Raw genomic sequence first — 57,671 nt, 5'->3', positions numbered from 1 at the left:
CAAAACAGCTGGAACAATATTGTCTGGAACAGATAGGCAACGGTGAAATACGTTTGGTGTTCGACTTTGCCGCCGTCAACTATATCAGCAGCGCCGCTTTGCGGGTGTTCCTGCTGGTGGCGAAACGCTTGGACACGCTCAAAGGCTCGGTGAAATTGTCCGCGCTTAACGCCACCTTACGGGATGTGTTTGACATCAGCGGCTTCAGCAAGCTATTTGCAATCACCGCAACTGTAGAAGAAGCCCTCTAGCTGATGAAAGTTTACCTTGCCGAACAACGCGGGGATTGTGGCGACAGCCTGTTGGCGACATCCCGTTACCGTCCTTTTATGGGTATCAGCATCAGCAACCGTGCCCTGCCACTGGCGGATAGCCTGACGATTTTGAAGTGGGCCTTACGCACCCCATCGCCAATTTTGCCTATCCTGATTGCCGACGAAATTGCCGTCATCAATTACAGGGCTTTTAAACGTCACGGCGGTGGCGGTTACGCCCAGAAAGTGCAACGGGATGCGCAATTGCACATCGGCCAATGGCAAGAAGCGGCGTCACAATTGCCGGCAGGGCAAGGCGAAAGGGTTCGTTTTGTGCGCTGGCCGGAAATCCTCACCCCCACGTATCGGCAGCAAATTGAAGTGGTGCGGGCGGAGTTCGCCCAAGGCGGGTTGCTGCAACAAACCATTTTTACGTTGGTGGAGAACTACATCCGTTCCACCGGCAAAACCGTCACTAGCCAACGTTGTTTCGATTTGGCTGAATACATCATCCAAGAATTGCCGTCGTTATTGTTTGGCATTGAAGTTGCCGGTATCCGCTACCAAACGCTCATTTACCCGACCCGCTATGCCAGCGATATGCAAGGCCTGGTGTTGGCGATACGCAGGCAAGCGGGTTTTGCAGGTTTGCGCTCCGCCTTGCAAAATAGCTATGTCCCCGAAGACGGCAAGCCGTTGGAAAATAGCAAAATCATCCAGTTTATCCTGTCGGGCCAGCGCTACGCCCCGCCGCCCGCCCCGCAACCGTCATCCGCCCAAGACCAGCAGGAAAACCATGAACGACTGGCCATTTCATAAGCTTGGCCGCAACCCACAACGGCCTTTGGCGGCGGCAGTGGCCATAGTGTTGGCTGCCACACTGGAAAATGCCGCCAGCGCGGCTACGGCTAACAGCGACGCCGACCTTGAGGATGAGCTGAAATTTCTGGCTGCCGAACGGCAAACTGTCGTCACCGCTTCGAAATTGCAGGAACGCGTCGAAAAGACCGTGGCGACCACCGCCGTCATCACCCAGGATGACATCCGCCATATCGGTGCGCGTAATTTGCTTGACATCTTGCGCGTGGTGCCGGGATTGGGCATCACCCAGTCCATGTTGGGGGTTAGGGAAATTGAAGTGCGGGGCGTAAAAACCCTGTTTTCGGAAAAAGTCCTGATCATGCTCAATGGCCACCCGCTGGACCATAACCTGCAAAACGCGGGCAGCACGTGGGTTTATGACGACCTGCCCGTAGACACCATCAAGCGCGTGGAAGTGGTGCGCGGGCCGGGGTCGGCGCTATATGGCGCCAACGCTTTTTTGGCGGTCATCAACATCATCACCCAAACGGCGAAAGATTTAAATGGCGTGCAGGCCTCAACGGGTTGGGGCAGTTTTGGCGCCCAACAATACCGGGCTTCGTGGGGTAAGCAGTACGATAACACGGCCGAAGCCGCCTTGCATTTCAACTACACCAGCACCGCCGGTATCGGCACGCCGGTTCCCCAGGACATTTTAAGCCAGCAAGGGCAAAATTCCCTCGCCCCCGGCAACAGCCAATTGCATGAAGGCCGCTATGATCTGGAATGGCATACCGGTTACCAGGGCTTTAAGCTGGACGGGCGTTATATCAGCAAGCGCACCGGGGCGTTTGTGGGCGCGGCCTTCGCGCTCAGTGACCAGACTGTCCAAAACTATGACAACTATTTCCTGCAACTGAGCCGCACTTGGCAGATTGCCGAGCGTTTCAGCATTGACACCCGTGTCTTCCACGACAGCTTTAACTTCGATAACTTGCTGCAATTAAAGCCCGATTTTTTCGAACATGTGGCCTTGGACAACCAACGTAACGGCGGGGAGGTGCAGGGCAATTACCGGCTTAGTGACGCACAGACGTTGATAGCCGGATTTTCCTACGCAGAAGACGCGCAATCCGGCATTGTGGACGAGGCGGGCAACACGGCGGGGCAATTGCAGGCCATACCGCCGTTTGGCAAAAGCCGCAACCGTGACCGCTGGGGGCTTTACGCCCAAGATGTCTGGGATATTGTCCCTAATTTGCGGGTGACCTTGGGTGCCCGGTACGACGAATACAATGACTTCGGCGGCACGTTCAACCCGCGCCTGGGTTTCAATTGGGAATTCATCAAGGATTATTCGCTGAAGTTTTCTTATGGCACCGCTTACCGCGCCCCGGCGTTTGGTGAATTGGACTTGATCAACAACCCCTTGCTGTCGGGCAACCCCAACCTGCGCCCGGAACAGGCGGAAACTTTTGAAACGGGGGTGGTCGCCCGTCCTCTGGCGGGCCTCACCACGCAAGCCATTTACTACCATACGGACATCAGCGACATCATTGGCCCGGTTCCTGGCCAAAACGCCTTGCTGCAATACACCAACAGCGGCAGCATGTTATCGGAAGGGGTGGAGCTGGAAAGCCGTTACGAATTTGACGGGAGCTTCCAAGGTTCTTACGTCGCCGCCAATGTGGTTTACCAGCATACCCTGCAAAATAGCTCGCAAGTCCCCGATGTGCCGCAAGCCCGTGCCAACCTGTTGCTGAACTGGGCCTTTGACAGCCATTGGAGCGCGTTCGGGCATGTCCTGATCAAAGATTCCACGCACCGCGGCATGGGGGACAGCCGTGCCGCGGTCCCTGGTTATGCCTTGGTCGACATGAGCCTGTTGGGGCAGCATTTTTTCTCCAAGCGGGTCGATATTAGCTTTACCATCTACAATTTATTTGATAAAACCTATTTCGACCCCGCCCCGGCCAGCATCCCAGGGGATTACCAACAAGCAGGAAGGGCGTATTTTGGACACATCAATGTGCGTTACTAACCACAAACTACAACCATGACCAGCAAGTATCCAGGCATTTTGCGGCGTTGGCGTCCCAGGGTGGCGGCGGTTTTGTCCGTGCTGGCCCTGATCACGTCCATCGTCACGGCGGCCACCACCGAAACGGTGTTTTTTTATAACCCTGAAAGCAGTGTCGACAACTTTGCCGCGTTAAAAGCCGAGTTTGACGACTATCTGTCAGCCCAAGGCGCGTACAGTTTCCAACCTTTTAGTGAGCGCGGCGCATTTGAAACCATGTTGGCGGACAAAGCCCAAGGGGTTTATCTGCTGTCCAGCTGGCATTACACGCAACTCAATGCCAAAACACCGTTGGAAGCGCGGTTGGTCGGGGTAGCCAAAGGCGAGCTCCAACAACGCAAAATTTTGAGTTCAAAAGACCTTGGCAGCGTGTCGGCATTGCCAGGTGCGACCATCGCTGGGGCAGGCAGCGAAGATTACTTGCGTAGCCAATTGCAGCAAATGTTGGGTGCCGAATATGCGGCGCTGCTACCGAAAATCAAACTGTTGAGCGTCCCCAAAGACCTGGACGCGCTGATGGCGGTCGGCTTTGGCGTGGCGACCGCGGCCATTTCTTCCGAAAGCAGTCTTGCCAAACTGGCGGTCATCAACCCCAAGCAGCATGCCCAATTAAAAACCCTGGCCAGTGGCGAAAAAAGCTTTTTTCTGATCGCCGCCGTCGCCAAACCCCAGCAAGGTGCGGAAATGCCGCTGCTCAAGGTTATCGAGACCATGCAACAGCAACCGGCCGGGGGGAAAAACCTAAAAATGCTGGGCTTGGATGGCTGGAAACGGATAGACACGCTGGACGCCTCCCTCACCAAACAATTGCGCTTGCCTTAACGCCATGTCATATCCTACCCTTTGCCGACCCCTGCTTAACGTTATGACCAAGCTTTTGGCCTTATTGCCATTTTTGGCGGTTTTTTGCTGCCCTATCGCCAGTACGGCGCAGGCGCAAGCCAAGATCCTGATCGTCAATTCCGACAACACCGTCCAGAAATACCAGCAAGTGAAGGATGCCTTCAAAGTGCAGATGACACCCCATGCCGGGCGTATCATTGATTTTGACGTGCAACAGGCCGGTCAGCCTGAGTTGCTGGAAAAATTGATCAAGGACGAAAGCCCCGACCTGATTTACAGCATAGGCTCGCAAGCTTACCAGCTCGCCACGCAGTTTGGCGGCAGCAAGCCCGTGCTGTTTTCCTCGGTCATCAATTGGCAACGTTTCCAGCGGGGCGGCAACAGTTATGGTGTCGCCAATGAATTGTCCTTGTCCCAAGAGTTGTCTTTGTTGCGCTATGTCTTGCCGAACCTACAACGCATCGGCGTGATTTACGACCCGCATTTCAGCGCCGAACGGATCGCCGACGCCCGCAACCAATGCCGCGAATTGGGCCTGACCTTGGTCGAACAGACCATTGATGAAGACCATCCGCTGGAACAGCATTTGGATGGCCTGTTGGACAAAATTGATGTGCTGTGGCTGATCGCCGACCCGGGTGTGTTGGCGGACCGCGCCACCGTCGAGAAAATTTTCACGGGCAGCAGCGAGCATAAAAAACCTGTCTACACCTACAGCGACGCGTTCATGAATTATGGCGCCAGCCTGGTCGTGGCGGCGGACACCCCGACGATGGGGCGGCAGGCGGCGAATATGGCGTTGGCCATTTTGCAGCGCGAACCCATCAAAGAAACGGTACAAACTCCGGCCGGATCACATATCACCCTGAACGCTTGCCAGTTGGGCAAACTCAAAAAGGATTACAACGCGGATGCCTTGGATGCCGTCAACCAATTGCTCGAATGCCATTGAATGTTGATGTTCTGGCGCGGCAGGCACAAGCAAGAAGCTAAAGGCAAGCCGCCTGCGTCGGCACTGTCCCCCCTCCCTCCGCAACCAGGATTGGACACGCCCTTGGCGCCGCCGCGCCAGCGGTGGGCAAACGGCAAACCCGCCAAGCCCCGCCATAGGAACAGCATCCGCAGGCAATTGCTGTCCACGATGGTCGGCCTGACGGTCGGCCTGGTGGTCACGCTCACCGCCATTGAATTGATGCTGCAACAACAGTCTTTGGAAACCGAGTTGTCCAAGCGCATTGACCTGATGAAAGCCAACTTGGTGGAACGTGGCACGGCGATGTCCAACCTGATGCTGACGCAGGTGGAAAATGATGTCGCCGCCTTCAATTTTTCCCATATCACCGAAAACCTGCACAACACCATCAAGGAATCGCCGTTGCTGGCTTACGGGATCCTGATGAACAGCGAGGGCGTGGCGTTTGTCCATACCAGCCATCCCGAATTGCAACAGGAAACCTTGCAAGATGCCTCCAGCCGTTATGCCCTGGCGCAACAGGTGTTGACCCACCGCGAATACCCCGCGCTCAATGTCACCGAATTCATCCTGCCGATACACTTTGGCAGCAAGCAATGGGGGGTGTTGCGTTTAGGCTTCACCATGGAGGAATTGCAAAAGGAAATTGCCCGTTCACAAGCCGATATTGCCGCCACGACCAGCAATATGATTGCGTCCACCGCCACCATCGCCTTGGTTTTTGTGTTGATCGGTTCCGGCATCGTGTTGGTGATCTCCACCGCCTTATCGCGTCCGCTGGTGCGCCTGACCGGGTCGGTCAAAGAATTGGCGCGGGGCAATTTTGACTTGGCGATGCAATTGCTGGACGAAAATGCCGTCAACAAACAAGCGCGCTTCAAAGCCGACGGCGAAATTGGCGAATTGGCCCACTCCTTCATGGAAATGGCCAACGAAATCCGCCAATCCCACTACAAACTGGCCGAATACAACCGTAACCTCGAAGAAAAAGTCAAAGAACGCACCCAAGAACTGGAACTGGCGAACGAGAAACTGAAAGAATTGGACCAAATGAAGACCAACTTCCTGTCCACCGTCTCCCATGAACTGCGCACCCCGTTGACCTCGGTCATGGGCTTTGCGCGTATCCTCCAGAAAAAGTTTGAAAGCACGCTGTTCCCGCCGCTATCGCAAAACGAAGACAAAAAAGTCCAGAAAGCCATGCGCCAAGTCATGGAAAATGCGCAAATCATCGTTGATGAAGGCGAACGCCTGACCACGCTTATCAACGATGTCCTGGACTTGGCAAAAATGGAAGCGGGGCGGGTCGATTGGAATATGCGCGAACTGCATATCGAAGACATCATCGACCGCGCGATTGCGGCAACCTCCGCACTGGTCGCCCACAAACCCGTGCAGCTGCGCAAAGATTTCGCCGCTGATTTGCCGCCGTTTGAAGGTGACCGTGACCGTCTGATCCAGGTGGTCATCAACCTGATTTCCAACGCCGTCAAATTCACCGACCAGGGCGACGTGACTTGCAGGGCGATGGCCAACGGGAACGAATTGGTGGTCAGCGTCACCGACAGCGGCTGCGGCATCAAACCCGAAGACCAGCCCTTGGTCTTTGAAAAATTCAAACAAGTGGGAGACACCTTGACCGACAAGCCTAAAGGTACTGGCCTGGGCTTGCCGATCTGCAAAGAAATCATCGAGCACCATGGCGGGCGTCTATGGTTGGAAAGCGAACTCAACGTGGGCAGCACCTTTTTGTTTTCGCTACCGCTACGGCAAGCACATGCTGGCGACACCACGGTCATGACCCAAGACGGGGAAGCCATCAACCTGGTCTGGCACACCAGCCAGGAAGCGTTGGCAAACGCGTTGCAAGCCGGGCTGGCACAAATGGCGGACATGGGGAAGCAAACCGCACAGAGCGTCCTGATCATTGACGATGACATGAACATCCGCCAATTCCTGCGCCAAGAGCTCAGCGCCGAAAATTACGACGTGCGTGAAGCCAGCAGCGGCACCGAAGGTCTGGCGATGGTCGCCGCGCAGCAACCTGGCCTCATCCTGTTGGATGTCAAAATGCCGCATTTGAACGGTTTTGAAGTCGCCGCCCGGTTGCACACCAACCCCGCCACTTTACATATCCCGATCATTTTGCATACCGTCGCCGAAGACAAGCTATTGGCCGAACAATTGGGCATAGACTGTTACCTGACCAAACCCGCAAAGGATTCGGAATTGCTGGAAGCGGTGCATCGCCTGCTGAAAACCCAAGCCCCGAAAAGGATACTGGTGTTTTTGGGCGGACCTGGCAGCCGCCATTGGGCCGAGTTGCTGGACAGTTACGGTTATGAAACCAAGCTTGCCGAGGATGCCGGACAAGGCATAGGCTGGGCGGCAACGTTTGCCCCGCATCTGGTCATCGCCCAAGCCACGTTCGCCGCCGACAACCATCTGCTGCACCGTTTGCGCGTTGATTTGGGGCTGGATCGGACTTTTTTCACGTTGTTGGATAATACGCCAACATCCTAAATTTAGTTTCTATACTTCAAAAGGGAGATAATTGCGCTTGTTTGAATTCAGTATCAATCGTAGGTCGGGTTACCGATAGCGTAACCCGACAAGCTATCGACCACAGAACTGCTAATCCGGACATCCCAAGCATGAACCCAGAAATTAAACTCAAACGCCTGTGCCAAAGGGGCAACGCCGCCAAACTCATCAAGCAATTCATCGCCGACCGGGCACGCCCGGTCGGCGTGTTGGATGCCAATGGCGAACTGCTGTTGGGCGACGCCAACGACAGCGCCCGCCAGCCAATTACCTTGGAGGGGCACACCCTGGGTTGGGTAAGTGGCGAAGCGGATGACGCGGTGTTGTTGGCGGCGTTTATCGGTTATATGGCGCAAAAGGAGTTGGAAGGGAAACTGCTCGCGCAAGAAACCCTCAGCAAATACAAAGAGCTGACGCTGTTGTACGAGTTGGGCGAGAAAATCGCCGCCTGCATGGACATAGACGAACTCGCCCGATTGGCTTTGGACGAAGCGGCACGCTTGTTGCCATCCGACCAGGACATCCATCTGGGCATATTGTTGGACGGGCAAGAAGCAGGGCAATTGACCGTGTGTGCCGGACATGGCGACGTGTTTCTGGCCGGGGAAAAATTATTGGCGATAGACGGCATCACCCAACAAGTGTTGGCTTCAGGCAATGCCGAAATCGTCAATAACGTCAGCCTAGACCCGCGTTACCAAACTGCCGCCGGCGTGTTAAAAGACATCCAGGCCATGTTGTGCGCACCGCTGAAAACCCGCGACAAGACCTTTGGCGTGCTGAGCGTGGTCAGCCGTACAAAGATTGATTTCAGTGCCGCCGAAGCCAAGGTACTGAACCTGCTGGCTTCGCAGGTCGCCGTGGCGATAGGGCGGGTGCATCTGATCCATGAACGTGTCGCCCAAGAACGTTTGCAAGAGTCGCTGAAACTCTCCCACAGCATCCAGATGGGCATGTTGTCCACCGCTTTCCCGCGCTTTCACGAAGGCCATCCGATTGATTTGTTTGCGTTCATGGAACCCGCCCGTGAAGTCAGCGGCGATTTTTATGATTTTTTCCATTTGGACAGCAAAACCCTGCTGCTGGTGATCGGCGACGTGTCCGACAAAGGCGTGCCCGCCGCGCTGTTTATGGTCATGGTGAAAACCCTGGTTCGCGCTATCGCCAAACAACACGCGCTGCCGCACCAAGTTTTGGCGGCGCTCAACCCCGAATTATGCCGCGACAACGAGGCGTCGATGTTTGTCACGTTGTTCCTGGCGACATTGGACTTGGACACTCATATCGTGACTTATAGCTTTGGCGGCCATAACCCGCCGCTGTATGTGTCCCGCTATGGTATCGTCTCCATGTTGCCCGGGGATTCCGGCACGGCCTTAGGCATCATTGACGGGGTCACGTTCAGCAGCCAGTCGATACAACTTAACCCTGGCGACAGCCTATTGCTCTATACCGACGGCATCAGCGAAGCCATGAACGAAAATTACGAGGCTTACGGTGAGCCGCGCTTATGCGATTTGCTGACCGGCTCCGCCCACAACAACGCCCAACAACTGGTGGAGGGCATCATCACCGATGTCAACACCTTTACTGGCGAGGCCGAGCAATCCGATGACATCACTTTGATGGCTTTGCAAATTAGCCAAGGCCAGAGGGTTCCCTAACGGGGCACCCAAAGGGCCGTCTGCGAAGGGCACGGCTGGTTGGGCACGAAGTGGAAAGCCCGAAAACACAAAACGAATATCCCACCTGATCCGATTCCGAATGGGCCATGTATGAACAGACACGACAACAACGCCGGGAGCATGGGCATCCCCTCCGATGATGGGTGGGATTTTTCAATGCTGTTGCCCAATGTGGTCGAGGCGTTGCCGGAACTGGCGGAGGCCGTGGAAATGTTTGGCCAGCAATCGGGTTGGACGGACGCCATCGTCATGCAAGTCAATCTGGTGCTGGAAGAATTGGTTGTCAATGCCATCACCAATGGTTACCCCGATGGCAGGGAAGGCCACATAGATGTCCGGATCAAAACCACGGCGGAAGCGGTCCATATCCGTATCACCGATGACGGCAATGCCTTCGACCCGTTTACGGTGGCGGCACCGGATTTGTCATTGGCGGTCGAGGATAGGCCTATCGGCGGTCTGGGCATCTATTTGGTGCGCAGCTATATGGACTATTGCGGTTACCAGTATGTCCAGCAACGCAATCAAGTGAGCCTGACCAAACGCCTGCCCTTATCGGTATAAATGCCGGGCCATCAGTTGTGCGTCTGCTAACACCCTAATTCCCATGACAAATTACATTCGTATTGCGGCCATTTTCTGATGATATGCGATACTATCCCGTCAGCCATATCCGCCCTCGAATTTGGCTTTTCCCCCCGTAACATGGCATTTTGAAAGACCTATTGATTATGAGCGAATCCAATAAGCGCATTGCCTTCTCCCTGTTCCTGGTTTTTATCGCCGCCGCCATCCAGCTTTGGTCTGACCGGCATAACCGCCATGCCGGCCCGTCCGTGGCGCAAACCATCGCCACTACGGCTATCCCTATCGCGATATTGCAGCACAGTTCCAACCCGATGATGGACGCAATCCGTCAAGGGGTTTTGGATGGGCTGCATAACCAGGGCTACACCGACGGGCAGAACTTGGCCATCACCACCTACAATGCCGAAGGCGACTTGCCCACCGGCAACCTGATGGCGCAAAAAATCACGGGCGGCGATTATAAGCTGGCGGTGTCCATTTCCACGGTGATGTTGCAGGCCTTGGCCAATGCCAACCGTAACGGGCGTGTGGCGCATGTGTTTGGCGCGGTCACTTCGCCTGTGGCGGCAGGAGTTGGCATCAAGTCCTTGGATAGCCTCGACAAACCGCCGTACCTGACGGGCATAGGCACGCCGCAGCCCGTCAAGGACATTTTCCGGGTGGCGAAACAGCTCAATCCGGCCTTAAAAACCGTCGGTGTGGTTTGGAACCCCGCCGAAGTGAACTCCGAGTTCTGTACCCAATTGGCGCGGGAAGTCTCGGCGGAATTGGGTCTGACCTTGTTGGAAGCCCCGGTGGAACAGGCCAAAGACGTGCGCGAAGCGGCGGAATCGTTGGTGGCGCGGGGTGTGGAAGCGTTCTGGACAGGCGGTGACGCCACCGTCAATGCGACCGTGGACAGTTTGACGGAAGTGGCCCGCAATGCGCGGATACCCGTGTTCTCCAATATTTCCGGCCATGCCAAACATGGCACTTTGTTCGATTTGGGCGCGGATTACCACGAAGTCGGGGAGGAAATCGGGCGCATCGCCGCAGAGGTCTTGGGTGGAGCCAATCCCGCCACCTTGCCGGTCAAGGATTATGTGCCCAAGCGCATTATGCTGAACGAACAAACGCGTGGCGGCTTGCGTGACCCTTGGCAATTCACCCAGGATTTGTACGCCCAAGCCGACACGGTCATTGACAAAAACGGGGTGGAAACAAGGCCGAATAAAACCAATGCCACCGTGCCTTTGGCAGCCGCCCCGATTGCCTTACAAGCCGGGCGGACATATAAAGTCGGCTTGGCCTATTTCGCACCGGAACCCGGGATAGATTCGGTGCTGGCGGGATTGCGGGAAGGCCTGGAAGTGTTGGGTTTGGAAGAAGGCCGCAACCTATCCTTCCGGGCCATGCACGCCCAAGCGGAAATCGCCCAGATCCCGACCATGGGGCAAGTGCTGGACAGCAGCGATGTGGATGCCATACTGACCTTGACCACGCCCGTGTTGCAAGGCGTGGGCATGATGGTCAAACATAAGCCCGTGGTGTTCACTTATGTCACCGACCCGCTGGCGGCAGGGGCCGGGAAGGATTTTAACAAACATTTGCCCAACCTGACCGGCATCGGCTCTTTCCCGCCTGTTGAGGACATGCTAAACCTGACCCGCAAAGTCTTGCCCAAGGTGCGTTCCCTAGGCACACTATACAATCCCAGTGAAGCCAATTCGGTCAAAGTTGCGGACGTGTTGCGTGAGCTATGCCGTAAGGCCGGCATCACCTTAGAGGAAGTGCCGATCAACACCACGGCGGAAGTCATCCAAGGGGCGCAGGCGATGGTGGCGCGTAAGGTCGGGGCGATAGTGTCGGTGGGCGACAACACGATGTACCAGGCCGTGGATGCCATCGCCAAGGTTGCCAAGGATGCAAATATCCCGTTGATCTTGGACCAGCCGGAATTTATCGGCCATGACGCCCTGATGGTGGTCGGTGTCGATTATAAGGAAAGCGGGCGCGCCGCCGCCGAACCCTTGGCGCAAATACTGAACGGGGCCAAACCTGCGGCTATCCCGTTCCGCAATGTCAGTAAAAAGTCGATTTTGCTGAATGAAGGCATGGCAAAACAGCTACATATTACCTTCCCCGATGAGTTACGCGCCCTGGCGGCACCCGCCGCCACAGCAGCCAAGGCGACACCGCCCAACCAACCCTTAAGCCATACCTGGAAGATCAAGCGTATGCTCTATGTGGAATCGCCGCCCGCAGAAGATGCCGTACGGGGCATTGACGACGGTTTCAAAGCCGCTGGCTTGCAGGCGGGGCGTGATTTTGTGATGAGTGACGCATCGGCGCAAGGCGATATGAGCATCCTGTCCGGGCTTGCGGACGCCGTGGGCAGTGACGGCACTGAACTGTTGATGACCCTGTCCACACCGACCTTGCAAACCGTGTTGCACAAGGTCAAAAAAATCCCCATCGTGTTCACCTTCGTCGCCGATCCGGTGGTCGCCGGGGCGGGCAAAGACGACACCCATCATCTGCCCAATGTCACGGGCGTTTATACGTTGGCGCCTTTTGAAGAAATGGTGCAATTGTTAAAACAGTATTTTCCGGCGATACATAGCGTCGGCAGCTTGTTCACCCCTGGCGAGGACAATTCGGTCCACAACATGGAGGTCTTTGAACAAGCCGCCACCCGTCATGGGCTTACGGTGAGCAAGCTGCCGGTCAATTCCGCTAGCGAACTGCCCAACGCCGCTTTGGCGATGGCCAGCCAGCCGATTGATGCCTGGGTGCAAACGCTGGACAACCAAATGGTCGCGGGTTTCACCGCCATCGCCCAAGCGGCATTACGCGCCAAAAAACCCTTGTTCACGTTTACCGAATCGGGGGTGGAACAAGGGGCCGCCGTGGCTTATACCATGGACTATTACCAAGCGGGTTTTGATGCCGCACTGAAAGCCGCCGAAGTCATGCGCGGCAAAGCGCCCGGCGACATCCCGTTTTCCAAGCCCGGCAAAATCAGCCTGATCATCAGCGAGGCCCATGCCAAGGCCTTGCAATTGCCCTTGCCCGCCGAACTTGTCAGTAAAGCTGACAAGCGTTTAGGCCATTAGCCATACATCCACAAGAGGACGCAAATGGACATTACCACCCAACTTGACGGCGATGAAATGCGCATCGCTTTGAACGGGAGGCTTGATGCCGCCTGGAGCAATGCCGTCAACAAGACCTTGCAAGACGCCATCCGTGGCGGTTCCCACCGGATCGCGCTGGATTTGTCGCAAGTCAGTTATCTGAGCTCCGCCGGCATCCGCGTGCTGGTGTTGTTGGTCAAAAGCCTCAAGGGCATAGGCGGCACATTAAGGCTGATCGACCCGTCCCCGGCGGTCAGCGAAGTGTTGAAACTGGTCGGGTTTAGCCAACTGCTGGACACGGCGCCTACGCCAGCAAGCCCTAGCTTAAAACCGGCCGGCCCATCCCCCGCTAAAGCCGACGCCCAACCTGAACCCCGCCCCGTCAAACTGGCAGGCCAGGATTTTGTCGCCTACACCTTGGATGCGGGCGCTAGCCAACAAGGCGTGGTGATGGAAAAAAACGCCACAGTGCATCCGCAGGCCATCACAGTGCCCGAAGGCGCCTGGGTGATCGGCCATGGGGCCTTGGGTGGTACCGATAATGCCGGACGGGCGGGGGAATTGCTCGCCGTGTCCGGTTTGGCAATCAGCCTGCCGGGCGATGACCCCGAACATCCCGACTGGATGCAGCAAGAAGGCGGGCTTATCCCTGAAGTCAGCCTGTTGCACGGGCTGAAAGCGGCGGGCGGTTTCCGCTACCTGCTACGCTTTGGCGAAACGCCCGGAACGCCGCCGCTACGCTTGGGGGAATTGGCGCAGGCCGCGTTGGAAGCGTGCGCCAGCGACACCGTGTCATTCGTGCTGGTTGCCGAAGCGGCGCATCTGATCGGCGCCGCATTGCAAGTCCCGCCCGACCCGGACGGCGACGATTTTTTCGCTTTCCCGTCCATCCGTGACCGTTTGTTGTTTACTGCCGAACCCGCCTATACCGGGGAGACGTGTTTGATCGTTGGGGTGGCCGCCCGTAACCCGCCGCCCAGGCTGGCGACGCAAACACGCCCCAACGCGGCGGGCAGCGAATTGTCCCTGCACGCCCATGCCTGTGTCGTCCCTTTTAGTCCGGTGCGCAAGGGTTTTATCGGTTTGCCGGAAACCTTAGGACGCTTATTGGAAACGCAGACCTTGCGCGGCGTGTTGCATCTGCTGAATGATGACCGCGAAGGCGTGGGCGCGGGTGAAAGTTATTTGTGGCGGGGAGCGTTATGGTGCGCCCCGGTCAACTTCAACGCTGAGGGCTCCGTATGACATTATTGATAGGTGCATTAACTCTGGGCATTATCCTCGCGCTGCTGGCGTTAGGGGTGTATATTTCCTACCGGATCTTCGACATTGCCGACATCACCGTCGACGGTTCGCTGACCTTTGGCGCGGCGGTCGCCAGCGTCTTGCTGGTCAAACACGGCGTCCACCCGCTGTGGGCATCCGGCGCCGGATTTGCGGCGGGCGCGGTGGCGGGTTCGGTCAGCGGCATTTTGCAGACCCGTTTCCGCATCAACCCCTTGCTGGCGGGGATTTTGGTGATGACCGCTTTATATTCGGTCAACTTGCATGTCATGGGGCGCAGCAACATCCCGTTCCTGGGCACGGTGACTTTGTCCACGTATTGCGAACAATGGGGCGCCAAGGTGTTCGGTGCGCCGGAGACGGATTTATGGGGCTGGACGGTTTCCAGCGCCGACTTGACCATGCTGATATTGATGATGGCGCTGGTGGGCCTGATCGCCGTGGCCTTGTGGGCTTTCCTGCGCACCGACATCGGCACCGCGATGCGGGCGTCCGGGGATAACCCGCAAATAGTCCGGGCCTTGGGCGGCAATGTCGAAAACTACCGTATTTTCGGCCTGGCGGTGTCCAATGGCCTGGTCGGTTTGGCCGGAGCCTTATGGGCGCAATACCAAAACTTCGCCGACGTGCAAATGGGCATCGGCATGGTGGTGTGGGGCTTGGCGAGCGTGATCATCGGCGAAGCCTTGACGGGGGCGTCCAGCGTCGGGGTCGCCATCGTCGGCACGATCATCGGTTCGATATTGTTCCGGCAATTGGTTGGCATTGCCTTGTCGTTCGGCCTCAACCCCAATGACCTGAAGCTGGTCACCGCCGCTTTCGTGTTCGCCGCACTCATCCTGCCCGATATGATGGGCAAACTTTCCGCCCGCAAAGCGCAGGGGGCCGCATGAGCGCCCATAGCCAAACCACCGTGGCCTCCCAACTAGACCGTCCCTTAGTCCGTTTGAGCCAAGTCTACAAAACGTTCCATGCCGGGACTGTCAACGAAGTGCGGCCCATGCGCGGCGTCAATTTGGAGATTGCCGAAGGCTCGTTTGTCATCGTCCTGGGCGGCAACGGTTCCGGCAAGTCCACCTTGCTCAACGCCATCGCCGGCAGTTTTGCCATTGATGCCGGACGTATCGAATTGGACGGGCATGACGTCAGCGCGTGGCCGGAACACCGGCGGGCCGCGCTGATCGGCAGGGTTTTCCAAAACCCGTTTTCCGGCACTGCGCCGAACATGTCGATACTGGACAATTTCTCGCTGGCCGCCAAACGCGGCAAATTCCGAGGGCTGGGCTGGGCGCACACGCGGGCTTTGCGGGATGACTTGTCCGACCGCGTCCGCGAATTGAAAATGGGCTTGGAAGACCGTTTGGACAGCGCCATCGGGTCTTTGTCCGGCGGGCAGCGCCAGGCCTTGACCTTGCTGATGGCGACCTGGCTCAAGCCCAGGTTGCTGCTGCTGGATGAACACACCGCCGCGCTAGACCCGAAAAGCGCCGACCAAGTGATCGCGCTGACTGACCGGATCATCGCCCGCGAAGGCCTGACCACGCTGATGGTGACGCATTCCATGCAGCAAGCCGTCAACCTCGGCGACCGCATCGTCATGATGCACAGCGGCAATGTCCTGCATGATTTCAATGCCGAGCAAAAACGGCGGCTACGCGTCGATGATTTGTTAGGACGCTTTGAAAACGTGCGCCGCCGCGAATTGCTGGATGAAAGCGCGGCGGAATTGCTGCGTTCGCGTTATATTTAACCCATTTACCGAACTTAATACCCACGACACACTATGAGCAAAAAAATCCTGATTACCGATGACGAACCCCATATCCGCATGTTGCTGGAGCAGACCTTGGAAGAGCTGGAAGATTATGATGTCGAGTTTTTCCTTGCCGAAAACGGTGAAGAAGCCCTGGAAATTATCCAGGAAGAAAAACCCGGTCTGGTGCTTTTGGATGTCATGATGCCGAAAATGAACGGCTTTGAGGTGTGCCGGACTGTCAAGCAAGAATGGGGCATGGACGATGTCTTCATCATCATGCTGACCGCCAAAGGCCAGGAATACGATAAGGAGAAAGGCAAGGAAGTCGGGGCCGACATGTATATCACCAAGCCCTTCAACCCTGATGAAATCGTGGCGCATGCGGTCAAGGTGCTGGGCATTGAACTGGATTGAGTGGATCCATATCTCGTATCCCCGCAGCGCCACACAGCCTTAAGTTAAGAGTTTAATCCACGAAACGATATTGAAAACCACGACGGCAATACCCTCATTTAATCCGCTATTTGGAAAATCAAGGTTTGTAAAAATGACCCAGAAAACAAAGATTGAACCAGCACCAGTAGACGATAATGGTTATAGTCCAAACCACCCCACTAACCGTTTTGACACACCTGATGCGTGGACTAAGGTGGGCTATGATGCAGGTGCTAATTTACCAGACAGTGATTTTGAAATTGTCACACTGACTAAAGATTCCGAGAGTGGAATTTTTGATGCGGCTACAAATAGTCCAACATCAGAAAGATTAACTGGCGGTATACCCCAAGCAATTGATAAATTATTGGGAGTAGACACAGGGAATATCGAATCTTCTCTGGCACAAAATTCTGCAAATATTGCGAATCTACCTATAGCCTTTACAACAGGCAGGATTAGCGACATTGAATACGCCCTAATGGCTGGGGATGCTTATCTCTCAACGCGTAATCCGGCTAACCGATTTCCAGTGCCTGATGGGTGGGGGTTGGTGGGTTATTATGTTGATGCAAATGCCCCTGGAAGCGGTTTTGAAGCCTCTGCGTTTTCAAATGGCACAGACATTGTCATTTCCTATGCGGGCACTTATTCGGAAGATTTGCTTGGTGATGTAGCCGCTGATGTCGCTTTAGGCACGGGAAATATGTCCGAACAGTTAAAACTGGCGGCGAAATTCTATATAGAAACCATAAAAGCGCACCCTGACACAAACATATCATTTACTGGCCATTCGCTGGGTGGCGGATTAGCTTCGCTGATGGCGGTGTTCTTCAACAAAACAGCCGTCACTTTTGATCAGGCCCCATTCCATGCTGCCGCTAGTTTCTATATTGCCAATGGAGAAATCATTGATCAAGGTTACATCAATGCCCAGATATTGGTGTCTTATTTACAGGCTGAATATCCATCAGAACCGTCACTTTCAACTTGGCTAGAACCACTGGCTAGTTACTCTTATCTTGGTGGTTTTCTTGCTGAGAGACAAACCAATATCACTGATATTACTGTAGATGGTGAATTTTTATCTGTGGACTGGTTAAATCTTATTGTCTCAAGAATAGGCTCTGAACTGCCACCCTTAGAACATGGTGACACTGATGTTGGGGGAAGTAACCTGCATTCCCAAGCATTGCTCACGGCATTTTTGCAAAGTAAGAAAAACTCACCATTTCAGCATTCTTTCGGTGATGTCACCTTTAAACTAGTCGATTTAATCGGGTTAATTTTTAATGGTGATTTGTATAACAACCCTACAGACCAGCCAAATGAAAACTTTCTTGAGCGTCTTGTCCGCCATGAATTTGGCAATGCCCCTTCAGTCGGCAGTGTCATACCTGACGACGATATGCTTACCCGCTTTACCACAGACTTATGGAAAATTGCCCAAGATGGTGGCTTGACCTTAAAGAATTTCACTTTACTGGATTACATAGACAATCTTGGAATATCACACTTTATCTCAAAGGCGTTGATTGCCGATAGTCTTATAGCCTTTGCCATGCAAAAGTATTATTACGATGACAGCGGCGATAAAAATTCGGTGTTGTTTACTGATGTTCAAGGCGGTATTCGATTCGACATCAATGATGTGGCAAGCACACTAGATGCTGTTAAAGGCTATAACCTTTACTTTAAAGCCTATATTGCAAACGGCTTTACGATTGACGAACAAATACTCATTAACAGTGTTCTGACTTACCTGCGTGACTGGTATGTGCAAGCGGGTGTCAATCCTTTGGTTGTGGGCGACACCCTTAACCGCGGGGCTTTCCTGCTGGGCGGAGCGGGTCAGGATAAGCTCACGGGCGGTAGCGGCGATGACGTGTTAATTGGCAATGGGGGTGACGACACCCTGTCGGGAGGCGCAGGTAACGACATACTGATTGGTGGGGCAATTGATAATGACACCGCCGTTTATGGTGCGTGGTCAACGTACACGATAACAGGCAACGCAGCCAACGCAACAATAACCGATTTGACGGGTACTAACGGCATTGACACCCTCAGCAACATTAAGACCTTAATGTTTAACGATGTCATTTTGACTATAGAGGAGGCCATCAACGATGCGCCTGTAGGAGTATCGGACAATAACGCCAGCGATTCAGTTATCGAGGCTGGGGCATATGGAGTCGGTGACAGTATTGCAACGGGCAATGTGCTAACTAACGACACCGATGCCGATAGCACTTTAGGGTTAGGTGAAACCAAAAGCGTAAAGGCCGTCAACAATCAGGGCAGCAATGTCGGCATAGCCGTAGCTGGTCTCTATGGCAGCCTTACCTTATTAGCCGATGGCAACTTTACCTATACGCTAGATAACACTAAGGCATCAACTAATGGGTTATCGGCAGGGCAAACCGTTACCGATACCTTCTCTTATACGGTTGTCGACGCCCACGGCGCAAGCAGTAACCCGATTACGTTGGCTGTTGATATTTCTGGTAGTAACGACGCACTTACGTTTTCTACGCTCGCGACTGGTTTCAGTGACATAACTGCCCTCGCGGTTGATAGCGTCGGCAACGTCTATGTAAAAGATAATAATGCGTTCATGGAAATTGCAGTACGCCACCACACGGTAACGACTTTGCTTGCACCACTGTCTACATATATTACTAGCATAGCAGTTGATAGTAAGGGCAGCATTTATGTGGCAGACCCAATTGATAAGGTGCTATTCAAAATCGCGCCAGGTAGCTCCAAGGCGGAAATCCTACTCTATACTGGTGGCAACTATACTGCGGTTGACAATGCTGGAAACCATTATATCCATACATTGGCACTTTCTTCGGCGATTTCCAATATTGCCATAAGCGGGTTAGTTCTTCTCGCCAATGGTCCTAATAGAGTTAGCATTGGAAGTATCAACGGAATCGCAATTGACAGTGCTGATCACACCTACATGGCAGATTCATTAGCAGGCTCAATTTTGGGGACAGCGTCAGCGAGATACCAACTGCTTTATGGCTTGAGTTCTCCCCAAGGGGTTGCAGTTGATGGGGCGGGTAATGTCTATGTCGCTGATAGCGGAAACCATGCTATCAAAGAAATCATAGGTGGTATCTTCGGCAGTCGCACGGTAATTACATTACTTTCTGGCATGTATACAGCCCCAATTGGGGTTGCAGTAGATAGATCCGGTAATGTCTTTGTTGCCGATATTTATAACGGCCAAAACATAATTGTGAGAATCGCTGCCATTAGCCATACAGTGACAACAATATCGATAGGTACAAATCAGGCATATGTACCTATAGCAGTGGATAACGTAGGCAACGTCTATTATGGTGATAATGTTACCCATACCGTCAAAAAAATTACGAATTTTCCTACCGACAGTAGCCAAATCCCTACCGACGTAACTATCAACATGGGCAGCATTAATGAAAATGTTGCGGATAACAGCATCGTGGGCACGTTGAGCAGTATAGCCCCTTATACTGGCAACACGTTTATTTACAGCTTAGTCAGCGGCACGGGCAGCGCTGACAACAATGCGTTCACTATATTCGGAAACCGACTGAAAATTAATAACTCCCCTGACTTCGAAACCAAAGCCAGTTATAGCATCTTGGTGCGGACAACTGACCAAGGCGGTTTATTCTTTGATAAGGCGTTGACTATCAGCGTTAACAATATTAACGAAACGCCAATCCTTAAAACGCCAACCACGATTAACTACACCGACACAGTCTTTGATGATAGCTTCGCTACTGCTACCGGATCGTTAGTGGCTAGTGATGTTGATGGCAATACCCTATCTTACGGCATTATTGGTGGTACGGATGATGGTAAGGGTTTCATCAGTAGAAACAGCGCTTTTGGTGTGTTGACAGTGGCTAAGGCTACAGGGGCTTATAGCTTTGTGGCAAACGATGCCAAAATTGAGTTGTTGGCAGCCGATACCAGCGTTAGCTTTACGGTTGTCGTAAGCGATGGTGTTCTGAACAATACTAAGACATTGTCCATTAAAATTACCCAAAATGGCACGACTGAATCCATAGGCAATGATACGTTGATGGGTACGGTGGTTAATAACAAATTTGATGGCTTAGCCGGCAATGATCTCATTAACGGTTTAGCAGGTGCTGACATCATGCGGGGAGGCTTGGGTAATGATTCTTATGTTGTCGATAACAAGGGTGACGACGTCATTGAGACATCAACCCTAGCAGCTGAAATAGATACTGTTGACAGCTCCATTAGCTTTACCTTGGCCGCTAATGTCGAGAATCTGAACCTTACAGGAAACCTAGCAATTAATGGCATAGGAAACGCGCTCAAAAATGTCATAACTGGCAATGCCGCCGCCAACACGATAAACGGTGATTTAGGGGCAGATCAACTGATTGGTGGCTTGGGTAACGATTACTATGTTGTTGATAATAAAAGTGACTTGGTTATTGAGACATCGGCCTTGGCAACAGAAATTGATACCGTGAATAGTTCTATCAACTACACCTTAACCGCTAATGTCGAAAACCTCACCTTGTCAGGCATCGCCGCCATTAACGGCACGGGTAATGCTCTTGCCAACACCCTGACGGGCAACACCGCCAACAATATTCTCAATGGCGGTTTGGGTGGGGATACGCTGAAAGGCGGGGCGGGTAATGACACCTATGTTGTCGATTCCGCCAACGACAAAGTGTCAGAAAAAGTCATTGAAGGCACGGACACGGTGCAAAGTGCTATTAGCTGGGTGCTCGGCGCCCAACTTGAAAATTTGACCCTGACCGGAAATGCCGCGATCAATGCGACAGGCAACAGTTTTGGCAATACCCTGACGGGCAATAATGGCAATAACATCCTAGACGGTGGTTTGGGTTCAGACGTGCTAAATGGCGGGGCGGGTGATGACACTTATGTTGTCGATTCCGCCAACGACATCGTGTCTGAAAAGGCCAGTGAAGGTACAGATACCGTGCAAAGTGCCATTAGCTGGACGCTAGGTGCCCAACTCGAAAACTTGACCTTAACCGGGAATGCCGCGATCAATGCGACAGGCAATAGTTTTGGCAATATCCTGACGGGCAACAATGGCAATAACATCCTAGACGGTGGTTTGGGATCGGATGTATTAAATGGTGGCGCTGGAGTGGACACCCTAACGGGCGGCGCGGCTCGTGACACGTTTGTTTTGGGCAGCGCAATCGGTAACGGCGGTGACAAAGTGTTGGATTTTCTATCTGGCACTGACAAACTGCAATTTTTGGATGGCACAAACGGCCTTAAAATCGGCAACGGTGACCATGTTATTAACAATGCCGCACTCATCAATGGGCATGGTGGTTTTTCCAACTTGGCAGAACTAGTGATTGTGATACCTAATATTATCGGAGCCATTTCCGCCGTTAAAGCCGCTGTGGACATCGGCAATGCCGCCAGTAACTTTGCGTTGGGTGATACCCGCATCTTTGTCGTGGACAATGGCTTGGATACGGCCTTGTACCTGTTTAAATCAGCGGGTGCGGATGCCGTGGTCAGCAACACGGAACTGACACTGATCGGTACGTTGCAAGGCACAGCGCAAACGGGGCTGATAGATTATCAGTTTGCCTGAACGGGCGTTAATTGCACGGAGAGATGTAGTCAGCTTGGCAGGTAAAGAAGCCAATGAAAAAACGCGATCCGGGCTTGTTCTAGGTCGCGTTTTTTTGCATGGTCATTTATGCTATTTGGAGATGATGGGTTCTTCATATTTCTGGGCGATAAAAAGCCACTGCAATTTGTCCTTCAACAGCCTCTACACTGATCGTGGGCTGCGCCCATAAAAATCAATTATGCGGGAGTTATAACGCCCAATAGTTATTGATAGCCTTTTATTACACGCTACAAAAATCACCAAAGCTGACGGCGGCGAACCAAAACCAGAAACCAGCGCCGAAGAACCGCCTAACGCCCTATCAACACCACTACCGTCCTAGCCCCCATTGAATAATGGCTTTGGTCATCTAAAATTTGTAAATTTTCGTCGTCCATAATGGCCAGCTCCCCTGGCAAGCTGGTGTCGATAAACCGGTGCCATTTTTGATGGCTAAGGTTGGGGAGCTGGAATGTCCCGGCTTCCCAATGGGCATTGGCGATGAGGTAAATATCGGGGGCGACGCCTTTGGTGTTATGCCCGAACAGGTGCGCCGCTATGCTACGCGAGCCATAGCTCCAGTCCGGTTGCCCCAGCTGATGGCCATGCCAATGGATTTGTAGGCCCTGGCCTTCTTTAATCGTGAAGCTATCATGCCGTAAAAGCTCGTGGGATTTCCTAAACGCGATCAACAGCCGGAAAAACCGGAACAGGCTTTGGTTATCGCCCAGGCGTTGCCAGTCAAGCCAATTGATCCCGTTGTCTTGGCAGTAGGCGTTGTTATTGCCTTGTTGCGTCCTACCGAATTCATCCCCGGCCAAAATCATGGGCACGCCGCGCGAAATTAACAATAAGGTGGCCAAGTTACGCACTTGGCGTCCGCGTAAGCCGTTAATATCAGCGTCACTGGTTTCACCTTCCGCACCACAATTCCAACTGAGGTTGTTATTGTCGCCGTCGCCATTGCCTTCGCCATTGGCCCAGTTATGTTTTTCGTTGTAACTGACCAAATCATGCAGGGTAAAACCATCGTGGCTGGTGACGAAATTAATTCCGTGGCCGGGGTCCCGGCCAAATTGGTAGAGGTCGGAACTCCCGGCAAGGCGGCTGGCCAGTTTCCCCACCATACCCGGGTCGCCTTTGACAAAACGCCTGACATCATCGCGGAAATGGCCGTTCCATTCCGCCCATCTGCCCCAATTTGGGAAACTGCCAACTTGATATAGCCCGGCGGCGTCCCAAGCTTCCGCAATCAATTTGGTTTTGGCCAGCACCGGGTCACCGGCGATCTGTTCCAATAAGGGCGGGCTGTCCAAGACCCGGCCTTGTTGGTCCCTGCCCAATATGGAGGCCAAATCAAACCGGAAGCCATCGACATGCATTTCCATGACCCAGTAGCGCAAACTGTCCATGATCAAGTTCCGCACATAAGGGTGGTTGCAGTTGATGGTGTTTCCGCAACCCGAGAAATTCATATAACTGCCGTCTTCAGCAAGCATGTAGTAGCTGCTGTTATCAATGCCTTTTAAGGAATAGATCGGCCCCCTGTGGTCGCCCTCGCCACTGTGGTTGTAGACCACATCAAGGATGACTTCAATGCCGGCGGCATGCAGGGCTTTGACCATGTCCTTAAATTCCGTGATTTCGCTGCCCGGCATATCGCCCGCCGCATAACCCGACTTAAGGGCAAAAAAGGACAAGGGATGGTAGCCCCATAAATTGCGCAGGCCTGCGCCAGTATCGGGATTGATGCGGTCATTATCCAGTTCGTCGAATTCAGTGACCGGCATCAGCTCCACGGCCGTGATGCCCAGTTCAAGCAAATAAGGTATTTTCTCGATGAGGCCACGGAAAGTGCCCGGATGGTTTATGTTTGCGGAACCGTCTTGGGTAAAGCTGCGGACATGCAGTTCATAGATGATGGAATCGGCCAGCGGCCTGTTGATGGGTTGGTCAAATTCCCAATCGTATTCCTTGTTGACCAAAATGGCCCGCCGGAACGGCAGTTTGCGGCGCCTTTGGTCTGCCCAAACCGGCCGGCCGTTCAGGGCGATCGCGTAAGGGTCGGCCAAGAGCAGGTCGGGGTCATAGCGGTGCGGGAGGGTTTGCGGGCCGTCAATTTTATAAGCGTATTCGACCCCAGGGTTCAAGCCCGCAACAAACACATGCCAGACGTCGCCCGTCCGGTTGATGTTGTTGTCCAGTGGGAAAGCCACGATCTCTTCTTCCTCTCCGGGCAGGAAAAACACCAGGATGACCCCCGTGGCATGGCGGGCATAGATCGAAAAATTAATGCCGCCACGTTCGATAGTGGCGCCAAAAGGTAAGGCGTGGCCCCGTTGGATACTAAAATCGTCCGTAATTAAGGACAGGAAGTCCGCCGTTGATTTCGATGCCATGAATATTCCCTGTATGAAAAGTGGTGGTTACCAAAAACTAAGGGCAGGATGCGGACGGCGCTGTCCGCATGGCCGGATTAAACCCGCTTTAAAATAATCCCCCCAAGCGGCGGTAATGTCAGGCTGACAGAGTGCGGCAAGTTCATCCACGGTATCGCTTCGGAGGCCACCTCGCCGTTGACGACATTGCTGCCCGCATATTGGCCGGCATCGGAGTTGAAAATCTCATGGTAATTGCCGGCTTCAGGCACGCCGATCCGGTAATTTTCCCTGACCATCGGCGTAAAACTGAGGACGATGACTAATTCCTGGTCGCCATCTTTACGGCGATAGCTGATGACCGACTGTTGGACATCATGGCAGTCTATCCATTCGAAGCCCTGATGGACAAAATCCAGCGCGTACAGGGGCGGCTGTGCCTGGTAGAGGGTGTTCAGGTCTTTTACCAGGGCTTGTACGCCTTGATGCAGCGGGTATTCCAGCACATACCAATCCAGGGTCTGGTTAAAGTCCCATTGCGATCCTTGGCCGAACTCGCAGCCCATGAACAACAGCTTTTTGCCGGGGTAAGTGAACATCATCGTATAAAGCAGGCGCAAATTGGCAAAGCGTTGCCATTCGTCGCCCGGCATTTTATTGACCATCGACCCTTTGCCATGCACCACTTCATCATGGGAAAAAGGCAGGGTGAAATTCTCGGTGAACGCGTACAACATGCCAAAAGTTAGTTGGTCATGATGGAAGCGCCTGTGGATAGGGTCTTCGTGCATGTAGGACAGGATGTCATTCATCCAACCCATATTCCATTTCATCGAGAAGCCTAAGCCGCCGACCCAGGTAGGCCGGGTGACCTGGGGCCAAGCGGTGGATTCTTCCGCCATCATGACGGTGCCGGGGAATTGCTGATGGGTGACCGTGTTGAGTTCCCTGAAAAAGTCTATGGCTTCAAGATTCTCATTGCCGCCATAAATGTTAGGGACCCAGTCGCCGTCCTCGCGCGAGTAATCCAGATACAGCATCGAGGCGACCGCATCCACCCGCAAACCATCAATATGAAACTCCTGCATCCAGAAAATGGCGCTGGACAATAGGAAATTCCTGACTTCATTGCGTCCGTAGTTATAAATCAGCGTGCCCCAGTCCCGGTGCTCGCCTTTGCGGGGGTCTTCATGCTCGTAAAGGGCGCTGCCGTCAAACCGCGCCAACCCAAAGGAATCTTTGGGGAAATGTGCAGGCACCCAATCCAGGATCACGCCGATATGGTTCCGGTGTAAGGTGTCCATGAAATAACGGAAATCATCCGGCGTGCCGAAACGGCTGGTGGGCGCAAAATAACCGGTGGTTTGATAGCCCCAAGACGCATCCAGCGGATGTTCGGTGATCGGCATCAATTCAATATGGGTAAAGCCCATCTCCTTGACATATCCAACCAGCTGGTCGGCCAGTTCGCGGTAATTCAGGAAATTACCAAGAGGGCCGCGCCGCCATGAGCCCAAATGCACTTCATAAATTGACATAGGTTCGTGCAGCCAGTCATGGCCGCTCCGGTGTGCCATCCACCCGTCATCCTGCCAGGGGTAGGAGGTTTCCTGCACCACGATAGCCGCGGTGTCGGGGCGTAATTCAAACGCTTGCCCATAAGGGTCGGTCTTGCTTAACACCTCATTGTTTTGGCGGTTCAGCAGTTCAAATTTATACAGGCAACCGGCTTCCAAGCCTGGGATAAAAAGCTCCCAAATGCCGCAGCCGCCCAGACTGCGCATGGGGTTGCTGCGCCCGTCCCAGCGGTTAAAGTCACCGATGACGCTGACCCGTCCGGCATTCGGCGCCCACACGGTAAACAACACGCCAGCGATGTCATCCACCGTATGCAAATGTGCGCCCATTTTTTGGTAGATGTGCCAATGCTTGCCTTGTGCAAACAAATGCCGGTCAAATTCCGGCAATTGCACCCCAAAATCATAAGGGTCGTAATGGCAATGCTCACCGCCAGCCTTATCAATCCAGGCCAATTGATAATGTCCGGGCAGTTCATCGGGTTGTGCGGCGTATTCAAAAAAATCCGTCCCCGGGATGCGGGGGAGGTTGGCGCCGCCGCCAGCAAAGCTGACGGATTCGGCATACGGCAGATAGACCTTAACGATCACTCCTTTTTCATGAGGATGGCGGCCCAGGACGGAAAAAGGGTCGTGATGCCTTGCTTCACTAATTTTGATTGAATCACTGTCAAGCGTGTTGTTAGATTGCTTTTCCACGTTGTATCGCCTCGATGTAATAGTGAGTGTCAACTTCAATCTTACCAAATAAAGCCGCCATTGTAATTGTAATGGACAATTACATCCTGACATTTACTAAGGGTATTTTCCTGCCGTAATTTTTAATGGGAAAGTTAATTTCAAATCTGGTAATAGTTCATATTTTTTGGCATGCATAGCTGTTATCTTCCCATCCGGGCTTATCCACGATCAAGCTGCACGCCTTTACGGGTCTCCCTTTTGGGAAGAACCCTACAAAATAAGTGGCATTGAAAATTAAAGTCCGCTCAGTATTTCTATATTAATCATTAAGATAAAGACGATGGGCAAATCCTATTTAAAGTATTGGGGCAAAGCCAAGCCTGATGTCAACGGCGACGGGGCTGGTTATCACTTGTTGCCTTACCATTGTTTGGATGTGGCGGCGGTGGGGTGGCATTTACTGGCTCCCGATAAACCGACCTGCAAGCAACTGGCAATGCAACTACAAGTAACTCCAGAATGGCTAAGGACGTTTTTCACCTTCTGTTTAATTTTGCATGACTTGGGTAAGTTTTCCCGCGCTTTTCAAGGTTTGCGGACAGATTTGTCGCCTGAATTGGTCAAGGCTAACCCTAGGATGTGTTATTCGGAGCGGCATGACAGTTTGGGCTTTTGCCTTTGGCGCGAAGTGCTATCAGAACAATTGCCCGAACCATTGCAAGTCGCGCTGGGGGATACCTTCAACATCGCTTGGTTAAGCCATATCGAACCCTGGCTGGAAATCGTCACAGGCCATCATGGTATGCCGCCCAAAAATAATGTGCGGACGCGGAATTTTTTTGAAGTTGAAGATGAGCAGGCGGCAATGTACTTTGCGATAGATGCTATCACTCTGCTATTGACTGGCTTTGACTGTCAACCATTGTTGGATAAAGCGTTAAAAACGCGCTTGAAGCCGCTATCCTGGCAATTGGCGGGTATCGCGGTGCTAGCCGACTGGCTGGGTTCCAATCAGGATTATTTCGAATACTGTAACAGACCTATAGACTTGGATGTTTATTGGCAGAAGGTTGTCTTAAAGAATGCAGAAGAAGCCATCAACGCATTACCAAAAGTACCGGAAGCGGCGGCCTTCAAGTCTATTGAAAACCTGTTCCCGTTCATCCAAGAACCCACCCCGCTACAAAAATACGCCATCAACGAACCGCTTGCCCAACAACCGCAACTTTTTATCCTGGAAGATGTGACCGGAGCAGGTAAAACCGAAGCCGCGCTAATCTTAAGCCAACGGCTAATGGCGCAAGGCTTGGCGGAGGGTTTGTATATCGCCTTGCCGACCATGGCGACCGCCAATGCGATGTACCAACGGTTGGGCGGCGTTTATCGCAAGTTTTACCAAGCCGATGACCAACCGTCATTGATACTGGCACACGGTGCGCGTGAGTTGTCGCAAGATTTTCAGGATTCGGTGGCTTTTGCCGAACAGATGAAAACTGACAGCGATTATCAGAGCGGCAATAACGAAGCCGATCAGGAGCTCAGCGCCACCGCCTATTGCAACGCCTGGCTCGCGGACAGCCGCAAAAAAGCCTTGTTAGCGGATGTCGGGGTCGGCACCCTGGATCAAGCCTTGCTTGCCGTATTGCCAGCGCGTCACCAGTCGCTGCGTTTGTTAGGTCTAGGCCGCAAAGTGCTGTTGGTCGATGAAGTCCATGCTTACGACAGCTACATGCAAAAACTCTTGGATGCCTTGCTGGAAGCCCACGCAAGACAAGGCGGCAGCGTGATTTTATTGTCCGCCACTTTGCCGCAAACCATGCGCGAAAACTTGGTGGCGGCCTATCACAAAGGACTCGGCGAAACCGCCCCGGCTTTAGATTATCCGGCGCAGTATCCGCTAGCCACGCACACGCCCGCCGAGCAGGTCGAACAGCCCATAGACACCCGCCAAGCGGTCAAGCGCACCGTTCAAGTCAAGCGGTTAGGTACCGAAGCCGATGTGCTGGCGCAAATCCAGCAAGCCATCACCGTCGGGCAATGCGTGTGCTGGATACGCAACACCGTCAAATCTGCCCGCCAGTCTTATCAAGATTTGCTCGACGCAAGGTTAGCGCCTGAACAACTCAGCCTGTTCCATAGCCGTTTTGCCATGATCGACCGACAAACCATCGAGAACCGCACTTTGGCACAATTCGGGCGTGATTCAACCCATCAACAAAGAACAGGCCAAATCTTGATCGCCACGCAAGTGGTAGAACAGTCATTAGATTTGGATTTTGATGTGATGATTACCGACCTCGCCCCAATTGACTTAATCATCCAACGGGCAGGCCGTTTGCGTCGGCATAACCGTGACGTGCTAGGCAATCGCCTTGCACACGACACCCCTGACCAACGCGGCGTTCCCGTCCTCTATCTCCATTGCCCCGAACCCACGCTAGAAGCCGATGCCAATTGGCTAAAACCCGACCATAGCGGCACACAAGCCGTCTACCCGCATATCGGCCAGCTGTGGTTGACCGCCAAACAATTAATCGACAAAGGCCAATTCACCATGCCCGATGATGCGAGGGATTTGATAGAAGGCGTGTATTCATGGGAAGCGGAAGACTTATTATCCCAAGCGTTACAAGAGGCTTCTTTAGCGGCGATTGGCAAAGCCATGAGTTATCGGGAAATCGGCAACATGAACGCGCTTGATTTGGCGAAAGGCTATACCCGCAAAAGTGCTGAAAAAAGCGGCGGTTGGGATGAGGAAACCAAAATTCCAACCCGTTTGACCGAAGAGGAAACCGTATCGGTTGCACTTGCCATTGTAGAAAACGGCCAGCTCAAACCTTACGCCCAAGCGGAACGCTATGCTTGGGCATTAAGCACCGTCAAATTGCCGGAACGCGAGTGGAAGAAAGCCCAGCAGCAAATATCGGCGGAGATGAATGTTTTGATCGAAGCATTAAAAGCTGAACAGAAAGCGGTGCGCTGGTTGGAGATTTTACCGTTGGTGGAGGGGCAAGCGTTTTACTCCTCGCAACATGGGTTTATGGGTTAAATCCCCACGGGTGTGGGGAACGCATAAATTTGCTTCCTCAAAAAAAGTAAGAAGCAGGTTCATCCCTAATAAATTAAGGAACCGGAGCTAGTCTAAATGATTTTGCGACGATCGGATACTGTGAATATTTTGAAAAAAGTAAGAAGCCTTTACTTTTAAAATTTAAGAACCTATGATAGCCCCATATTTAACTTTCAAGGGGAATTCTCGTGGGTCAAATTAAAACAATCATCAATGCAATCAACTCTTTTTCACTTAGCCCATCGGCTGTTATTTCATTGTCTCTCTTGTTGGCGTTAACGCTGGCAATTATCTTGGCTTTTAAAGATGTAGTACTCGAACTGAACGCATGGTCACGCTCATTCCCAAGCTCCGGCTTGGGAATACAACCTTGGAAGCTCTAGCTTCCAGTCGCTTGTTTCGGTATTGATGCTCATGAGGGATACACGAAGCTAGAGCTTCGGATACCGCGTTCCCAAGCCGGAGCTTGGGAACGAGCATAAATTGTAAAGAGAAGCTGATATTGATGGGCTTATGGTGTTGTTCAAAGCAAGAAAAAATTTACAGGAGAATGTATGAATTTAATCACCGACCGCTGGATACCAGTTATTCGTCAAAATGAGAAAGCGGACACAATCGCCCCGTGGCAAATTGCCGAAACCGACAATCCGGTTGTGGAAATCAACGCCCCAAGGCCGGATTTTCAAGGCGCGTTGTACCAGTTGCTCATCGGTTTGTTGCAAACCTGTTTTGCACCGGAAGATGAAGACGAATGGTTGGAGTATTGGCAGGACATGCCTGAAACGAAAGCCTTGCAGGCGAGTTTTGAAAACGTGGCGTTTGCATTTGAGTTGGATGCCAAGAATACTCCCGCATTTTTACAAGATTTTGATTTGCCCGATGGCGAAACCAAAGCGATTTCGGCATTATTAATCGAAGCACCCGGCGGCAAAACGCTTAAAGACAATCTCGACCATTTCATCAAGCGTGACCAAATAAACCAGCTCTGCCCTAGCTGTACTGCCACTGCGTTGTTCACGCTACAAACCAACGCGCCTTCCGGCGGCGTTGGCCATCGTGTCGGTTTGCGCGGCGGCGGCCCGCTCACCACATTGATTTTCCCTAAAGCCCCATCAGCCAGTTTGTGGCATAAGCTTTGGCTCAACGTGTTGAATCAAGAAGACCTAGAAGTCGCCGAAAAAATTGATGCTAGGGTTTTACCGTGGTTGGGTAAAACCCGTGTTTCCGACAAAGGCCAAATCACCTCGCCTAGCGATGTCCACCCGTTACACGCTTACTGGGGAATGCCGCGCCGTATCCGCCTGACGACAACTTGCGAGGATGCCGTCTGCGACTTATGCGGCAAGCAAGCCGAAAAGTTATACCGGGAATTTCGGACGAAAAATTATGGCACCAACTATGACGGTGCTTGGCTACATCCGTTAACGCCTTATCGCTTTGACCCGAAGAAAGTCAATCTGCCTTTGTCACTCAAAGGCCAGCAAGGTGGCTTGGGGTATCGGCATTGGTTGGGGCTTTCACTGCAAGATGCCGAGAACGGCGATGAAGCCGCCAAAACCGTGCAGTTTTATAACACTGAACGGGGGCGGGCATTTCGTGACCACGGTTCCGCATCGCTCTGGTGCTTCGGCTACGACATGGACAACATGAAAGCCAGATGCTGGTACGAATCGCGTTTTCCGGTCTATTACCTCAATGAAATGCAACGCAACAATCTGATGGCATGGGCGGGTGAATTGGTCAATGCCGCCAAAGAAGTCGTAAAAATGCTGCGCGGACAAGTGAAAGCCGCTTGGTTTCGCCGTCCCGAAGATGTCAAAGGCGACATGAGCCAAATCGACGCGCAATTTTGGCAAGCAACCGAAGCCGACTTTTACCGCTTGCTGGAACAACTGGCAACTTTGCCCGCCGATACCCGCATGGCGCCGGGTAAGATTTACGCAAGCTGGTACAAAACCCTTGAACGGCAGATGTTGCGTATTTTTGAAACTGCCACCTTGGCGGCAACGCCGGAAGATTTGGATTTAAAACGTATCGTTAACGCGCAAAAAAATCTGCGCGGCAAGTTTTACGGCAGCAAAACCATGAAAGCACTAAAAGCAAAAGGCACAACCGAGGAGGCGGCCTAATGGATAAATTAACATTCGAAGAAAGTAATGCGTTAAAAAACTGGCATGCTTGGTTAGATAAAAATCCCGGTCATGGCGACCGAGCCCGTCTGCGCCGTGCGGACAGTCCAGAAGACATTTTGCTGACCGACGCTTTTTTCCATTTCCTACACCGAATGGATCAAGTCACACCCAACTGGTCGCAAAACACGCCGATGCTGACCAGTGCGTGTATGGCAGGAGCGTTGTCGCATGTAAAAACTGACAAACTAACGCCCAGCAGGCTTTACAACAATAAAGAGACTGATGCGCCCAAGAAAATGGCTGGTTTTGCCGAACAACTGGCGACCCCACAAGAAGGCAAAGGCAAAGCCCCAATGAGCGAATTGCGTTTTCAGCAATTACAAAAAAGCCCGACAGTTGATGATTTTTACCGTCGGCTTATTCGGGCGATCCGCTTGCTCGATGGCAGCGTCAATCTGGTTTCATTAGCCAACGACATCATCCAATGGCATCAAGAATTTGCCAAACCTATTGGACGGGAACCCGCCAAACGCCTGGCTGTGCGCTGGGCAACCGATTATTTCACCGCTTTACCTAAAAATTCTGATTAAGGAGACCTTATGAGCCGTTTTATCCAATTACACTTATTGACCGCTTATCCACCCGCCAACTTAAACCGCGACGATCAAGGCAGCCCTAAAACCGCCAAAATGGGCGGCTATGACCGCTTGCGGGTTTCTTCCCAATGCTTAAAAAGGACATGGCGGACTTCTGACCTGTTCCAAGCGGCAATGGGCGAACATTTAGGTGCGCGGACTAAATTGTTGGGTATTGATATTTATAACCAATTGACGGCGGCTGGCATTAAAGAAAAAGATGCGAAAGACTGGACAAAAGCCATTGCAGGTGTCTTCGGCGCATTAAAAAAAGCGGAAAAAGACAAACCGCTCGCAGAATTGGAAATTGAACAATTGGTGCATGTCAGCCCTGCCGAACAGCAAGCCATTAAAGCCTTGACCGAAAAGCTGATTGCCGAACAACGCGCACCGGAAAAAGATGAACTCAATTTGTTGCGCCTGCGTGAACAAGCCGTGGATATTGCCTTGTTTGGGCGCATGTTGGCCTCCAGCCCAGCATTCAACATCGAAGCCGCCTGCCAAGTCGCCCACGCCATCAGCGTCCATTCCGTGGTGATTGAAGACGATTATTTCACCGCCGTTGATGACCTGAACAACGGCCTGGAAGACATGGGCGCGGCGCATATTGGTGAAACCCGCTTCGCCGCCGGCTTGTTCTATGCCTACATCTGCATCAACCGCGAATTGCTGGTTAAAAATTTGGATGGCAATGAAGCGCTGGTAAACCAAGCCATCCGCGCCCTGACCGAAGCGGCGGTAAAAGTCGCGCCGGAAGGCAAGCAAAACAGCTTTGCGTCCCGCGCTTATGCCTCGTATGTGTTGGCGGAACAAGGCGACCAGCAGCCACGTTCTTTGTCGGTGGCTTACCTGAAACCCCTCAGCCGCGATAATGAAGACTTCCTGTCTGATGCCATCAAGCTCATCACCGAACAAAAAGACAGTTTCGACCAAGTGTATGGCGCCTGTGCGGACAACCGTTACGAATTGAACGTGCCGGAGAAGCAAGGCACGTTAGTTGGCTTACTCGATTTCGTCAGCCAATAATAACGGGGTCAATCATGGACTTATTGCTCTTCCGTTTATACGGCGCGATGGCGAGCTGGGGCGAAATTGCCGTCGGCGAAAACCGCCACACCGCGCACTATCCCAGCAAATCGGCCTTGCTCGGTTTGTTGGGTGCGGCTTTAGGCTTAGAAAGGCAAGATGAGGAACGGCAACGGCAATTGCAAGAAGGCTATGCCTTCGCGGTGGAATCGTTCACCGCCGGACACTTGCTGCGCGATTACCACACCGCGCAAGTGCCGGATGCCGTCGGCAAGTTTACTTACCGCACCCGCCGCGATGAAATAATCTTGGGTAAGGAACGCTTAGGCACCATCCTATCCAGCCGTGAATATCGCTGTGATGCCTTGGCGGTCGTTGCCGTCAGAGCCTTGGCTGATGCACCGTTTAGTTTGGCTGAGATTCAGGAAAAATTGTTAAGGCCGGTTTTCCATCTGTATTTGGGTCGTAAATCCTGTCCATTGTCTGCGCCACTAGCCCCGCAATTGCTGAGCGATCAGCCTAATTTTTTGACGGCTTTCAAAGCGTATCAACACAAACCGATGTTGCCGACTCGAATTGTTAGTGAAGGTAATTTGGCTAAGCGGGATTTTGACTGGTTGGGTCGCCCTAAAGACCGGCATTATTACTGGGAAGGTTCGGCGGATGATTTTTATGATACGCCGGAGCTATTAAAGCAACGCCAAACCCGCATCCGCCACGACCAGCCCTTATCGCGCAAACGCTGGCAATTCATGCCGCGACAGGAACATTATCTATTTCAAGGAGGTAAGTGATGTATTTTTCCAGAGTCAAAATTCAGCCCGACATTCTTAAATCATCGCAATTAAGCCGGGTACTTGAAGGCAATGTCTACGGCAGCCATCGTTTGTTGTGGGATTTGTTCCCCGAACAAGACCAGCGCACGTTTTTATACCGTGAAGAAATAGCCCGTGAGCAATTAAGCGCGTCACCCGCTGTCCGGGGCGAATCTATTTATTATTTGGTTTCGCAAATAAAGCCTATTGAAACACCCTTGTTTAAGGTTGAATCGAAAGGCTATCGCCCGCAACTGGAACAAGGCCAACGTCTGGGATTCGATTGCCGAGTCAATCCCGTCATCACCCGGCAAGGCAAAAAACACGATGTGGTGATGGATGCCCAGTTGCAGTTTTTATCCTCGCTCGTTAAGGGTTTCCAACTGGATTCATTGCTATCGGCCAAACCCGAAAAAGGCGAGTACAAAAAACTCTTGCTGGCAAACGGCGCCGAAGCCTTAAGCCTGCGCTTGACGGAGTTGCTGGCAAATGATCTTCGTTACACTGAACGTTTAGAACAAATCGCCCATCTCGCCGACAAATTGGAATGGGCGATCAAAGCCCAAGTGGATACTGCCTTGGAAAATTGGTTTAAAAAACAAGGCGAACGTTTAGGATTTGAATTGCTGGTAGACGATGACGGTTTAAGCAAACTGCAAAATAGCGGCTACCTCTGGCATGGCTTGCCCGCCAAAGCCAAGCACAAAGGCGACAAATCCGGTTTTAGCGCGGTCGATTTTTGTGGCGAACTTAAAATCACCGATGTACAAAAATTCGAGCAAGCCTTATTTCAAGGCATAGGCCGCGCCAAGGCTTTTGGTTGTGGTTTGTTGATGATACGGCGGGTTTAGCTTCTGTTAAGATAACCCAAAAGTAAGCCCATTTTGGAGGCAACCATGACCATCACCACCCAACTAGACGAACAAAGCGAGCAAAATCTTCTGTTTATCAGCCAAACCACGGGCGAAACCGTGGCGCAAATCATCCAAACCTTAATCGCGGAACGGGCGGCCGAATTGCGTGAGGGCAAGCCGCCAAAAAGCAAAATGCAGCGTTTATTGGAAAGTGATTTTGTCGGTTGCGCGGAAGGGCCGGAGGATGGCTCAGTAAATTACAAAAAGTATGTCGCCGATTATCTCGATGAAAAATACCCTAATCGCTGATACGGGTTACTTTGCGGCCTTAGCTAACCCCAAAGATGCCTATTATCAGCATGCGATACGTTTCAGCAAGACGCTGCAAGCCGATTTGTTAACGACTTGGCCTGTGTTGACCGAGACCTGCCATTATCTGATCAAACGGGTTTCCCCGTTGGCGCAAAGTCTGTTGCTCAGACAAGTTGCCAATGGGACGATAAGCGTCTTTGAATTCGGTGGCGATGATGCCTTGCGGATGGCGGAACTAATGGAGAAATACGCCGACTTGCCGATGGACTTAGCCGACGCGTCCCTAGTCATCCTAGCCGAACACCTGGGACATGGACGTATCCTCTCCACCGATCAGCGCGACTTTAATGCTTACCGCTGGAAAAACCACCAGCCTTTCCAAAACCTGTTGTTGCCGGAACACTAATGCTCCCACCCCTCAAACCCATCGCCATGAAAGAACGCGTCTCGCTGGTCTTCATCGAAAAAGGCCAGATTGACGTCAAAGACGGCGCATTTGTCGTCATCGACGAAACCGGCATCCGCACCCACATACCCGTCGGTTCCATCGCCTGTATCATGCTCGAACCAGGGACGCGAGTCTCGCACATGGCCGCAGCTTTAGCGGCTAGGGCGGGGACGTTGCTGGTTTGGGTCGGGGAAGCGGGCGTGCGGGTTTATGCGTCAGGCCAGCCGGGTGGGGCAAGGTCCGACCGCTTGCTCTACCAAGCCAAACTGGCCTTGGACGATGCCGCCCGCTTAAAGGTTGTCCGCAAAATGTACGAAATCCGCTTTGGTGAAAAACCGCCGGAACGCCGCAGCGTCGAGCAACTGCGCGGCATTGAAGGCGCGCGGGTGAAAAAAATCTACCAACTGCTCGCCAAACAAGCCGGTGTGGACTGGAAAGGCCGCAACTACGATTACACCGATTGGGACAGCGGAGACATGGCGAACCGTTGCCTCAGCGCGGCAACATCGTGCCTGTATGGCATCACCGAAGCCGCCGTGCTGGCGGCAGGCTACGCGCCCGCCATCGGTTTTATCCACACCGGGAAACCCTTGTCTTTTGTTTACGACATCGCCGACCTGTTCAAATTTGACGACATCATCCCCCACGCCTTTAAAATCGCTGCCAAAAACTACGCCCAACCGGAACGCGAGGTGCGGTTGATGTGCCGGGACGTGTTCCGGCAAAGTAAAATCCTCAGAAAAATCATCCCCACGATTGAAGAGGTGCTGGCGGCAGGTGAACTGGCTATCCCGACGCCGTTTGAAGAGTCCATAGCCCCCGCCATCCCCAACCCGGAGAACATCGGCGATGTTGGTCATCGTAGTTGAAAATGTCCCGCCACGCTTGCGCGGTAGGCTGGCCGTTTGGCTGATTGAAATCCGTGCCGGCGTTTATCTCGGTGATTTGTCGGTTAAGGTGCGTGAGATGATCTGGTCGCAAGTTGAAGACGGGATTGAAGAGGGCAACGCTGTGATGGCATGGTCAACCAACACCGAATCAGGCTTTGATTTTAAAACCTTAGGCAAAAACCGCCGCCTGCCCGTGGAGCTGGATGGCCTGAAACTGGTCTCGTTTTATCCCATTGAAGATGAGGATAATGCGGTTCTTTAACGACCTGGAAAAGGCCTAATAATCGGTGGAAAATTAGCAGGGCTATTTTTTCTTATCTAACAATCGGTTAAGATAAGTGTGTTCCCCACGACCGTGGGGATGAACCGCGTTTTTTATGCCACAAACCGCCCTATATCGCGTGTTCCCCACGACCGTGGGGATGAACCGTTTTGTAATTAATGTCCTCAAATGAAACCGCCGTGTTCCCCACGACCGTGGGGATGAACCGATTTGGCATGCCCGCTAGGCCAGTTACATTGTGTGTTCCCCACGACCGTGGGGATGAACCGCTCTTGAAATTGAGCGGCTCAGGCAAGCTACAGTGTTCCCCACGACCGTGGGGATGAACCGCTATAAACGCGACGGCTGTAAAAACTTCACGAGTGTTCCCCACGACCGTGGGGATGAACCGTATGTTTTACCGGTTGCACTCTCACTAGCATCGTGTTCCCCACGACCGTGGGGATGAACCGACTTAGTGCTGTATCAGTTACTCAACATCAATGTGTTCCCCACGACCGTGGGGATGAACCGCAGACATAGAGCGTAAGGTATTGTCCACTGGTGTGTTCCCCACGACCGTGGGGATGAACCGTACATCTCTATCCACCCTTCTATGCAAGGCATGTGTTCCCCACGACCGTGGGGATGAACCGTTCGCCACACTGCGACGTGTATAACCTGTACCGTGTTCCCCACGACCGTGGGGATGAACCGCCCTTACGATTATCAAGTTAATGATGAACTGTGTGTTCCCCACGACCGTGGGGATGAACCGTTTGCCACACTTCGACGTGTGTAACCTGTACCGTGTTCCCCACGACCGTGGGGATGAACCGCATGATTAATTTACCGGATGTTATCGAGGTATGTGTTCCCCACGACCGTGGGGATGAACCGTACGGATAAAGCCTAATATCACTTCATGGGTAGTGTTCCCCACGACCGTGGGGATGAACCGCTTGCATTATCGGCAGTCATGGGCGGCGGGCGGTGTTCCCCACGACCGTGGGGATGAACCGGCTTGCGCCTAAATCCATATAGGATAAATCCCGTGTTCCCCACGACCGTGGGGATGAACCGCATGCTTGGTGGCATATCAGCGTAATTGTCCGGTGTTCCCCACGACCGTGGGGATGAACCGGGATCGACGATACCCCCAAACGCAGTTTTTATGTGTTCCCCACGACCGTGGGGATGAACCGATATAAAAAAATATTTGACCTGTTCTTGTTTGGTGTTCCCCACGACCGTGGGGATGAACCGCCTCTTCAATTCCATATTCCATAGCCACATGGGTGTTCCCCACGACCGTGGGGATGAACCGGCTGGATCGAGCGATTCTTCAACACGATGAAAGTGTTCCCCACGACCGTGGGGATGAACCGTTGGGCTAATGCTATTACTGGGACATCAAACTGTGTTCCCCACGACCGTGGGGATGAACCGTCAATCGACATGGCCTTTGTGTTTTCACTGCAGTGTTCCCCACGACCGTGGGGATGAACCGGTTTCCCTGTTATTCGTTCAACCATCAAATGCGTGTTCCCCACGACCGTGGGGATGAACCGTCTAGCATAATTTACTCCAGAAAATGCGCGGGGTGTTCCCCACGACCGTGGGGATGAACCGGGTTAATCACTCAAATTACATACACTACGAACGTGTTCCCCACGACCGTGGGGATGAACCGCAACCAGGAGAGAACTGGCAACGGCCTCTTTTGTGTTCCCCACGACCGTGGGGATGAACCGCCTACCGCAAATAACTCATGATATGAATAATAGTGTTCCCCACGACCGTGGGGATGAACCGTGGACGCGTTGCGCAATGAAGAGCGCAACCTCGTGTTCCCCACGACCGTGGGGATGAACCGTAACGTCACCACCGCCTACGACACGGCGGCGGGTGTTCCCCACGACCGTGGGGATGAACCGTAATAGGGTTTTTCCAGTCCTCATTTATTGAGGTGTTCCCCACGACCGTGGGGATGAACCGATAGCATGGCCTATACGGAATGTGCTGTACTAGTGTTCCCCACGACCGTGGGGATGAACCGTAATCCGAAAAAATACGGAAAACAGCGAACCCGTGTTCCCCACGACCGTGGGGATGAACCGCCGGTTTAACTGCCCAGCAAATTCAAACCGCTGTGTTCCCCACGACCGTGGGGATGAACCGTAGGGCGCACTTTTTTATAAAACGAGGACGTGGTGTTCCCCACGACCGTGGGGATGAACCAGTTTCATCATAATCTCCTAATGTTGGGCCTCCGTGTTCCCCACGACCGTGGGGATGAACCGTCATCACGAAAGACATACTTCGAAGGCAATTCGTGTTCCCCACGACCGTGGGGATGAACCGTCAACGAAATTTTATCCGGTTCAGCATCGGCAGTGTTCCCCACGACCGTGGGGATGAACCGTGAATCATTTGGCAATTACCGCGCCATAAACTGTGTTCCCCACGACCGTGGGGATGAACCGCCATTAGGACGTGGATACCGGACGTGACTACAGTGTTCCCCACGACCGTGGGGATGAACCGCGGAGACGCTGGCTGATGCGGGCTTTACCTTTGTGTTCCCCACGACCGTGGGGATGAACCGCGGCTTTATTGACTGGCGGCTGGGGTTTCTGCGTGTTCCCCACGACCGTGGGGATGAACCGACTATAAATATCGGGCGATGTTATCTGAAATAGTGTTCCCCACGACCGTGGGGATGAACCGTGGCGGAAAATGGAAAGCCAAAACGCGCGGCTGTGTTCCCCACGACCGTGGGGATGAACCGTTTTCGAGGCATTGGGATATAATAAACCCGATGTGTTCCCCACGACCGTGGGGATGAACCGCTTTGCGGATCGCTGAAATAAAAAAGACGCTTGTGTTCCCCACGACCGTGGGGATGAACCGAAATGGACGGCTGGAAGCGCAGCAAAAAAGAAGTGTTCCCCACGACCGTGGGGATGAACCGCAAGTATCAAGTCGCTAGTCAAACCTTTAAATGTGTTCCCCACGACCGTGGGGATGAACCGCCAGCTTGTGTACCTGCTTGCCGGATGCGATAGTGTTCCCCACGACCGTGGGGATGAACCGAGAATGGCCAGCTCGCCATCGCCGGTGGCTGGGTGTTCCCCACGACCGTGGGGATGAACCGATCGTCCCGGCGGTCAGGCCGTTGCTGGAAAAGTGTTCCCCACGACCGTGGGGATGAACCGCCGCATGAGTTTGAACAGTTTGCCCATAAAACGTGTTCCCCACGACCGTGGGGATGAACCGCCGCCGATGCCTGTACCCACCGCCATCAAGCCGTGTTCCCCACGACCGTGGGGATGAACCGTTACCCCACAAATTTCCGCTATTTCAGTCGAGGTGTTCCCCACGACCGTGGGGATGAACCGGGAATATTAACAGACTGATTATCAATGTCCCTGTGTTCCCCACGACCGTGGGGATGAACCGTCACGCATTAACCGCGCGTCATCCTGTGTGAAGTGTTCCCCACGACCGTGGGGATGAACCGGAAATGTGAAACGAGTGCTGTTGCAATAGTTCGTGTTCCCCACGACCGTGGGGATGAACCGCGCAATCGTGAGCGCAGTTGATATTAAATTACGTGTTCCCCACGACCGTGGGGATGAACCGCCTGTGTACAAAAATAGAAACAGCTTTAAAGTGTGTTCCCCACGACCGTGGGGATGAACCGCGTAACAGTGATATCGAGTTGCCACTCACCCAGTGTTCCCCACGACCGTGGGGATGAACCGCCAACGGCAAACGCTGGGTTATTACCGAGCGCGTGTTCCCCACGACCGTGGGGATGAACCGACGTCAAAACCGAACTGGCCGCCGCGCTGGATGTGTTCCCCACGACCGTGGGGATGAACCGAGGCCGAGCGGGAGGCCTGGGAATTTTACCAAGTGTTCCCCACGACCGTGGGGATGAACCCTGTTCCAGACTAACACCGGCCAATAGGTTCAGGTGTTCCCCACGACCGTGGGGATGAACCGGCCGTGACCGCGTGGCCACCACTGCCCGGCGAGTGTTCCCCACGACCGTGGGGATGAACCGGCCGTGACCGCGTGGCCACCACTGCCCGGCGAGTGTTCCCCACGACCGTGGGGATGAACCGTGACGTTGGCAAAAAAAAGCGGTGTCAGTCAAGTGTTCCCCACGACCGTGGGGATGAACCGCTATGTGCTTGATATTGTTATAGGTTTCATGGGTGTTCCCCACGACCGTGGGGATGAACCGGTATCAGGTAACAATGCTACACAACATAGGCCGTGTTCCCCACGACCGTGGGGATGAACCGCATACCGCACACACTTAGAGATACATAATCATGTGTTCCCCACGACCGTGGGGATGAACCGCAGAAAGCCGCACGCTCAGGCAACACGGCTCCGTGTTCCCCACGACCGTGGGGATGAACCGGCATTAGGGTTTCCCCATTTTTTTGGTGGCGAGTGTTCCCCACGACCGTGGGGATGAACCGTCGGTGGGCATTGCAGGGTTTGGTGGCGCGATGTGTTCCCCACGACCGTGGGGATGAACCGCTCTTATCAGCAACGTAGAGGACTTAAATATCGTGTTCCCCACGACCGTGGGGATGAACCGGCGATATGGAAACTGCGCTCGACAATTGGCGCGTGTTCCCCACGACCGTGGGGATGAACCGGCCGGGATGCCGTTCATGCGCGACTGGCGGCGGTGTTCCCCACGACCGTGGGGATGAACCGCCTAATCCCGTTTACGCCGCCCACCACGCCAACGTGTTCCCCACGACCGTGGGGATGAACCGACTCCAACGGGCGTATCAGCGAAACGCGGCAAGTGTTCCCCACGACCGTGGGGATGAACCGGCTTTGAGTGACAGCTTAGCATCGACTTCGCCGTGTTCCCCACGACCGTGGGGATGAACCGGTTTGTGTCGCGTCAGCATCCACATCGCCAGTGTGTTCCCCACGACCGTGGGGATGAACCGGCATAGCCGTTACGCTTCACGGCTTCCAGTGCGTGTTCCCCACGACCGTGGGGATGAACCGTTGAGCTGGACATGATGGACAACCGCATTGCCGTGTTCCCCACGACCGTGGGGATGAACCGTTCCGGCAGATGTTTTGACACCTCGACCAAACGTGTTCCCCACGACCGTGGGGATGAACCGCTGCTGGCCAAACTGTCGGTACCGCCGCCGCCGTGTTCCCCACGACCGTGGGGATGAACCGCGGTCGCTATTGCACTCAGCCGAATCGCTGAAGTGTTCCCCACGACCGTGGGGATGAACCGAGCTGGAAACGCAAGTCCATCGTGCCGTGGCCGTGTTCCCCACGACCGTGGGGATGAACCGTCGATTTTTAGCGCCATGCCACCCTCGTCGGTGTGTTCCCCACGACCGTGGGGATGAACCGCCATCATGTTTATCGTCAGCCAGTGGGAAGTTGTGTTCCCCACGACCGTGGGGATGAACCGCATCGAGGGAGGCGCCAAGCTATTGCGCGAATGTGTTCCCCACGACCGTGGGGATGAACCGAAACATACGCGCTTGCGCCTGTTGCGCTAACCGTGTTCCCCACGACCGTGGGGATGAACCGCGCAAAATGCTGCGCAAGCCAACCTGCTTAAAGTGTTCCCCACGACCGTGGGGATGAACCGCGCAAAATGCTGCGCAAGCCAACCTGCTTAAAGTGTTCCCCACGACCGTGGGGATGAACCGACTCAAAAAGCCTTTGCAGCTTTTAAAAAAAAGTGTTCCCCACGACCGTGGGGATGAACCGGCCGGTGACTTAATGTGCAGTGAATTGGTGCTGTGTTCCCCACGACCGTGGGGATGAACCGCGGGGCGCAAGGGTTGCGGCAAGTCTGCTGCTGTGTTCCCCAGGACCGTGGGGATGAACCGTCTTGCTCAGAAGAAATATCGTGCAATGGCATGTGTTCCCCACGACCGTGGGGATGAACCATGAAACAGGGCAAGCGCAAGCTGCCCAGCTATGGTGTTCCCCACGACCGTGGGGATGAACCGTGTGCATCAATTGTTTTTTAGTCAGCATATCCGTGTTCCCCACGACCGTGGGGATGAACCGTGAAACATAAAAATAAAAACATAAAACATACTGTGTTCCCCACGGTCGTGGGGATGAACCGGACGACCCGATTTCCCGCGCCAAAAAGACCATGTGTTCCCCACGACCGTAGGGATGATCCTTTTGAGCTACCTAATAGGCACTAAAAACGTTACGGAACGGGTAACAAACCCGTTCCAGCCTTTTTATCTTGACGCAGGTTGATGCCAGCAAACCCAAAGTTTCATAAGTTTTTGATTATCTGTTATTTATATGCGCTGGCCCTGATGTTTCCATCATGCGGCACGCAACAGGGCAGGGCGGCTAATCACCGCAGCTTTCTTGCCGCCTGGAAGGGAGGTGCTTCCAGGCGTTTGGGGATTTACTCGGACAGGCGTTTGGTGATGCGCTGGTAGGCGTCTTTTAGCTCTTCGCCGACAATTTTGGCTTTGGCGATATATTCCTCGGACGTTTCTATCGAATCGTCGGCGATTTCAACGGCTTTGTTTTTGACTTGCCGCCACGTTTTTTCGGCTTCTTCGAATTCATCCTTGGCGTCCATTGACGCCAGGTGTAGCTTTAACTGGATTTCCTCACGAGCTGAATCCAAATTATCCAATAAATTTTCAAATTCTTGTTTCAATGACATGGTTGGCTCCGTTGGGTTGGTGGAGGGCTGTTAATATCACGGCAGGCGCTTGTTTACAATGTTTAAATGGTTTTTTGTTGGGTGCCTAGGCAATGTTTTTGTCGGGCAAATCTAAACGCCAGCAGGGGAGGGTGGCTGTACGCCCTGTTTATCGGCGGCACACAAGTCTAAAGCCATCGGGCGAACCGCCGCGCGCGCCTGCGGAAGCTATTCCGGCAATTCAAAAGTGGCCGGGTGCTAGGTTGCTGGCGGCACCGTAACGGTTATCTGGCGGGCCGCTTTGGGGCGGGTATGGCCATAGGCACGGGAAAGGTTGTTTAAAATTAGCTACAATGGGTCCGACAAAACCAATGGGATAAGCAACTGTGGACACTACCGTTAAAACAATCAAATCATTAGGCGTGCTTTGCAGCGGGGGCGATAGCCCGGGCATGAATGCGGCCGTGCGCTCTGTGGTCAGGACCGCCATCGGCCTGGGCATGGATGTTTTTGGAATCTATAGGGGATATTCGGGGTTGTTGGAAGGGAATGTCCAAAAACTGGGTTTGGCGTCGGTCAGCAATATTATCCAGCGCGGCGGGACTATCCTGGATACTTCGCGGTGCCTTGAATTCCATACCCCGGAAATTAGGCAGGAAGCCGCGCATATCCTGTTTAGGAAGCATATTGACGGGTTGGTGGTCATCGGCGGGAACGGCTCTTTTGCCGGGGCAATGGCATTGCATCGGGAGCATGGCATACCGATAGTGGGCATCCCTGGGACGATTGATAATGATATTTCCGGTACGGAATATACTGTCGGTTTTAACACCGCCGTGCAGACGGCGGTTGAGGCCGTGGATAAAATTAGGGACACCGCGTCGGCACACGCACGGACTTTCCTGGTTGAAGTCATGGGGCACAGGTCATCCAACATCGCGCTGCAAGTGGGCATCTGCACGGGTGCCGAGCATGTGGTCTTATCCAACCAAGGGGTGGATTATGAAAAAATTGTAAGCGATATCAAGAAAGGTGAGGCGCGGGGCAAAACGTCATCCATTATCATTGTCGCTGAAGGGGAAAAGTCCGGCCTATCTTACCAAATAAAAGAGGTGCTGATGGATCAATATGCTATTGCTGTCCATGTCTGTGTTTTAGGGCATATTCAGCGCGGTGGCAGGCCAACGGCGCTAGATCGGCTGATTGCTTCCCGGATGGGCCATGCGGCTGTGCACGCGCTTCATCGAGGGCTCCATCTCCATGTCACCGCGATCAATAAAGGCGAGTTGGTTATGGTGCCTTTAGCCGGGTGTTTGGAAGACAAAAATGAAGTGACCGGCCCTGAACTGGACTTAATCAGCGCGTTGGCAATTTAACAGGATGCGTACCGATTGTGTTTGAATTTTGCGGGGGGACAGGCCGAAAGGCCTTAACTTACAGATGAGCCTAAATTTTCACCAAATAGTCCACGGCGTAAAAAAATGATTACAACAGCACCTCGCCGGAACTTTTTTATTATCGCTACGTCTTACTCACGTTCGCCTTCCACGGCGTTCAGCCAGCTGTATTCCCCCCTTTGTTAAACGGCTGGTTTCCCTTCAAGCCCCAGTGTTTCTTCTCCAGACGCTGGGGCTTTCTTTTGTCCGGGCCTTTATTTGCCCCAGGGTAAGTTTGCCGGGCCATGCAGGCTTAACCGTCTTGCCCCACATCCCCTTCAGCCATTTCTAACTGTGGAGCAGCAGTAAACAGCTTGTCCAAAGCCTGATGCACTTCATCCACGCCTATTTTTTTCAAGGACGAAAATAATTGTATGCTCATTGGCATATTAAAACCTTTTAGTTCCCGTTGCACTTGCAGCAGGGTGTTTTTGCCCGCGCCGTAAGTGAGCTTATCGGCTTTGGTCAACAGGATATGCAAAGGCAGGGCGCTGTGCTGGCACCATTCGACCATTTGCCAATCGAATTCTGTCAGCGGGTGGCGGATATCCATGACCAAAATGATCGCGCACAAGGATTTGCGGTTGAGCAAATAGGTTTCCATCAGCTTGTGCCATTCCTGCTTAACGTCCAAAGGCACTTTGGCATAACCGTAACCTGGCAGGTCGACAAAACGTAGCCTTTCATTAATTTCAAAGAAATTCAGCATCTGTGTCCGGCCTGGCGTTTTACTGATCCGCGCCAAGGAATTTTGCCGTGTCAGGGTATTGATAGCACTGGATTTCCCCGCGTTAGAACGGCCTGCAAAAGCAATTTCCAGACCCTCGTCAGCAGGTGTGTTTTTTAGATGCGGGGAACTGTTTATAAATTTTGCTTGGTGGTAAATTGGATTCATCGTTGCCTCGCTTAAGCGGTGTAATTAGGGTAGAATTTGATAGATAACGCAGCCTGCACCATCCTAAAGGCTATTATAACGAACTGAGGTGTCCAGCAGCTTGAGCATCCAAGGCTTCATTTTTCACTTAAATTAAGCAATGGCCTTTTAATTGCCGGTTCAACGTCAGCAACCAATCACATTATTCCGAAGGGGAAAAACCTGATGAAAAAACAATGGCAGGCACTTTCACTGGCTCTGGCGTTCGCCAGCACTTCAAGTGTGTCACTCGCAGAAGGCGATGCAGATGCCGGAAAAGCAAAGTCCGCAACTTGCGCCGGTTGTCATGGGGAAATCGGTAATAGCATGGTAGCAACATTCCCCAAACTTGCCCAGCAGCATCCTGCTTATTTGATCAAACAATTGCAGGCATTTAAAGACGGCACACGCAAAGATGCGATGATGTCCTCAATGGCAATGGGCTTATCTGATGACGATATGGCGGATATTGCCGAGTATTATTCGGAACACAAAGTCTCTGACAATGCCTTGCCCGTTTTGGACAGTGATGACGATGAAGAAACCGGCAAGGGCAAGCCGGCCGAGAAAACGGCTACCCCCACCGTGCAAGATATGATCACGCAAGGCGGCGACTTATACCGTAACGGTGATTTGCCGCGCGAAGTGTCCGCGTGCATCGCGTGCCACGGCCCGCAAGGCCAAGGCAACAAACCTGCCGGGTTCCCGTTGCTCAAATCGCAGCATGCCGATTACCTGATTAAGGCCTTGACTGATTTCAAATCCGATGAACGTAGCAACAACCCGGAAAATATCATGCACATGATCGCAAAAAAAATGACCGGGGAAGAAATCAAAGCCGTTGCCTATTACATTTCCATGATGAAATAAGAACAAACCATTATTTGTCCATTACCTGCACCCTTACGGAGCCATCTGACCTATGCTAAAGAAAATTGCCCAAGCCAGTTTGTTAACATTGTTATTGTTCTGCGCCACCGCTCAAGCCGAATCGGCGGGTTATGAAACGCTATCGCCTGCGCAACCGACGCAGCATCCCGATAAGGTGGAAGTCATTGAATTTTTTTGGTACGGCTGCCCGCATTGTTACGCATTCGAGCCTGAATTGGCGGCATGGGTAAAAAAATTGCCCAAAAATGTTGAATTTATCCGCATTCCTGCGGTATTCAGCGAGCTGTGGGGCAAACATGCCAAGGCCTACTATGTCGCAGAATCTTTAGGCGTCGTTGACAAAGTCCACGCGGATTTGTTTGACGCCATCCAAAACAAGAAAGAAAAGCTTGAATCAGAAGATGACCAAGCCAAGTTTTTTGCCGCCCACGGCGTCAAAGAAGACGATTTCCATAGCGCCTACAAATCTTTCGCGGTTGACTCCAAAATGCGCCAAGCCCCGGTCATCGCCGCCCGTTATGGGATTACTGGCGTGCCTGCGGTGATTATCAACGGCAAGTACCTGACCAATGGCCCGTTAGCGGGTTCACATGAAAAAATGATTGAAGTGATGGACACCTTGATTAAACAGGAAGGCGCAAAGTAAGGCCTGATATAGGCTGGACAGGGCTGCCGTGCCTTAAAACACGGCAGCCTCATGGGCAGCTAAATCCCCTTCGCCAACTTCTCCGCAGACCCCGTATAACCACGCGGCGTAAGCGCCAACAAAGCCGCTTTCGCTTCGGCAGGTATCTCTAGCGTTCCAATAAACACCTGCATTTGTTCCGGTGTAATGCGCTGGCCCCGCGTCAATTCCTTCAGTTTTTCATATGGCTTGTCGATGCCATAACGGCGCATCACCGTTTGGATGGGCTCAGCCAACACTTCCCAATTGGCGTTCAAATCCGCTTCTATCGCTTCGACATTCAATTGCAATTTGGAAATGCCTTTTAAGCTGGCCTGGATCGCGATGCTGGTATGGGCGATACCGACGCCGATATTGCGCAACACCGTGGAATCGGTCAAATCCCGCTGCCAACGCGACACGGGCAATTTTTCCGCCAAAAAGCCGAACAGCGCGTTCGCCAGCCCCAAATTGCCCTCGGAATTTTCAAAGTCTATCGGGTTGACTTTATGCGGCATAGTCGAGGAGCCGACTTCCCCGGCAATCGTCCTTTGCTTGAAATAGCCCAAAGAAATATAGCCCCAGGCATCACGGTCAAAATCCAGCAAGATGGTGTTGAAACGTGCCAGGGCATGGAAATATTCGGCGATATAATCATGCGGTTCGATTTGGATCGTGTAAGGGTTAAACTGCAAGCCCAGTGATTCGACAAAGTCTTGCGCAAACGCAGCCCAATCGACATCAGGATAAGCCACGCTATGGGCATTGTAATTGCCGACTGCGCCGTTAATTTTACCTAGCAACTCAACCGCTTGCAGTTGCGCCAACTGGCGTTGCATGCGTGCGGCGACATTGGCGAATTCCTTGCCCACCGTGGTCGGGGTTGCCGATTGCCCGTGCGTGCGCGCCAGCATGGGCTGGTCGGCGGTGTCATGGGCGATGGTTTTGACCGCCGCTATGCAATCGCTGATTTGCGCAGCGATAATCTCCCGGCCTGCTTTCAGCATCAGCGCATAAGACAGGTTGTTGATGTCCTCGGAGGTGCAAGCGAAATGGATGAATTCGCTGACCTGCTCCAATTCGGCACAACTGGCTATTTTTTCTTTCAGCAAATATTCGACGGCTTTGACATCGTGGTTGGTGGTTTTTTCAATGTCTTTGACCCGCTGGGCGTCGGCTTCTGAAAACCGGGCGATGATGTTGTCCAACAACTGGTCCGCCCCGTCGCTAAACGGGCTGACTTCGGTGATTAACGGATGTTTCGCCAAGGCCTGTAACCAGCGCACTTCAACTTCCGCGCGGTAACGTATCAGGCCGTATTCACTAAACACCGGGCGCAGCTTTTCAACTTTGTCGGCATAGCGGCCGTCGATAGGGGAAATGGCGGTGAGGGAAAAATTAGTCATGTTTGATAGTCCTAAGTAAACTTTTAAAGAGAAGCCATAAATTTTGAAGAAATGGGCGCAGAATTATGTCAACCCCTGTCCGCCGGGAACGGCCAGCATATTGGCAATAAAAATCCGCTTGTCCCCTGTAACCCATACCCATTTTGTAAACCCCATGGCCGTCCATCCCATAGCTTGATAATGGGATATGGCAAATGTGCCATGAAGCAAAATTCCGTGATTATAACAAAGCTGGTAAACTACGCCTTTTTTTAGCGCGTCAATGCGCAATGCCCATTCCATGAAAAAAATCCTAGTTTCTGACAAATTGGCCGCCGATGGCATTAAATACCTCAAAGAACAAACAGGAATTGAAGTCCACATCCAAACTGGGTTGGATGGAGACGGTTTGTGCCGGATTATCGGCGACTACGATGCTTTGTTGATCCGTAGCGACACCCAGGTCACCCCGGCGGTCTTGCATTCTGCGGTAAACCTGAAACTGATAGGCCGCGCCGGGATCGGCGTGGACAATGTGGACATCCCCCTGGCGACTGAATTGGGCATTATCGTGATGAACACGCCGGATGCCAACGCCACCACCACCGCCGAATTGGCCATTGCCCATCTGATGTCGTTAAGCCGCCATCTGCCCGCCGCCGACCGCTCCGTCCGTGCCGGGAAGTGGGAACGCTCCAAACTAATGGGCACCGAAGTGGCGCATAAGACTTTGGGCATCGTCGGTTTCGGCACCATCGGCCGGATTGTTTCGCAACGCGGTGTAGGCCTAAAAATGGAAGTCATCGCCTATGACCCCTTTGTCGCACCGGAAATTTTTACCGAATTGGGCGTTGAGTCGGTCAGCCTTGATGATTTGGTCAGCCGTGCCGATTATATAACCCTGCATTGCCCGTTGATTGAAAAAACCCGCCATATCATCGGTGGCAAGCAATTGGCCCTGATGAAAAAAGAAACAATGGTCATCAATTGCGCCCGTGGCGGCCTGATTGATGAAACCGCATTGTATGAGGCCTTAAAAAACGGGCAAATCGCCGGGGCCGCGTTGGACGTGTACGAGAACGAACCGCCTGCGGGTTCGCCATTGCTGGCATTGGACAATATCGTTTTCACCCCGCATTTAGGCGCATCCACCATCGAAGCGCAAGTGGCGGTCAGTGTCGAAATCGCCCGCCAAGCCGTGACTTTCCTGAAAACCGGCGAAGCGGTCAACGCCCTGAATTTGCCGCGGCTGTCCGCAGACGAACTGAAAAAGTCATACGAATTCATGAAGCTGGCGACTATTTTGGGCAAAGTGTTGGTGGGTTTGACCCTGCAACCGCTACACAAAATCGAAGTCGCCACTTTTGGGCGCGCCGCCGAAGTCGCGGTACGGCCGATTTCCATCGCCGCACTGGTGGGCGTGTTAAGTGAACATGTCTCCACCCCCGTCAACCGCGTCAATGCCGAAAACCTGGCGAAACGCCAAGGCATCAAGCTGGTCGAGTCTGTCACGCAAGAATCCCGCGATTACATTTCTTTAATTAAAGTCACCGGCTTTTGTGCCGACCAGACCATCAGCCTGTCGGGCGCATTATTAGGCGGGCGCCAACCGCGTTTGGTCTGCATCAACCATTTCGACATCGAGGTCGTGCCCGAAGGGACGCTGTTAGTCACCCGCCATGACGACAGGCCCGGTGTGATTTCTGCAATCAGCGCGGTGTTGGGCAATGCGCAAATCAACATCTGCCGGATGCAAGTCAGCATCGCCGACGACCAGCAAGAAGCAATGGCGGTCATCAGCGTTTCCGAACCCGTCAATGCGGCGATCCTCCAACAACTCAACGACCTGGCACCTGTGCATAAGGTCACACAAATCAATTTATGAGCTTTGACACCATCTGTTTTGACTGCGACAGCACCCTAAGCAAAATCGAAGGCATAGACGAGCTTGCCACACGGGTAGGCCTGGGTGCGGCGATGGCGAAGCTCACTGATGCCGCCATGAATGGCGAAGTGCCGCTGGAAGCCGTCTACGGGCAACGCCTATCGCTTATCAGGCCGGATGCGGACAGCATCCAGTGGCTGGGGGAACGGTATATCGCCGAGGTTGTGGCGGGTGCCGCCGAGGTGTTCGGGCAATTGGCGGCACTTGGCAAGCGCGTGCATATCATCAGCGGCGGCCTGCGCCCCGCCATTTTGCCGTTGGCGCGGCAGTTGGGCATACCGGACGAACGTGTCCACGCCGTGGACATTTATTTCCATGACGATGGCAGTTACCGCGATTACCAACAGGACTCACCATTGGCCAGGAACGGCGGCAAGGCTGAGGTTTGCACGCAATTGCTAACAGGCCCGGCGGCCCTGGTGATGGTCGGCGATGGCAAAACGGATATGGAAGCCAAACAGGCGGGCGCCTTCACCATCGGTTTTGGCGGCGTGGTCGAACGGGCGGTGGTACGCGAATTGGCGGATGTTTACCTTGCCGGGCCCAGCCTGGCCGCCATTTTACCTTATGTTTTATAGCTGGCTTGACCCATTGGGCCTAAGCGGTGGGGTAACGGAACCCACAACAACCTTTAACTGATCAAATTATTAACCGTCCTTTTAGAGAGAAATAATGGCTGGACACAGTAAATGGGCTAATATCAAGCATCGTAAAGCGGGGCAAGACGCCAAACGCGGAAAAATATTCACCAAGATGCTGCGCGAAATCGGCGTTGCCGTGAAAACCAGCGGTGTTGACCCCGCCAGCAACCCGTCTTTACGGACGGCCATAGACAAAGCCTTGGGCGCGAACATGCGCCGCGACACCATCGACAACGCCATCAAAAAAGCGTCCGGCACACTGGAAGGCGCAAACTACGAAAATATCCGTTATGAAGGCTATGGCCCCGGCGGCACGGCGGTGATCGTCGATTGCCTGACCGACAACCGCAACCGCACTGTCGGCGAAGTCCGCCATGCTTTCACCAAAGCCGGGGGCAATTTAGGCACTGACGGCTCAGTGGCGTACCTGTTCAGCAAGCTGGGCATCCTCAGTTACGCGCCGTCCGTGGACGAAGACGCGCTGATGGAGGCGGCGTTGGAAGCGGGCGCGGACGATGTCATTACAAATAACGATGGCTCGGCCGATGTCATGACATCACCCGAAAATTATCTGAATGTAAAAGACGCGCTCGTCGCCGCCGGATTCACACCGGATAACGCCGAAATCACCATGCAAGCCGCGACAATGGTCGAGCTGGATGCCGAAACCGCTGAAAAAATGATGAAATTGATTGACCGCCTGGAAGATTTGGATGACGTGCAGGATGTCTATTCGAATGCGGATATTAGCGATGAAATTATGGAAGGGCTGGACTGACAGTTTTCATGGTCAAAAACCAAGTGTCATCTTATAAGGGCCAACACTGCGTAGTTTTTTGATAAATTTGGCCTATTCACTGGGTTAGTTTCAGCTTGACAATTTTAAGGAAATAGATGGATTCAGACGATGGTGTTCAGGGTTTGCGCATTTGCGTGCATCCGCCGATAAGCGAGCGTAGCCCTGACTTATTGCAATTAGTCGCCTCAGGGCGTGGGGCTTTGGATTTTATCCTAGGAGACGCCGAACGCCGCGTCCGCCTATTGGCCCATGGCTTAGACTGGAGCCGGATCGTGGTTGCTTGGCGGTCTGGAAAACCGGTCGGTTACGCGCAAATGCGTTTTGCCAAGCGCGGGCCCTACCAACCGGGGTGGCGCGACTTTATCAGGGAATATGGCTGGCTACACGGCCTGTGCGCCTGGCTAGTTTTTCATGTCGCCGAGCTGTGGAATTGGCGTTGCCCCTTCTATTTTTATGGCCTCAAAGTGTCGCTTGAAGAGCGGAAGCAAGGCATAGGCGAAGCCTTGGTCAGGGCGGTGATGGGGCATGCGCGTTCCTGCGGGTATGACCGCATAGAACTTGATGTCGGCCCCAATTTTGTGATTGCCAAGCGTTTGTACGAGCGCTGTGGTTTCACTGAAGTCGGACGTGCGCAATTATTGGGCATAGCCCGGTTTCTACCGTTTCGGGAACTGAGCTTTATGCGTTGTGATTTACAAGAAACAAACGGGCACCCTAAAGACAGTGACAAGACCTAGCTTGCCTTAAGGGCTAAAACCCACTATTTGAGGTTGCTTTTTCAGGGGCTTACCCAGACCCGTCACCAAGCCAATGTCCTCGTGACCCTGGCTGGCTTGCAGGCAAACATGTCACTGCCATTAAGTTAAGTAATGTACTTTTATAATCAATCGGTTACGATTTCTATGTATGAAACATTTTTCGGTAAGTCGGGTTAGGGATAGCGTAACCCGACAGCATCCGAATGGTAATTGTTGGGTTACGCTATCGCTAACCCAACCTACACGATTGTAATTATTTGAATTTTATTAGTTATCTCTTAACTTAATGGCAGCGAGGCAAACATGTGCAACCCTTACGCTGACCTAGTTTTAAAATGTATTAACAACCGATGCGAATATTAGGCATAGACCCTGGTTCACGGATTACAGGCTACGGCATTATCGAAAACCATCCGCAAGGGCACCGTTATATCGCCAGCGGCTGTATCCGCATCAGTGCGGATTATTTTCCTGACCGCTTGCAACAAATTTTTGATGGCCTCCGCCAAGTTGTCGCACAATACCATCCTGAAGAAATGGCTATAGAACAAGTGTTTATGCACAAAAATGCCGATTCGGCACTGAAACTGGGGCAAGCGCGCGGCGCGGCGATTTGCGCGGTGCAAAGCACTGGCTTGCCGGTATTTGAATATGCGGCGCGGCAAGTCAAACAGGCCATCGCAGGCAAAGGCAATGCCGATAAACTCCAGGTGCAACACATGGTCAAAATGTTGCTGAACATACAGGGTGAACTGCAAATTGATGCTAGCGACGCACTGGGCATCAGCATTTGCCATGCCCATTACCAACAAACCGCATTGCGTTTGCAGCGAGGTATCAAATGATCGGGTTCCTCCGCGGGAAATTGGCGCATAAAGCCCCGCCTTTTTTGTTGCTGGATGTCCACGGTGTCGGCTATGAAATCGAAGCGCCGATGACCACTTTCTACGATTTGCCGCTAGTCGGGGCGGAAATCACGCTGCACACGCATGTGGTCATACGGGAAGACGCCCATAGTTTATTTGGCTTTTTAAAAGAAGCGGACCGCGCCATGTTCAGGACTTTAATCAAAGTCAACGGAGTTGGCCCCAAACTTGCTTTAACTATTTTATCAGGCCAAAGCGCGGAAGAATTCCAACGCTGTATCCGCGACAATGATACCCAAGGTTTGATATGCCTACCGGGCGTCGGCAAAAAAACCGCCGAACGGCTGGTCATTGAAATGCGTGACAGGTTGCCGGATTTAGGCGCCCCCGCCGGCCCAAACACGGCCTTAACCCCGACGCCAGTTGCCGCGCATCCCAAACAGGAAGCCATCAGCGCCTTGTGTTCGTTAGGCTATAAACCGATAGATGCCAACAAAATGGTGCAACATATTAATGCCGAAGGCAAAAGCTGTGAAGACATCATCCGCCTGGCCCTGCAAGGCGCACTTAAATGATTGAAAGCGATAGGGTCATCACGGCGCATAGCCATATTGACGAAGAGCGCCAAGACCGTGCCATACGCCCCAAACGCCTTGCGGAATATGTCGGGCAAAAAGAACTTTGCGCGCAAATGGAAATTTTTATCCAAGCCGCGACGGCGCGTAAGGAAGCCCTTGACCATGTGTTGATCTTCGGCCCGCCAGGCTTGGGCAAAACCACGCTGGCGAATATAATCGCCGCCGAAATGTGTGTTAAGATTCGCCAGACATCCGGGCCCGTGCTCGAAAAAGCCGGTGATTTGGCCGCCTTGTTGACCAATCTTGAAGCCCATGACGTGTTGTTTATTGATGAAATCCACCGCTTAAGCCCGGCGGTGGAAGAAATTTTGTACCCTGCGATGGAAGATTACCAGTTGGATTTGATGATCGGCGAAGGCCCTGCCGCCCGTTCCATCAAACTTGATTTGCCGCCCTTTACCTTAGTCGGGGCCACCACCCGTGCAGGCTTGTTGACCTCACCCTTGCGTGACCGCTTCGGCATCGTGCAACGGCTGGAATTTTACACGCTGGACGAACTGGCCAGCATCATCTTGCGCTCGGCTAAAGTGTTAGGTATCGGCATGGAAACCCAGGGCGCGTTTGAAGTCGCCCGCCGTTCACGGGGCACGCCGCGTATCGCCAACCGCCTGTTACGGCGGGTGCGTGATTATGCCGAAGTCAAAGGTAACGGCGTCATCACTGACGTGATCGCCATGCAAGCCCTGGATATGCTCAGAGTGGACAGTAACGGCTTCGACGCGCTAGACCGCAAATTATTATTGGCCATGATTGAAAATTTCGCAGGCGGGCCGGTTGGCTTGGACACGCTAGCGGCCGCCATCAGCGAAGAACGCGGCACGATAGAAGATGTCTTGGAACCGTATCTGATGCAGCAAGGTTTTATCATGCGCACACCCCGTGGCCGCGTGGTCACCCAAAACGCTTATCTGCATTTTGGCTTGCCGGCGCCGAAAACATTAGGCATCTCCGCCGATTTGTTTGAATAGCCAAACTATGCAGCAAACGCCCTTTTTATGGCCTATCCGCATTTACTATGAAGACACCGACGCGGGCGGGGTCGTGTTTTATGCCAACTACCTAAAATTTTTCGAACGGGCGAGGACCGAAAGGCTCCGCGCAATGGGCTACGAACAAGACGAGTTGCGTAACCAGGAGGGGATCCTCTTTGTCGTGCGTTCGGTACAAGTTGACTATTTAAGCCCGGCCCGATTTAATGACCTTTTGCAAGTCAGTGCGGAAGTGACGTTAATAAAGAACGCCAGCCTCACCTTCACACAAGCCGTGGCCCGTGGCAATGAGGTCTTGGCGACTGGCCTGGTCCGTATTGCCTGTCTCGATGCCGGCACCTTGCGCCCCAAAGTTATCCCTAAATATTTACTAGAGCAGTTAAAGAATGAACACTGATTTATCCATTTTCCATTTGATTACCGAAGCCAGTTTTGTCGTCCAGTTTGTCATGCTGATTTTGGCCACCGCGTCGCTGGCTTCCTGGACGTTTATCTTTGCCAAACGCAAAGAGCTGAACCGCGCCGTTGAAATTACCGATGAATTTGAAGGGCAATTTTGGTCAGGCGTGCCCTTGGCCGACCTTTACCGGAAACTGTCAGCCAAAGACTTTGAACCGGAAGGCATCGAAAAAATCTTCCTGGCAGGCTACAAGGAATTTTCCAGGATGCGCCAGAGCGGCAATGTCGAAGCGATGGTGCAAGTGGAAAGCGCGCAACGCGCCATGCGCATCGAATTGTCCCGCGAATTGGACCGCCTCGATGAACACTTGGCTTTCCTCGCCACCGTTGGTTCCATCAGCCCTTATATTGGCCTGTTCGGTACGGTCTGGGGGATCATGAACTCGTTCATGTCCCTGGGCAGCGTCAAACAGGCGACGCTCGCACAAGTCGCCCCAGGCATTGCCGAAGCCCTGATCGCCACCGCGATAGGCTTGTTCGCCGCGATTCCGGCGGTCATTGCCTATAACCGGTTTTCCACCCGCCTGGATCGTTTGACGGGCCGTTATGAATTGTTTGTCGAAGAATTTGTCGTGTTATTACAAAGGCAGGCGCATAACAAATGAGCAAATTCAGCAGAAAAAACGGACGCCGCAAACCCATGGCGGAAATCAACGTCGTCCCTTATATCGACGTGACCCTGGTGTTGCTGATCATTTTTATGGTGACCACGCCCATGTTGCAAACCGGGGTTGATGTGGATTTGCCGGAAGCCGAGTCCAAAACCGTGGAAGTCAATGACAATCCCCCCATCATTATTTCCATTGAAAAATCGGGCCAATACTCCATCAAAATTGATGAAGGTGACAACGAAGTAGTGCAACCTGAAGCCATCACCGATTTGGTGATTGCCGCCTTGGCAAAAAAGCCGCAAACACAGGTCTACATCAGTGCCGATAAAAGTGTCGAATACGGCAAGGTCATCACTGTGATGGCAGATTTAAAACACGCAGGCGTGGATAAGGTGGGATTCAGCACTAAAGCCAAATCAGAAGACCAATAGTGAAATGGATAGTCAAAGACGATATTTACGCTATTTCCTGCTGGCGTTAGCTTTACATCTGACCTTGCTGGCGCTGTTTATCTTGACCGCCTTGCTGAAGCCCCAACGGCCTGAGCCCCAAAAGCCTACGGAAGACATTATCCACGCCACCATGTTCGATGCCGCTGAAATAGAAGCGCAAGAACAGGCCATGAACGCCGCCAAAGCCGCAGAACAGCAAGCGGAACAAGAAAAAATCGCCGGGCAACAGGCTCAGGAGCAGGCGGCACAAGCAGCCCAAGCCGCTGCTGAACGGGCAAAAGCTGAAGCTATTGAAAAATCGGCGGCGGAAGCCGAAAAGGCCAAAGAAGAGGCCGCCGAAAAGGCGAAGGCGGAGAAAGCCGAAAAGGCCAGGGAAGAGGCCGCCGAAAAGGCGAAGGCGGAGAAAGCCGAAAAGGCCAGGGAAGAGGCCGCCGAAAAGGC

At 53.0% G+C, this 57,671-nt stretch carries 44 protein-coding genes and 1 CRISPR repeat array (1 of these 45 only partly in view); of the genes, 38 read left to right on the top strand and 6 right to left on the bottom strand.

Annotation, left to right across the window (positions count from 1 at the left end; all coding sequences use genetic code 11):
- The 14 genes from METMI_RS0100290 to METMI_RS25170 all read left to right on the top strand — a co-directional run.
- Positions 1 to 251: the 3' portion of an STAS domain-containing protein gene (locus METMI_RS0100290; protein ID WP_019864151.1), read on the top strand. The gene continues 76 nt to the left of window position 1, outside the view; only the last 251 of its 327 coding nucleotides appear in the window; the start codon falls outside the window, past its left edge; it ends in the stop codon at positions 249 to 251.
- A gap of 3 nt (positions 252 to 254) precedes the next feature.
- Positions 255 to 1,073 carry a hypothetical protein gene (locus METMI_RS0100285; RefSeq protein WP_019864150.1) on the top strand — a complete coding sequence of 273 codons (819 nt, stop codon included), beginning with the start codon at positions 255 to 257 and terminating at the stop codon, positions 1,071 to 1,073.
- Positions 1,051 to 3,096: a TonB-dependent receptor plug domain-containing protein gene (locus METMI_RS0100280; RefSeq protein WP_019864149.1), complete on the top strand. Its 2,046-nt coding sequence runs from the start codon at positions 1,051 to 1,053 to the stop codon at positions 3,094 to 3,096. The genes METMI_RS0100285 and METMI_RS0100280 overlap by 23 nt, the downstream gene beginning before the upstream one ends.
- A 15-nt stretch (positions 3,097 to 3,111) precedes the next feature.
- The gene (locus METMI_RS0100275) at positions 3,112 to 3,957 is read left to right on the top strand and encodes a hypothetical protein (RefSeq protein ID WP_019864148.1); all 846 of its coding nucleotides are present in this window, start codon (positions 3,112 to 3,114) and stop codon (positions 3,955 to 3,957) included.
- A 43-nt stretch (positions 3,958 to 4,000) separates the two neighbouring features.
- A complete protein-coding gene (locus METMI_RS0100270) occupies positions 4,001 to 4,930 on the top strand; it encodes an ABC transporter substrate binding protein (RefSeq protein ID WP_019864147.1) in 930 nt (309 codons plus the stop codon).
- On the top strand, positions 4,931 to 7,474 hold the full coding sequence (locus tag METMI_RS25180) for an ATP-binding protein (RefSeq protein WP_019864146.1): 2,544 nt from the start codon (positions 4,931 to 4,933) through the stop codon (positions 7,472 to 7,474).
- 131 nt (positions 7,475 to 7,605) lie between these two features.
- A complete protein-coding gene (locus METMI_RS25175; protein WP_019864145.1) occupies positions 7,606 to 9,159 on the top strand; it encodes a PP2C family protein-serine/threonine phosphatase in 1,554 nt (517 codons plus the stop codon).
- 111 nt (positions 9,160 to 9,270) lie between these two features.
- Complete coding sequence (locus tag METMI_RS0100255; protein WP_019864144.1) at positions 9,271 to 9,744, top strand: ATP-binding protein; 474 nt, start codon at positions 9,271 to 9,273, stop codon at positions 9,742 to 9,744.
- Between the two features lie 167 nt (positions 9,745 to 9,911).
- Positions 9,912 to 12,863 carry an ABC transporter substrate-binding protein gene (locus METMI_RS0100250; protein ID WP_019864143.1) on the top strand — a complete coding sequence of 984 codons (2,952 nt, stop codon included), beginning with the start codon at positions 9,912 to 9,914 and terminating at the stop codon, positions 12,861 to 12,863.
- Positions 12,864 to 12,887: 24 nt separating this feature from the next.
- Positions 12,888 to 14,129: an STAS domain-containing protein gene (locus tag METMI_RS0100245; RefSeq protein ID WP_019864141.1), complete on the top strand. Its 1,242-nt coding sequence runs from the start codon at positions 12,888 to 12,890 to the stop codon at positions 14,127 to 14,129.
- Positions 14,126 to 15,061, top strand: coding sequence for an ABC transporter permease (locus METMI_RS0100240; protein WP_019864140.1), 936 nt, complete (start codon positions 14,126 to 14,128; stop codon positions 15,059 to 15,061). Before METMI_RS0100245 ends, METMI_RS0100240 begins: the two co-directional genes overlap by 4 nt.
- The gene (locus METMI_RS0100235; RefSeq protein WP_019864139.1) at positions 15,058 to 15,918 is read left to right on the top strand and encodes an ABC transporter ATP-binding protein; all 861 of its coding nucleotides are present in this window, start codon (positions 15,058 to 15,060) and stop codon (positions 15,916 to 15,918) included. The genes METMI_RS0100240 and METMI_RS0100235 overlap by 4 nt, the downstream gene beginning before the upstream one ends.
- A 33-nt stretch (positions 15,919 to 15,951) precedes the next feature.
- Entirely contained in the window at positions 15,952 to 16,338 is a 387-nt protein-coding gene (locus METMI_RS0100230; RefSeq protein WP_019864138.1) for a response regulator transcription factor, read from the top strand.
- 133 nt (positions 16,339 to 16,471) lie between these two features.
- On the top strand, positions 16,472 to 21,988 hold the full coding sequence (locus tag METMI_RS25170; protein WP_083930122.1) for a VCBS domain-containing protein: 5,517 nt from the start codon (positions 16,472 to 16,474) through the stop codon (positions 21,986 to 21,988).
- Positions 21,989 to 22,320: 332 nt separating this feature from the next.
- Here the strand turns inward: METMI_RS25170 and glgX are convergent, their stop codons facing one another.
- Both glgX and glgB read right to left on the bottom strand, forming a co-directional pair.
- Positions 22,321 to 24,408: a glycogen debranching protein GlgX gene (gene glgX / locus METMI_RS0100220; RefSeq protein ID WP_019864136.1), complete on the bottom strand. Its 2,088-nt coding sequence runs from the start codon at positions 24,406 to 24,408 to the stop codon at positions 22,321 to 22,323.
- Positions 24,409 to 24,485: 77 nt separating this feature from the next.
- Positions 24,486 to 26,663 carry a 1,4-alpha-glucan branching protein GlgB gene (gene glgB, locus METMI_RS0100215; RefSeq protein WP_019864135.1) on the bottom strand — a complete coding sequence of 726 codons (2,178 nt, stop codon included), beginning with the start codon at positions 26,661 to 26,663 and terminating at the stop codon, positions 24,486 to 24,488.
- Between the two features lie 322 nt (positions 26,664 to 26,985).
- Between glgB and METMI_RS0100210 the strand changes: the two genes are divergently transcribed.
- The 10 genes from METMI_RS0100210 to cas2e all read left to right on the top strand — a co-directional run bounded on the left by METMI_RS0100210 (position 26,986) and on the right by cas2e (position 37,089).
- The gene (locus METMI_RS0100210; RefSeq protein ID WP_019864134.1) at positions 26,986 to 29,694 is read left to right on the top strand and encodes a CRISPR-associated helicase/endonuclease Cas3; all 2,709 of its coding nucleotides are present in this window, start codon (positions 26,986 to 26,988) and stop codon (positions 29,692 to 29,694) included.
- 575 nt (positions 29,695 to 30,269) lie between these two features.
- Positions 30,270 to 31,844, top strand: coding sequence for a type I-E CRISPR-associated protein Cse1/CasA (gene casA / locus METMI_RS0100205; RefSeq protein ID WP_019864133.1), 1,575 nt, complete (start codon positions 30,270 to 30,272; stop codon positions 31,842 to 31,844).
- A complete protein-coding gene (gene casB / locus METMI_RS0100200; protein WP_019864132.1) occupies positions 31,844 to 32,437 on the top strand; it encodes a type I-E CRISPR-associated protein Cse2/CasB in 594 nt (197 codons plus the stop codon). Before casA ends, casB begins: the two co-directional genes overlap by 1 nt.
- 9 nt (positions 32,438 to 32,446) lie before the next feature.
- Positions 32,447 to 33,508: a type I-E CRISPR-associated protein Cas7/Cse4/CasC gene (cas7e, locus tag METMI_RS0100195; protein ID WP_019864131.1), complete on the top strand. Its 1,062-nt coding sequence runs from the start codon at positions 32,447 to 32,449 to the stop codon at positions 33,506 to 33,508.
- A 14-nt stretch (positions 33,509 to 33,522) separates the two neighbouring features.
- On the top strand, positions 33,523 to 34,302 hold the full coding sequence (gene cas5e, locus METMI_RS0100190) for a type I-E CRISPR-associated protein Cas5/CasD (protein WP_019864130.1): 780 nt from the start codon (positions 33,523 to 33,525) through the stop codon (positions 34,300 to 34,302).
- Positions 34,302 to 35,174, top strand: a complete 873-nt coding sequence (gene cas6e, locus METMI_RS0100185) for a type I-E CRISPR-associated protein Cas6/Cse3/CasE (RefSeq protein ID WP_019864129.1) — start codon at positions 34,302 to 34,304, stop codon at positions 35,172 to 35,174. Before cas5e ends, cas6e begins: the two co-directional genes overlap by 1 nt.
- A gap of 45 nt (positions 35,175 to 35,219) precedes the next feature.
- Positions 35,220 to 35,486, top strand: coding sequence for a hypothetical protein (locus tag METMI_RS0100180; RefSeq protein ID WP_019864127.1), 267 nt, complete (start codon positions 35,220 to 35,222; stop codon positions 35,484 to 35,486).
- Complete coding sequence (locus tag METMI_RS0100175) at positions 35,464 to 35,895, top strand: type II toxin-antitoxin system VapC family toxin (protein WP_019864126.1); 432 nt, start codon at positions 35,464 to 35,466, stop codon at positions 35,893 to 35,895. The genes METMI_RS0100180 and METMI_RS0100175 overlap by 23 nt, the downstream gene beginning before the upstream one ends.
- Positions 35,895 to 36,806 carry a type I-E CRISPR-associated endonuclease Cas1e gene (gene cas1e / locus METMI_RS0100170; RefSeq protein WP_019864125.1) on the top strand — a complete coding sequence of 304 codons (912 nt, stop codon included), beginning with the start codon at positions 35,895 to 35,897 and terminating at the stop codon, positions 36,804 to 36,806. Before METMI_RS0100175 ends, cas1e begins: the two co-directional genes overlap by 1 nt.
- Complete coding sequence (gene cas2e, locus METMI_RS0100165) at positions 36,787 to 37,089, top strand: type I-E CRISPR-associated endoribonuclease Cas2e (RefSeq protein WP_019864124.1); 303 nt, start codon at positions 36,787 to 36,789, stop codon at positions 37,087 to 37,089. The genes cas1e and cas2e overlap by 20 nt, the downstream gene beginning before the upstream one ends.
- 78 nt (positions 37,090 to 37,167) lie before the next feature.
- A CRISPR array of direct repeats spans positions 37,168 to 43,298; the repeat unit is 29 nt; unit sequence GTGTTCCCCACGACCGTGGGGATGAACCG.
- Positions 43,299 to 43,537: 239 nt separating this feature from the next.
- Here the strand turns inward: cas2e and METMI_RS0100160 are convergent.
- On the bottom strand, positions 43,538 to 43,804 hold the full coding sequence (locus METMI_RS0100160) for a hypothetical protein (RefSeq protein WP_019864123.1): 267 nt from the start codon (positions 43,802 to 43,804) through the stop codon (positions 43,538 to 43,540).
- 365 nt (positions 43,805 to 44,169) lie between these two features.
- Here METMI_RS0100160 and pfkA point away from each other — a divergent pair, with 365 nt between their 5' ends.
- Positions 44,170 to 45,159, top strand: coding sequence for a 6-phosphofructokinase (pfkA, locus tag METMI_RS0100155; RefSeq protein ID WP_029151390.1), 990 nt, complete (start codon positions 44,170 to 44,172; stop codon positions 45,157 to 45,159).
- 313 nt (positions 45,160 to 45,472) lie between these two features.
- On the opposite strand, the gene yihA is transcribed toward pfkA, so the two are convergent.
- On the bottom strand, positions 45,473 to 46,114 hold the full coding sequence (gene yihA / locus METMI_RS0100145) for a ribosome biogenesis GTP-binding protein YihA/YsxC (protein ID WP_019864119.1): 642 nt from the start codon (positions 46,112 to 46,114) through the stop codon (positions 45,473 to 45,475).
- A 204-nt stretch (positions 46,115 to 46,318) separates the two neighbouring features.
- Between yihA and METMI_RS0100140 the strand changes: the two genes are divergently transcribed.
- Both METMI_RS0100140 and METMI_RS0100135 read left to right on the top strand, forming a co-directional pair.
- Positions 46,319 to 47,002: a c-type cytochrome gene (locus METMI_RS0100140; RefSeq protein WP_019864118.1), complete on the top strand. Its 684-nt coding sequence runs from the start codon at positions 46,319 to 46,321 to the stop codon at positions 47,000 to 47,002.
- Positions 47,003 to 47,054: 52 nt separating this feature from the next.
- Positions 47,055 to 47,669, top strand: coding sequence for a thiol:disulfide interchange protein DsbA/DsbL (locus tag METMI_RS0100135; RefSeq protein WP_019864116.1), 615 nt, complete (start codon positions 47,055 to 47,057; stop codon positions 47,667 to 47,669).
- A gap of 59 nt (positions 47,670 to 47,728) precedes the next feature.
- Here the strand turns inward: METMI_RS0100135 and purB are convergent, their stop codons facing one another.
- The gene (purB, locus tag METMI_RS0100130) at positions 47,729 to 49,093 is read right to left on the bottom strand and encodes an adenylosuccinate lyase (protein WP_019864115.1); all 1,365 of its coding nucleotides are present in this window, start codon (positions 49,091 to 49,093) and stop codon (positions 47,729 to 47,731) included.
- Positions 49,094 to 49,156: 63 nt separating this feature from the next.
- Positions 49,157 to 49,375, bottom strand: coding sequence for a hypothetical protein (locus METMI_RS0100125; protein WP_019864114.1), 219 nt, complete (start codon positions 49,373 to 49,375; stop codon positions 49,157 to 49,159).
- Between METMI_RS0100125 and serA the strand changes: the two genes are divergently transcribed.
- From serA to METMI_RS27625, 11 genes are all read left to right on the top strand, one after another.
- Complete coding sequence (gene serA, locus METMI_RS0100120; protein ID WP_019864113.1) at positions 49,374 to 50,957, top strand: phosphoglycerate dehydrogenase; 1,584 nt, start codon at positions 49,374 to 49,376, stop codon at positions 50,955 to 50,957. The genes METMI_RS0100125 and serA overlap by 2 nt on opposite strands.
- Positions 50,954 to 51,595, top strand: coding sequence for an HAD-IB family phosphatase (locus METMI_RS0100115; protein WP_019864112.1), 642 nt, complete (start codon positions 50,954 to 50,956; stop codon positions 51,593 to 51,595). The genes serA and METMI_RS0100115 overlap by 4 nt, the downstream gene beginning before the upstream one ends.
- Before the next feature lie 94 nt (positions 51,596 to 51,689).
- Positions 51,690 to 52,436 carry a YebC/PmpR family DNA-binding transcriptional regulator gene (locus METMI_RS0100110; RefSeq protein ID WP_019864111.1) on the top strand — a complete coding sequence of 249 codons (747 nt, stop codon included), beginning with the start codon at positions 51,690 to 51,692 and terminating at the stop codon, positions 52,434 to 52,436.
- Positions 52,437 to 52,552: 116 nt separating this feature from the next.
- On the top strand, positions 52,553 to 53,194 hold the full coding sequence (locus METMI_RS22820; RefSeq protein ID WP_019864110.1) for a GNAT family N-acetyltransferase: 642 nt from the start codon (positions 52,553 to 52,555) through the stop codon (positions 53,192 to 53,194).
- A gap of 371 nt (positions 53,195 to 53,565) precedes the next feature.
- Complete coding sequence (gene ruvC / locus METMI_RS0100100) at positions 53,566 to 54,060, top strand: crossover junction endodeoxyribonuclease RuvC (RefSeq protein ID WP_019864109.1); 495 nt, start codon at positions 53,566 to 53,568, stop codon at positions 54,058 to 54,060.
- The gene (ruvA, locus tag METMI_RS0100095) at positions 54,057 to 54,656 is read left to right on the top strand and encodes a Holliday junction branch migration protein RuvA (RefSeq protein ID WP_019864108.1); all 600 of its coding nucleotides are present in this window, start codon (positions 54,057 to 54,059) and stop codon (positions 54,654 to 54,656) included. The genes ruvC and ruvA overlap by 4 nt, the downstream gene beginning before the upstream one ends.
- Positions 54,656 to 55,687 carry a Holliday junction branch migration DNA helicase RuvB gene (gene ruvB, locus METMI_RS0100090; RefSeq protein WP_232215278.1) on the top strand — a complete coding sequence of 344 codons (1,032 nt, stop codon included), beginning with the start codon at positions 54,656 to 54,658 and terminating at the stop codon, positions 55,685 to 55,687. The genes ruvA and ruvB overlap by 1 nt, the downstream gene beginning before the upstream one ends.
- Before the next feature lie 7 nt (positions 55,688 to 55,694).
- Entirely contained in the window at positions 55,695 to 56,105 is a 411-nt protein-coding gene (gene ybgC, locus METMI_RS0100085) for a tol-pal system-associated acyl-CoA thioesterase (protein WP_019864106.1), read from the top strand.
- Positions 56,095 to 56,772: a protein TolQ gene (gene tolQ / locus METMI_RS0100080; protein ID WP_019864105.1), complete on the top strand. Its 678-nt coding sequence runs from the start codon at positions 56,095 to 56,097 to the stop codon at positions 56,770 to 56,772. Before ybgC ends, tolQ begins: the two co-directional genes overlap by 11 nt.
- Positions 56,769 to 57,209 (top strand): protein TolR, encoded by a 441-nt coding sequence (gene tolR / locus METMI_RS0100075; protein WP_019864104.1) that lies wholly within the window; start codon positions 56,769 to 56,771, stop codon positions 57,207 to 57,209. The genes tolQ and tolR overlap by 4 nt, the downstream gene beginning before the upstream one ends.
- A gap of 4 nt (positions 57,210 to 57,213) precedes the next feature.
- On the top strand, positions 57,214 to 57,671 hold a 458-nt coding region (locus METMI_RS27625), incomplete at its 3' end, for a hypothetical protein (protein WP_019864103.1).

The organism is Methylovulum miyakonense HT12, assembly GCF_000384075.1.
In the GTDB taxonomy this organism is placed as follows: Bacteria; Pseudomonadota; Gammaproteobacteria; order Methylococcales; family Methylomonadaceae; genus Methylovulum; species Methylovulum miyakonense.
The sequence above is the reverse complement of the archived record's forward strand: the minus strand, read 5'-3'. Positions and strand labels throughout refer to the sequence as shown.

Bases quoted from the DNA above. Each gene is read 5' to 3' on its own strand.
- METMI_RS22820 (WP_019864110.1), top strand. From the start codon at position 52,553: ATGGATTCAGACGATGGTGTTCAGGGTTTGCGCATTTGCGTGCATCCG.
- ruvC (WP_019864109.1), top strand. From the start codon at position 53,566: ATGCGAATATTAGGCATAGACCCTGGTTCACGGATTACAGGCTACGGC.
- METMI_RS0100255 (WP_019864144.1), top strand. From the start codon at position 9,271: ATGAACAGACACGACAACAACGCCGGGAGCATGGGCATCCCCTCCGAT.
- METMI_RS0100280 (WP_019864149.1), top strand. From the start codon at position 1,051: ATGAACGACTGGCCATTTCATAAGCTTGGCCGCAACCCACAACGGCCT.
- yihA (WP_019864119.1), bottom strand. From the start codon at position 46,114: ATGAATCCAATTTACCACCAAGCAAAATTTATAAACAGTTCCCCGCAT.
- purB (WP_019864115.1), bottom strand. From the start codon at position 49,093: ATGACTAATTTTTCCCTCACCGCCATTTCCCCTATCGACGGCCGCTAT.
- METMI_RS0100210 (WP_019864134.1), top strand. From the start codon at position 26,986: ATGGGCAAATCCTATTTAAAGTATTGGGGCAAAGCCAAGCCTGATGTC.
- METMI_RS0100140 (WP_019864118.1), top strand. From the start codon at position 46,319: ATGAAAAAACAATGGCAGGCACTTTCACTGGCTCTGGCGTTCGCCAGC.
- METMI_RS0100115 (WP_019864112.1), top strand. From the start codon at position 50,954: ATGAGCTTTGACACCATCTGTTTTGACTGCGACAGCACCCTAAGCAAA.
- METMI_RS0100240 (WP_019864140.1), top strand. From the start codon at position 14,126: ATGACATTATTGATAGGTGCATTAACTCTGGGCATTATCCTCGCGCTG.
- tolQ (WP_019864105.1), top strand. From the start codon at position 56,095: ATGAACACTGATTTATCCATTTTCCATTTGATTACCGAAGCCAGTTTT.
- cas1e (WP_019864125.1), top strand. From the start codon at position 35,895: ATGCTCCCACCCCTCAAACCCATCGCCATGAAAGAACGCGTCTCGCTG.
- METMI_RS25180 (WP_019864146.1), top strand. From the start codon at position 4,931: ATGTTGATGTTCTGGCGCGGCAGGCACAAGCAAGAAGCTAAAGGCAAG.
- serA (WP_019864113.1), top strand. From the start codon at position 49,374: ATGAAAAAAATCCTAGTTTCTGACAAATTGGCCGCCGATGGCATTAAA.
- METMI_RS0100250 (WP_019864143.1), top strand. From the start codon at position 9,912: ATGAGCGAATCCAATAAGCGCATTGCCTTCTCCCTGTTCCTGGTTTTT.
- ruvA (WP_019864108.1), top strand. From the start codon at position 54,057: ATGATCGGGTTCCTCCGCGGGAAATTGGCGCATAAAGCCCCGCCTTTT.
- ybgC (WP_019864106.1), top strand. From the start codon at position 55,695: ATGCAGCAAACGCCCTTTTTATGGCCTATCCGCATTTACTATGAAGAC.
- cas7e (WP_019864131.1), top strand. From the start codon at position 32,447: ATGAGCCGTTTTATCCAATTACACTTATTGACCGCTTATCCACCCGCC.
- METMI_RS25170 (WP_083930122.1), top strand. From the start codon at position 16,472: ATGACCCAGAAAACAAAGATTGAACCAGCACCAGTAGACGATAATGGT.
- METMI_RS0100135 (WP_019864116.1), top strand. From the start codon at position 47,055: ATGCTAAAGAAAATTGCCCAAGCCAGTTTGTTAACATTGTTATTGTTC.
- METMI_RS0100110 (WP_019864111.1), top strand. From the start codon at position 51,690: ATGGCTGGACACAGTAAATGGGCTAATATCAAGCATCGTAAAGCGGGG.
- cas5e (WP_019864130.1), top strand. From the start codon at position 33,523: ATGGACTTATTGCTCTTCCGTTTATACGGCGCGATGGCGAGCTGGGGC.
- METMI_RS0100125 (WP_019864114.1), bottom strand. From the start codon at position 49,375: ATGGAATGGGCATTGCGCATTGACGCGCTAAAAAAAGGCGTAGTTTAC.
- METMI_RS0100160 (WP_019864123.1), bottom strand. From the start codon at position 43,804: ATGTCATTGAAACAAGAATTTGAAAATTTATTGGATAATTTGGATTCA.
- METMI_RS0100175 (WP_019864126.1), top strand. From the start codon at position 35,464: ATGAAAAATACCCTAATCGCTGATACGGGTTACTTTGCGGCCTTAGCT.
- METMI_RS25175 (WP_019864145.1), top strand. From the start codon at position 7,606: ATGAACCCAGAAATTAAACTCAAACGCCTGTGCCAAAGGGGCAACGCC.
- METMI_RS0100285 (WP_019864150.1), top strand. From the start codon at position 255: ATGAAAGTTTACCTTGCCGAACAACGCGGGGATTGTGGCGACAGCCTG.
- METMI_RS0100245 (WP_019864141.1), top strand. From the start codon at position 12,888: ATGGACATTACCACCCAACTTGACGGCGATGAAATGCGCATCGCTTTG.
- cas2e (WP_019864124.1), top strand. From the start codon at position 36,787: ATGTTGGTCATCGTAGTTGAAAATGTCCCGCCACGCTTGCGCGGTAGG.
- METMI_RS0100270 (WP_019864147.1), top strand. From the start codon at position 4,001: ATGACCAAGCTTTTGGCCTTATTGCCATTTTTGGCGGTTTTTTGCTGC.
- METMI_RS0100180 (WP_019864127.1), top strand. From the start codon at position 35,220: ATGACCATCACCACCCAACTAGACGAACAAAGCGAGCAAAATCTTCTG.
- tolR (WP_019864104.1), top strand. From the start codon at position 56,769: ATGAGCAAATTCAGCAGAAAAAACGGACGCCGCAAACCCATGGCGGAA.
- cas6e (WP_019864129.1), top strand. From the start codon at position 34,302: ATGTATTTTTCCAGAGTCAAAATTCAGCCCGACATTCTTAAATCATCG.
- casB (WP_019864132.1), top strand. From the start codon at position 31,844: ATGGATAAATTAACATTCGAAGAAAGTAATGCGTTAAAAAACTGGCAT.
- METMI_RS0100235 (WP_019864139.1), top strand. From the start codon at position 15,058: ATGAGCGCCCATAGCCAAACCACCGTGGCCTCCCAACTAGACCGTCCC.
- METMI_RS0100275 (WP_019864148.1), top strand. From the start codon at position 3,112: ATGACCAGCAAGTATCCAGGCATTTTGCGGCGTTGGCGTCCCAGGGTG.
- glgX (WP_019864136.1), bottom strand. From the start codon at position 24,408: ATGGCATCGAAATCAACGGCGGACTTCCTGTCCTTAATTACGGACGAT.
- METMI_RS0100230 (WP_019864138.1), top strand. From the start codon at position 15,952: ATGAGCAAAAAAATCCTGATTACCGATGACGAACCCCATATCCGCATG.
- casA (WP_019864133.1), top strand. From the start codon at position 30,270: ATGAATTTAATCACCGACCGCTGGATACCAGTTATTCGTCAAAATGAG.